We start from the raw sequence: 56,700 nt of genomic DNA, 5'->3' as shown, positions 1-56,700 counted from the left end.
GGTCTAGCGGAGACCATCGACCTCGTCCCGCTACTTGCGTCTCCCGGACCGCCGCTGCTGATCGACTGCCTGACCCTCTGGCTCTCCCGCACGATGGACGCTTGCGAAGTCTGGTCCGACCTCACCCGAGCGACCGTGGTCGAGGCACGGATCGCAGACCTCGCCGCGGCCTGGTCCTCGACCTCCCGCACCGTGGTAGCCGTAAGCAACGACATAGGCGCCGGCGTGGTCCCCGCCGACCCCGGCACCCGCCTCTTCCGCGACCTGATGGGCCGCCTCAACACCACCATCGCCCACCACTCCACCACCGTCCTCTGGACCCTCGCCGGCAGAACCATCCAGTTATGACCCGCACCCACCACGCCGCGCGCGCAGTAACCACCGCCACTGCCGCCGTCACCACCGCCACGCCGCGGCGCGGAGCGGCCGAGCGCGCCACCGCCCCCGCCACCGGTGCATCCGGCCCCAGCACCCCCGCCCCGGCGACCACCGCCCGGAGCGCCGCCACGCCCCCCGACGCTGTGGACCCACGTCATTTAGGGAGCGATGGCGGTCCGCTGGTCTTCGGCCGGATGGACCGTGCCGGCAGCTGCTTCGGGGGTGCGCAGTGAGGGACGCGGTGAGGTTGGCCGTGGGGACGCTGTCTGTGTTGCCGGTGAGGCCGCCGGGGAGAGTGGATCGGGAGGTGGCCGGGCGGGCGATGGTGTTGGCGCCTGCGGTTGGAGTGCTGCTGGGCGGGATCGCTGGTGCGGTGGTCGCCGGGGTTGAGGCATTGCGGCCGGATGCGCCATTGCTGGCCGCGGTGCTCGGGGTTGTGGTGCTAGTGGCGCTATCGGGCGCGCTACACCTGGACGGGTTGGCCGATAGCGCGGACGGGCTCGGGAGCCGGCGGGATCGCGAGACGATGCTGCGGATCATGAAGCAGAGCGACATCGGCCCGTTCGGAGTCACCTCGATCGCGGCCGTACTGCTGATCGACGTAGCCGCCCTCACCGCGTGCATCCAGTCCGGCTACGGCTGGCAGTCCCTCCTCGTCGGAGCCGTCGCCAGCCGCCTCACCCTCCCCTGGTCCTGCCGAACCACCATCCCCTCAGCCCGCCCCGAAGGCCTGGGCGCCATGGTCGCCTCCACCGTCCGCCCCACCACGGCAGCCCTCCTAACCCTCACCACCGCCCTCCTGACTGCCCTCCTCTTCTGGCTGACGGGCAACCACCTACTCGCAGTACCAGGCGCCGCCGCAGCCGTCCTGGCCTCCACCGCCGTCGCCCTAGCCGCCAACCACAAATCCCTTAAGACCTTCGGCGGCATAACCGGCGACACCCTCGGCGCCACCCTCGAACTAGCTCTCCCCACCACCCTCCTAACCCTCGCCCTAACCACCTAACCCACCCCCACGCACCGCCCCCCGGCTGCCGACTTCACCCACCCGGCAGCCGGCGGCGTACCGACCGACAGGCAGTACCCCGCACCCGCGACCGAGCCAAGCGCGGCATCAGCCCAAGACCGGCTGATCGCGGGGGTACTGCCTGTCGCTCGGTACACCGCGACCCGGCGACATCACCGACGGCCTCGGCATCACCGGCGACCTCGGCCCCACCCCCGGCGCCCCTCAGCCCCACCCGTTGAGCTAGCCCACCACCCTCCTAACCCTTGCCCTAAGCACCTGACCGCCATCGCCGCCGGCGGTCGGATGCCGACTTCCCCCCGACAGCCCGGCGGTGTACCGACCGACAGGCAGTACTTCGCGCCCGCAGCCGAGCCAAGCGCGGCATCAACTCGCAGACGGGCTGATCGCGGCGTACTGCCTGTCGCTCGGTACCTCGCGACTCAGCGGCATCACCTGTGACCCCGCGACCCCCGGCGACCCCGGCGGCGCCATCGAACTAGCCCCTCCCCACCACCCTCCTGCCCCTCGCCCTAACCACCTGAATCCCCTCCCGCAGCGGCCCTCCGGGTCCCGCCCGCCGCCGTACCGACCGACAGGACGCGAACAGTGTGAGCCGCCACTCAGTCGTGGATCCGGGTTCCCAGCAACCGCTTTCCCTCCCGGAAATCCACGACTCGGCGAACGACTCGGCGTACTCCGCGCGCATGCGGTCGCCCGGCACCGGTGAGGCGACCGGTCGCGTTGGGGTGGGAGCCGTTGCTCGGTCGTGGATCCGATTTCTCAGTCGTGGATACGGGTTCTCGGTGAGCGCCTCTCGAGCCGAAGCCCACGACTCGGTGAAGGGAGCGGCGTACTCAGCGCGCGCAGCCCGCGAGGCAGGCGGCGGAGGTTCTGGGGCCCGGGCGTGAGGGGCGGGGGTTCGGGGGCGGCGTGAGGGCGGGGTTCCGGGCGGGGTTGTAGGGGGCGGACGTGAGGGCGGGGTGTGAGGGGGCGGGGGTTTGGGGTGGTTGGGGGTGGGGGGAATCGTGGGGGTGGAGGGGTGGGTGTTGGGGGGGGTGGGCTGGGCGTGCATTAGTGTCCTCGCGGGGGTTGGGATGGGCAGGAGCGGGCGTGATGGTGAGGACAGATGGCGAGCACTCGCGGGATCGATATCGGTGATTCGGGAGCGAAAGCCCCGCGATCCGTTATCTTTATGTAATGAACGCAACCCGCCCAGCGCCTGGCTCGCAGGCTTCGCTCCGCGAAGCCAACCGCGAGCGCGTCCTGGGGGTTGTCCGGCAGCACGGCCCGTTGACACAGGTCGAGATCGCCGCCGCCTCCGGTCTCTCCGCCGCGACCGTGTCGAACATGGTCAAGGAACTCGACCAGACCGGCATGGTCGCGCTGTCCCCCAGCATCCGCAACGGCCGCCGTGCCGTCCTCGTCGCCCTGGCCTCCGGTGGCGGCCTGCTCGCCGGTGTCGCCTTCGGTGAACGGGATGTCCGCGTCGCGATCGCGTCGGAGAGCAGCGAGATCCTCGCCCAGCAGCTGATGCCGCTGCAGGCCGACCACGTCGCCGACGACGGCATGGAGCGTGCGGCCCGCCTGATCGCCGACCTCACCGAGACCATCGGCGCCAGCGTCGAGGACATCGGCGCGATCGGCTTCGGCCTGCCCGCGCCGGTGGACTCGGTCAGCGGCGAGGCGGGGTCGGACGCAGTACTGCCCGGCTGGCGCGGGGTGAACGTCGCCGAGGCAATGGGCGCCCACCTCCGCGCGCCGGTCGCCCTCGACAACACCGCAAACCTTGCTGCACTGGGGGAACTCCGCAGCGGCGCACTCCGCGGCGTCCAGCACGGCTGCTACATCAAGTTCTCGTACGGCGTGGGCGCGGGCATCGTGCTCGGCGGCGAGGTCTTCCGGGGTTCGGCCGGTACGGCGGGCGAGATCGGGCACCTCACGATCGACGAGAACGGGCCGATCTGCCGGTGCGGCAACCGCGGCTGCCTCGACACGTTCGTCGGGTCGCGCGCGTTGCTCAGTTCGCTGCAGGCGTCGCACGGCCCGCTCCGGCTCCGGGACGTCGTGACTCGCGCGCTGGCCGGGGATCTCGGCTGCCGTCGGGTGGTCGAGGATGCCGGCCGTCGCGTGGGCGTGGCGGTCGCCGGTCTGGTGAACCTCTTCAACCCCGAGGTGATCGTTGTCGGAGGCAAGATGGCCGAGGCCGGCGACCTGATCATGCTGCCGATGCGCGAGGCCCTGGACCGGTGCGCGATCCCCAGTGCCGCCGCGACAGTCGAGTTACGCGCGGCTGAACTCGGTGACGAAGCGGATGTCCTCGGTGCCATCCAATTGGCGTCCGTCCTCAGCCACTCGCGGGCGGCCAAGCCGGTGGAGACAACCGTGTAACAACGATATGTCTATTTCTTGAATTCAAGCCTTGACGTCAAGAGCGATGTGCCTTTGACTCTGGACAGGCCTACTCGGGCCCTCACGTCAAGGAGTTGCTCTATGTCCGTCTCACCAACCCGTTTCGTCGGCCTCGGCCTCGCCGTCTCGGCCCTAGCCCTCTCGCTGGTGGCCTGTGGATCGGACGAGCCGTCCTCGACCGGCGGCAGCTCCGCCGGTGGCCAGAAGATCGCCCTGCTGCTCCCGGAGTCGAAGACGACCCGGTACGAGAGTCTGGACCGCCCGCTGTTCACCGAGGCCCTCAAGGCCGCCTGCGCCGACTGCGAGCTGATCTACAGCAACGCCGACCAGGACGCCGCGAAGCAGCAGCAGCAGGCTGAGGCCGCGCTGACCCAGGGCGCCAAGGTGCTCGTCCTCGACCCGGTCGACGGCAAGGCCGCGGCCGCCGTGGTTGCCTCCGCCAAGGGCCAGAACGTCCCGGTGATCGCGTACGACCGCTTCATCGAGGGCGCCAACTACTACGTCTCGTTCGAGAACGAGGCGGTCGGCAAGCTGCAGGCTCAGACCCTGGTCGACACCCTGAAGGCGGCCGGCAAGACCTCCGGCAACCTGGCCATGATCAACGGCTCGCCGACCGACCCGAACGCGGCCGACTTCAAGAAGGGCGCGCACAGCGTGCTCGACTCCAGCGGCTTCAAGGTCGCCGCCGAGTTCGACACCCCGGACTGGAGCCCGGACAAGGCCCAGGCCTGGATGGAAGGCCAGCTGAGCGCGATCAAGGCCGGCCTGGTCGGCGTCTACGCCGCCAACGACGGCACCGCCGGTGGCGCCATCGCCGCCCTCAAGGGTGGCGGCGTGAAGCCGCTCCCGCCGGTCACCGGTCAGGACTCCGAGCTCGCCGCGATCCAGCGGATCGTCAGCGGTGACCAGGCGATGACCATCTACAAGGCCGTGAAGCCGCAGGCCGAGGCCGCCGCCAAGGGCGCCGTCGCACTGGCGACCGGTGGCAAGCCCGAGTCGACCACCGACAAGTCCGGTGTCCCGTCCACCATCCTCGACCCGGTGGCCGTCACCAAGGCGAACATCAACGACACTGTGGTGAAGGACGGAATCTACAAGGTGTCGGACATCTGCACCGCGTCGTTCGCGGCCGCCTGCGCAGCCGCCGGCCTCAAGTAACCCCGGCCCCGAGGCCGGGTCCCCTGAGCGGGGCCGGCCTCGAGGAACGCCTCGGTCCGGGTAGGCACCGCGAACCCACCCGGACCGAGGCCGGATCGTCAAAGCCTCAGGAGGCTGATCGATGACTGTCACTCCCACCTCCCCGCCCCTCACCGGCACGGTGCTGGCGCTGCGGGGCGTTTCCAAGCGCTTCGGCGCGGTCCAGGCGCTGAAGAACATCGACCTGGACGTGCGCGCTGGTGAAGTGCTCGCCCTGGTCGGCGACAACGGCGCCGGCAAGTCGACGCTGGTGAAGACCATCGCCGGGGTCTACACGGCCGACGACGGCACGATGGTGTTCGACGGGCGGGAGGTGCGGGTGGCCAGTCCTGCTGAGGCGCAGCAGCTCGGCATCGCCACCGTCTTCCAGGACCTGGCCCTGTGCGACAACCTCGACGTGGTCGCGAACCTCTACCTCGGCCGGGAACTGCGCAGGGGCAGGGTTCTCGACGAGGTCGAGATGGAGCGGTCCTCCTGGGAGCTGCTCCGCCAGCTGTCGGCCAAGATCCCGAGCGTCCGGATCCCGGTGGCCAGCCTGTCGGGTGGTCAGCGGCAGACCGTCGCGATCGCCCGCAGCCTGCTCGGCCAGCCGAAGGTGGTGATGCTGGACGAGCCGACCGCGGCGCTGGGCGTGGCCCAGACCGCCGAGGTGCTCAACCTGGTCGAGCGACTCCGCGAGCGTGGTCTCGCGGTGATCCTGATCAGCCACAACATGGCCGACGTGATGGCCGTCGCGGACCGCGTCGCGGTACTGCGGCTCGGCCGCAACAACGGTGTCTTCATGGTCAGCGAGACCAAGACGCAGGACATCATCGCCGCCATCACCGGTGCCACGGACAACGCAGTCTCCGAGCGCGCGGCGCGCCGGACCCGTGAGGAAGGTTCCGCATCATGACCACCCCGGTCGACGGATCGAAGGTCCCCGTGCAGGACACCGTGGAGGACCCGGCCCAGGAGGCCGCGCTGCCGGCCGACCTGCAGGACGAGCGGCTGATCGCCAGCCACGGTGTGAGCGGCGCGATCGCCGCCTTCACCGCGCGGCTGCGCTCCGGCGATCTGGGCTCGGTCCCGGTGGTGGTCGGACTGGTCATCATCTGGGCGGTCTTCCAGATCGCCAACAGCAACTTCCTGTCCAGCCGCAACCTGGTCAACCTGACCCTGCAGACCACCTCGGTCGGTGTCATTGCCCTGGGCATCGTTCTGGTCCTGCTGCTGGGCGAGATCGACCTGTCGGTGGGTTCGGTCAGCGGTCTGTCCGCGGCCATCTTCGGCGTCACCTTCGTGAACAAGGGCTGGCCGCTGGCGGTCTCGATCCTCGCCAGTGTGGCGGTCGGTCTGGTCATCGGCCTGTTCTACGGGGCGCTCTACAACCGCTTCGGCGTGCCGAGCTTCGTGATCACGCTGGCCGGCCTGCTGGGCTTCCTCGGCCTGCAACTGTGGGTGCTGGGCAAGGAGGGTTCGCTGAACCTCCCGTTCGACTCGGCGATCGTCAAGTTCGCGACGCAGAGCTTCCTGTCGCCCGCGGTCGCCTACGGTCTGGTCGTCGTGACGGTCGCGCTCTACATCGCGAGCCGGCTGCGCGCCCGTGGTCAGCGCCTCGCGGCCGGTCTGTCGGCCGCGCCGAACTCGATCATCGGCCTCAAGGCGGTCGCGCTCGCGCTGGTGCTCGCCGTCCCGGTCGCGGTGCTGAACGGCGACCGCGGGGTCTCTTCGATGTTCGTCCTACTCCTGGCCATGGTGGTGGCGACCGACTTCGCCATCCGCAAGACCCGCTGGGGTCGCTCGGTGATGGCGGTCGGCGGCAACGTCGAGGCGGCCCGCCGCGCCGGTATCAACGTGCGGATGATCTACCTGTCCGTCTTCGCCGCCTGCTCCACCTTCGCCGCCGTCGGCGGTCTGCTGGCCGCCTCCCGGCTGGTCGCGGTGAACCAGAGCAGCGGCGGCAACGACACCAACCTGAACGCGATCGCCGCCGCCGTCATCGGTGGCACCAGCCTCTTCGGCGGTCGCGGTTCGGCGTACTCCGCACTGCTCGGCGCGCTGGTGATCATGTCGATCTCGAACGGGCTGGCTCTCCTCAGCCTCGACTCCAGCGTGCGCTTCATGGTGACCGCGGCAGTCCTGCTGATCGCCGTCACGATCGACTCGCTGAGCCGTCGCAGCAGGCAGGCGCACGGCCGGGCATAGACCGGTGGGTTGCTGCCTGACCCCCTGCATCGGCAGCAGCCCGCCGTACCAACAACGGATCGCCACTCCCCGCCCGGAGTGGCGATCCGTTCCCGTCCGTACTGCGGTACTACAGCGAGTTGACCGCCCGGGTGGCCACCAGCGCACCCCGGCGTACGGCGCGCTCCAGGTCCCACCGGCGGGCGGCGAAATCTGCCGAGGGCAGGGAGATCGCCACCGACGCGAGCACGGCACCCGCGCTCGAGCGGACCGGCGCGGCCAGGCAGGACAGCCCGTCCTGGAACTCGCCGATCTCCAGCGCCACCCCAGACCGCCGTACGTTGTCCAGGTGGGTCTCCAGCGCCGACCGGTCCGTCATGGTGTTCGCGGTGCACCGCCGGAGTCCGACCCGGTCGAGGTACGCGTCGCGCTCCTCGGGTGTCATCGCGGCCAGCATCACCTTGCCGAAGGCGGTCGCGTGCGTCGCCTCGTGGAAGCCGATATCGAGCACCTGCACACGCCGCCGGCGTTCCGAGTCGACCACGTGCGCGACCACTACGTTCACCTCGCGGTAGACGGCGTAGTACGCGGCGGCGTCCGCCTCCAGGTGCAGCCGTCTGACCGCCGACGCGATGAGCGCCGGCACCTCCAGTTGCCGCTCGAGCCCTTGCTCCAGCAGCCGGACCCGATACCCGAGCCCATACCGGTGGTCCTGCGCGAGGTGGACGAGATACCCGGACTCGGTCAGCGTCGCCAGCAGGTGGTACGCCGACGGCAACGCCAGCTCCAGGTGAGCGGCGATCTCCTTGGCCGTCACCCCGTCCCGGCTGGCCGCGACGAACTCCATCGCCCGCAGGGCTCGTGACACCGACTGCACCGTCCCGGACACGGGCGCGCTTGACCCGTTCACCGCTGGGGGGTCGAGGTTCGGCGCCGACGTACTCATCCTGACAGCCTGCCCCGAAAGGAGAGCCGCCGCACCCCGACGCCGGGGCGTCCCCGCGGTCACCCGGCGATCACCTGGTCGACGCCGTCGGGGCGTGGCAGGCCGTAGCGGACGGAGAGCAGACCGCGACAGAGGCCCGAGTTGCCCTCGATGCTGATCCGCGTGGTCTTCGCCAGCCGCAATTGCACCGGCAGGTCCAGCTGCCGGATCGGCGAGCCGTCGTCCTGCAGCAGCAACGCTGCCGACTGTCCCGACGGCAACCCGAGCTCTGTACGCCGTCTCCGCAGCCGGTCGAGCTCGTCCCCGGGCAGCGCATCGGCGAGTGTCGCCTCCGCCAGGTCCGGCACCGACCACCCATCCTTGAGCAGGCGTGCCGCCACCTGCTCCTGGCACGCGCGGTGGGCCTTGCGCTGGAAGGTGACTCGGAGCTGCTCCAGCTCCCCGTCCGCCAGGCCCGGGAACGAGCCGGCGAAACCACGCCCGCCCGCGACCCCGGCGTTGATCTCGTCCGACGCGAAGTGGTCGAGCAACCTGATCACCACCGCGCGGGACCCCGCCCGCGCGGCGACCGCGTCGTACGCGTCGGCGACCATCAGGTAGGCGAAGTTCGGCGCGCAGAAGTACGTCGGCAGCCGGAGCTCGACGGTGACCACCTCGGCGTCCTCGGCCACGCCGGAGACGAAGCCGAGCTCGGTCACCGGCGCGTCCAGCTCGGGATCGCGGACCGTCCCCAGCGCGGCCCAGATCCCGTCGTCGACCCCGGCCGGCCGGGCGCCAGGCGTCCCGGCCGTCACCTCGGCCGTCATCAGGCCACCGACACCGGCTCGGAGCCGACCGCGGTCGTCTCGTCCGCGCTCTCCGGCACCCGCAGCTCGGCCGGTACGTCGATGCCGTACAGCTTGGCGGCGTTCAGCCCGAGGATCTTCTTCTTCACGGTCACCGAGAGGTCCGGGTACTCGTCGAGGTCGGCCGGGTAGCCGAAGTCCACGAACCTCTCGATCAGCCACGCGGGTGTCCAGATCGCGTAGTCGCTGGCGAAGGTGATCCGGTCCTCGCCGATCCAGTAGAGCAGCTCGCCGATGATCTGCGCGAAGTACTTCGGCCGGCTGTGGATGAACGGCATGGCGACGGCCAGGCCGCCGTACACGTTGGGCTCCTGGGTGGCGATCCAGCAGAAGTCCTCGAGCCGTGGCAGACCCACGTGCTCCACGATGAAGTTCAGCCCGGGGAACGCCGAGGCCACGTCGTCCACGTCCGCGACGTCGAAGGCGTCCCGGTTCAGCGGGTAGATGGTCGGGCCCTTGTGGATGTGGATGTTCTTGATCCCGAGCTCTTCGCACCTCTCCAAGTAGCGGTACGACCAGGGATCGGTGAGCTTCCAGCCCTTGGAGTCGCCCTTCCACTCGGCCGTGTAGAGCTTCACGCCCTGCAGGTCCCAGCGCTCGGCGAGCTCGGTGAGCTTGTCCAGCCCGGCCTCGCCGTCGCGCGGGTCCCAGGAGCCGTTGACAATGAACTTGTCCGGGTGCTTCTCGGCGATCTGGCCGTCCTGCTCGGTGGTGTTGAAGCCGTTCACGTAGAAGTCGGTGAGGTACGTCGGCTGGAAGATCGCCCGGTCGACGTACCCGTCGGTGAACAGGTCCTTGATGATCCGTTCCTCGGACTGCTTGTGGAACTCCTCCAGCGTCCACACCTTGTCCGCGGGCGACAGGTTGCGGTGGTAGTCGTAGAAGCAGTTGATGAAGCCCTCGCCGTACCGGTTCGCCTGGTTCGCCGGGGTCGCGTCCCACGCGTGCACGTGGCTGTCGACGATGAAGTAGTCGTTCCCGTCCTTGCTGTACATGCTTGCTCCTTCAGCTCGTCGGACTGCTCAGCTAGTCAGGATGGCGCGACCGCCGGGGACCCGGCCGCCGTCCAGGTCGTCCAGCGCGGTGAGCGCGTCGTCCAGGGAGTACTGCTTGGTGGCCAGCCGGACCCGGCCCTGTGCGGCCAGCGTCATCAGGTCGACCAGGTCGTTGTAGGAGCCGACCAGGTTGCCGATCACGTTGATCTCGCGGGAGATGATGTCGATCGTCGGCACGTCGACCTTGCCGCCGTACCCGATCACGAAGTACGAGCCGGAGTTGCGGGTCATCGCGATGCCGTCGGCCTCGGTGCCGTGCTCGCCGACGAAGTCGAGCACCACCTGGGCGCCCTCACCGCCGGTCTGGTCGAGCACCTGCTGGACCTGCTCGCCGTCGCTCAGGATCGTGTCGTGCGCTCCGAGCCTGCTGGCCTTCTCGAGTACTTCGGCAGCGCGGTCGACCACCGTGATTCGCGCGGGCGTCAGAGCGAGGAGGCACTGCAGGCCGATGTGGCCCAGTCCCCCGGCGCCGATCATCACCACGCGGTCGCCCGGGTGCAGCAGCGGAGCCGCCTTGCGCACCGCGTGGTACGCCGTCAGTCCCGCGTCCGCGAGTGCCGCGACATCGGCAGGCGCAAGGCCGTCGTCCAGCTTCACCACGGAGCGGATCGACGTACGGAGGTATTCCGCCATCCCGCCGTCGCGGTTGATGCCGGGGAACTCCGAGTTCGTGCAGTGCACGTCGTCGCCCGCACGGCAGGCCCGGCAAAGTCCACACGTCACCAGCGGGTGGAGGATCACCTTGTCGCCTGGGCTCACCCCGGAGACCGCCTCGCCGACCTCGACGACGGTGCCGGCGTTCTCGTGGCCGATCACGTACGGCAGCTCGACGCCGCTCTTCTCGGCCCACTGTCCTTCGATGATGTGCAGGTCGGTGCGGCAGACCCCGGCCGCGTCGACCTTCACTATGACGTCCAGCGGACCGTCCAGTTTGGGGTCCGGAATCTCGTCGAGGCTGGGGGGTTCGCCGTACTCATGGACTCGGACAGCCTTCATCTGGGGCCACTTCCCTCCGGTCTTGGGGATCGGTGGGTCCGATGGTGTCGGTGCTCCCGGTGTGGCGAAAGGGGCGTTATCGCCTTCCGATAACCGCCGGATCGGACACAATGAGCCGTATGACGACTCGGAAGGTGCCGATCCGGGCGGAGGCCACCTCTGAGGATCAGTCGGTCACGACGCTCGAGTTGTTCTTCGACCTGGTATTCGTGTTCGCCCTGACCCAGATCACCGCGCTGATGGCGCACGAAATGACCTGGCACGGCGTACTGCGCGGCGTGCTGCTGATCGGGCTGCTCTGGTGGAGCTGGATCGGGTTCTCCTGGTTGTGCAACCTGGTGAAGGCCGACGAGGGGTCCGTCCGCGGCGTGATGCTCGCGGCGATGGCGGCGATGTTCCTGATCGCGCTGGCCATCCCCGAGGCGTTCCACGACCTCCCGGGCGGTCTGTTCGGTCCGGTGGTGATCGCCCTCGCGTACTTCGCGTTCCGGGCGATGCACCTGTGGTTGTTCTGGCTGATCGCCGACGGCGACAGAGTGCTGCGCCGGACGCTGCTCCGGTTCGCCCCCTCAATGCTCGCCGGTACCGCGTTGCTGCTGGTCGCCTCGCAGTTCCACGGGAACACCCAGACGCTGCTCTGGGCACTCGCCCTCGCGGCCGACTACGGCGGCACCTACCTGATCGACGCACGCGGCTGGAGGCTCCGCTCGGCGGCGCACTTCGCCGAACGGCACGGGCTGATCATCATCATCGCGTTGGGCGAGTCGATCGTGGCGATCGGCGTCGGCGTTACCGACCTGCCGATCTCCTGGCCGATCATCATCGCCTCACTCCTCGGCCTGGCCATCGCCTCGGCGCTGTGGTGGATCTACTTCGACGCGGCGGTGCACTACGGCGAGCAGGCCCTGGCCGCCGAACCGCCGGAGACCAGCCCGAAGCTCGCCCGCGACGCCTATACGTTCCTGCACTTCCCGATGGTGGCCGGCATCGTGCTGCTCGCCCTCGGTCTGAAGAAGGTCCTCGAGTACGTCGGCGACACCGAGCACCACCACCTCGACGACCCGTTGAAGGGCATCGGCCTCTTCGCCCTCTTCGGCGGGGTTGTCCTCTATCTCTTGGGCCACGTCGGCTTCAAGTGGCGGACCACGCACACCCTCGGCGTCAGCCGGCTGATCACCGCCGCTCTGGCGATCGTGGCCGCGCTGACCCTCACAGACGTGCCGGCGCTAGGCCAACTCGCAGTACTGGCTGCTCTGCTGGCGGCGCTGGTCGCCTACGAGTCCATCCACTACGCCCGCGAACGTGACGTGCTCCGTCACCACCACGAATCAGCCGGGTGACGAAGAAAGGCCCCCGCCGGCGGCGGGGGCCTTTCTTCTTGGCGTTGCTCAGGCCGTCGCGGCGGTCAGGTCGATCTTCGGCTCGGCGAAGTGGCATGCAGCCGTGTGGCCGGGGCCCGACTGGGCCTGGGTCATCAGCGGCGGCTCCTGGGTGGCGCAGATGTCCTCGGCCTTCCAGCAGCGGGTCCGGAACCGGCAACCGCTCGGCGGGTCGATCGGGGACGGCACGTCGCCGACCAGCCGGATCCGCTCCTTCGGCGGCACGCCGCGGATGGTGCCGAGGTCGGGTGCGGCCGACAGCAGCGCCTGGGTGTACGGGTGCTGCGGAGCGCTGTAGATCTGCTCGCGCGGGCCCTGCTCGACGATCTTGCCCAGGTACATCACCGCGACCTGGTCACAGAAGTGCCGGACCACGCCGAGGTCGTGCGCGATGAACACGAAGGCGATACCGAGGTCGCGGCGCAGGTCCTCCAGCAGGTTCATCACCTGGGCCTGGATGGACACGTCCAGCGCGGACACCGGCTCGTCGGCGATGATCACCTCGGGCTCCACCGCGAGCGCCCGGGCGATGCCGATGCGCTGGCGCTGACCGCCGGAGAACTCGTTCGGGTACCGGTTGTGGTGCTCCGGGTTGAGGCCGACCCGCTCCAGGAGTTCCTGGACCCGCTCGAGCTCCTTGCCCTTCTTCACCAGGTTGTGCACCCGCAACGGCGTGCTGATGATGTTGCTGACCGTCTGCCGCGGGTTCAGCGAGCTGTACGGGTCCTGGAACACGATCTGCAGCTCACGCCGGAACGGGCGCAGCTCCCTCTCCTTCAGCTGGGCGATGTCCGTGCCCTTGAAGAGGATCTGTCCCGCGGTAGGGGTGAGCAGCCGGGTGATCATCCGACCGGTCGTCGACTTGCCACAGCCGGACTCGCCGACCAGGCCTAGGCTGCCGCCGCGCTGCAGGTCGAAGCTGACCCCGTCGACGGCCTGGACGACCTTCCTGGTCCGGCCCAGTCCCGCGGCCTCCTTGATCGGGAAGTGCATCTTGAGGTCCCGGACCTGCAGCAGCGGGGTGGCGCTGCTGCTGCCGGCCGAGGCTGCGTCTGCGTTGCGCACTGTCTTGCTCATCTCTCTCCTCAGCCCAGTCTCGGCGCGACCTCGGCCTCGTAGATCGAGGCCTTGTCGTGCAGGTGGCAACGGGACGTGTGCGCGCCGGCACCGTCGACCGGAAGCAGCTCGGGCAGGTCTGTGGTGCAGCGTTCGCCCTTCACGCGGTCCGTGTACGGGCAGCGCGGGTTGAACGAACAGCCGCCCGGAAGGCTCAGCAGCGACGGCGGCAGACCCTTGATCGGGCGGAGCTTCTCGCTCGCGGCCGAGACGGTCGGGATCGACTCGAGCAGACCCCAGGTGTAGGGCATCCGCGGCCGGGCCAGCACGTCCTCGGCGGTGCCGTACTCCACGCAGCGGCCGGCGTACATCACCAGCACGTCGTCGGCCATCTCGGCCACCACACCCAGGTCGTGGGTGATCAGCACGATGGCAGAGCCGAACTCCTTCTGCAGGTTGTTCAGCAGGTCCAGGATCTGCGCCTGGACGGTGACGTCGAGCGCGGTGGTCGGCTCGTCCGCGATCACCAGCTTCGGGTCGTTGACCAGACCCATCGCGATCATCGCGCGCTGCCGCATACCGCCGGAGAACTCATGCGGGTACTGCTTGAACCGGCGGATCGGGTTCGGGATGCCGACCAGGTCGAGCATCTCCAGGGCGCGCTTCTTCGCGACGTCCTTGGACACCTTGTGGTGCACCCGGTACGCCTCGGAGATCTGGTTGCCCACCGTGTAGAGCGGGTGCAGCGACGACTGCGGGTCCTGGAACACCATCGCGACCGCGTCACCGCGGACCTTCATCAGCTCGTTCTCCGGCATCCCGACGATCTCGTCGCCGCCGAGCTGGATCGAGCCGCTGATCTTGGTCCGCTTCCGGTCGTGCAGGCCCATCACGGCCATGCTCGACACGGACTTGCCGGAACCGGACTCACCCACGATCGCCAGCGTGCGGCCGAGCGGTACGGCGTAGCTCAGGCCGTTGACAGCGCTGACCAGCCCGTCCGCGGTCGGGAACTGGACCGTGAGGTCCTGCACGACCAGGTACGGCGTCTCGCCACTGGGCGTGTACGCCGTGTCGCGACGCTCCCGGGTCGCGATCGACGGGTTGCGCTTGGCGTCCGGCAGAACTGGGCCGTCGCCGGGTACGGTGCCGACCATCGTGTCGGGGGTGTCCTTCCGTCCTTCGTTCTCCGGTGTCGTCATGCGAGCCTGACCCGCGGGTCGATGATGCTGTAGGCGATGTCCACCAGGAAGTTCATGACTACCAGGATGACCGAGGCGACGAGCACCGTGCCCATGATCACCGGCAGGTCGTAGTTGTTCAGGCTGTCGAGCACCAGGACGCCGAGGCCTGGCAGGTCGAAGATGCGCTCGGTGAAGATCGCGCCGGCCAGGCTGCCGGCCACGTCGAGGCCGAAGATCGTGATGACCGGGATCAGGCCCGAGCGGAGCGCGTGCTTGTAGGTGACCACCCGGTCGGACAGGCCCTTGGCCCGCGCGGTCCGGATGAAGTCCTCGCTCAGCGTCTCCACCATCGAGCCGCGGGAGTACCGGGCGTACGAGGTACAGCTGTAGATGCCGAGCACCAGCCAAGGTGTCAGCAACCCGAGGAACCACTTCCCCACGCTCTCGGACGGTGGCGTCCAGCCGCCGCGGGGCAGGATCGGGTAGAGGATGGTCAGGTAGAGCGCGATCATCAGCGCCACGATGTAGTACGGCACCGAACTGACCACCAGCGTGCTGGTCATCAGCGCGCGGTCGCCGAAGGTGCCTCTTCGTTTGGCTGCCATCGACCCGACATAGACGCCGATGGTGAGCACGATGACCGCGTAGCCGGCGACCAGCGACACCGTCACCGGCAACCGGTCGGCCAGCATCTGGGTGACCGGCCGGTCGTTCTTGAAGGAGAACCCGAGGCACGGCGCACTGCAGTGCTGCACCACGCCGGACGTCTCGAAGTCCCGGCCGACGAAGATCCCGGCGGTGTACTCCGCGAACTGCTGCACCTTGGGCTTGTCCAGGTGCAGATTCTGTTTGATCTCGTTGTACCGCTCCTGGGTGCAGTTGCGGTCGCCGCAGATCGCCCCGGCCGGGTCGGTCGGAGCGATGAAGAACAGCGCGAAGGTCGCGATCAGCGTGACCAGCACGACGCTGAGGGCGCTCACCAGACGTCGCGCCACGAAGTACAACACGGGCTATCTCCTCACCGATCGGGGTGGTGCCCGGACCAGGTCCGGGCACCACCCCACCGTCGGAACTACTGAATCAGATGTTCGTCACCCTGACTGAAGATCAGGGCTGCTTCAGGTAGATCGAGGTGAACTCGGGCAGACCCTGGGTCATGTCGTTGACGGCGTGACCGATGTTCTTCCCGACCGGCGAGTTGGTACCGGTGTAGTACAGCGGGACGACCGGGAGGTACTTCTCCAGGATCATCTTGTCGACCTTCGACCACTCCTTGAGCTGCTCGTCCGGAGTCATGGCCGACACGCGGTCGATCTCGGCGTCCAGAGCCTTGTCCTGCAGCTGACCGACGGAGTTGCCCAGCTCGATCGCGTCGGACTTGAACAGCACCGGGAACCAGGAGGTGCCGCTCGGCCAGTCGGAGCACCAGCCGGCCGGGGTCTTGCCGATGTTGACCGGAGCGTTCTGGTCACCGACGAAGGTGCGCAGCTTGGCCTTCGGAACACCGATGGCGCGAACCTTGAAGCCGGCCTTCTCGTAGACCTGCTTGCGCAGCTGGGTCACCTGGGTGGAGATCTTGTCGTCGATCGAGTAGTACCAGCTCAGCTCGAAGTTCGACTTGCCCAGCTTGGCCAGCTCCGACTTCACCTCGGCGGCGACGGCGTCGTCCTCGGCACCCTTACCGGTACCGGTCAGACCCGGGAGCTCGTACTTCTCGAAGCCCGGGACGGCCGGCGGCAGGATGGTGGAGGCAGGCGGCGAGTCCGACGGGTTCAGACCGGCAACCTTGCGCCACGAGTCGGTCGGGTGCGCCTTGGCGATCAGCTTGCGCACCTCGAGCGGGATCTTGCGCGCGTCCATCGTGTACATCTGCGTGCAGGGGCCGGGGCCCTTGACGAGCTGGCTCTGGTCCTTGACCTCGGGCAGCAGGCTGACGTCCAGGTTGGAGTAGTTCAGCGCGTTCGCGTCCGGGCCGGCGCTGGCCAGCACCTGACGCTGTGCCTTGATGGTGTCCTGGGCGAACTTGAAGTCCCAGCCGTCCGGGTACTGGTAGCGCACCGGGTCGGTGTTCGGGTCCCAGTTCGGGTTCTTCGCCAGCTTGAGCTCGGTGCCCGGGGTGTACGACGTGACCTGGTACGGGCCGGTCGTCATCGGACGCTGCTCGTAGTTCTTCTTTGTGTCCTTCGCCTTCGGGATCGGCGTGAACATCGGGAAGGCCGCGTAGAACGGCAGGTCGTCGAACTTCTTGGCCAGGTGGATGACCAGGGTGCTGTCGTCCGGCGTCTCGACACCGGCGTAGTTGTCACCGCTGGCGTACGGGCCCTTGTACTTGTCACCGTCCTTGAAGAACTGGATCTGGTACGTGGGTCCCGCGTCATACAGGTCGTGCGCGAAGGAGCGCTTGATCGAGTACGCGAAGTCGGCGGCCGTGACCGGCGAACCGTCCTGGTACTTGATGCCCTTCTTCAGCTTGAAGGTCCAGCTCAGACCGTCGGCCGACTTGGTGCCCAGGTCCTCGGCGAGGTCCGGGACCAGGGTCGGCTTGCCGCTCGCCGGGTCCAGCTTGTACTGGGTCAGCGCCCGGTAGATCAGCTTCCCGATCTGGTTGCCGTCGGTGTAGTAGATGTTCGTGGGGTCGAAGGTGTCGGGCGTCACGTCCGACAGCACCGTGACGGTGCCACCCTTCTTCGCGCCGTCGATCTCCTTGGCGGGGCCCTTGGCAGTGGCGTCGATCGCCTTGACCTGCGCCCCACCCAGATCGCCTGAGCCTCCGGCCTCGTTACCGCTGTTCGAGGACGGGCTGCCGCAAGCTGCGACGGCCAGCATGACCCCCGCCGCCACCGCGGTAATCCGTTTCCACTGCATGATGGAGTTTCTCCTTTTCTGCCGCACGGGCAATCGCCGACCTACCGGCGAGTCTTGGGATCGAAGGCGTCTCTGATCGAGTCGCCGAGTAGGGCCAGCGCGAGCACCAGTGCGGTGATGCCGACCACGGGAAGCCAGAGGTAGATCGGGTCCGCCTTGAACCAGTTCGTCGCGTTCGCGATCGTCTGGCCCCAGGACGGAATCGGCTCCACCAGTCCGACACCGAGGAAGGACAGGCCTGCCTCCAATGTCACATACGCGGGCAAGGAAAGTGACGCTGAGATAACGATCGGGGCGACCAGGTTCGGCAGCAGTTCCTTGAACAGGACCTGCCGGGTCGGCACTCCGATCGCCTTGGCTGCCAGCACGAACTCGCGCTCGCGCAGCGACAGCACCTCACCGCGGATGATCCGGGCCAGGCCGGCCCAGCCGAAGAACGACAGCACGAAGATCAGCACGAAGAATCTCGTCGAGGCCTGTTCCTCGGGCGTCAGGTTGAACGATCCGCCTCGCATCGACTCGACGATCGGGACCAGCGCGATCGCGAACAGCAGGTACGGAAGGCTGAGGACGAAGTCGATGATCCAGGAGATCACCCGGTCCACCCAGCCACCGAGGAAGCCGGCCAGCAGACCCATCACGACACCGACGATGGTGCCGAACACGGTCGCGGAGAAGGCGACGATCAGCGACGGGCGGGCGCCGTACACCCAGCGGGCGAAGTTGTCCCGGCCGGTCTTCGGCTCGACGCTGAACCAGTGGTCGGGTGTCAGGCCGATGGTCGGGTAGCCGTACTCGTCGACCAGGTCGGGGTGGAAGGTGCCGAAGTCCTGGCCCTCGATCTTGGACAGCAGCGGCGCGAAGACCGCGACCAGGATGAAGAAGAGGATGATCACGGCGCAGATGACGGCAACGTTGTCCTTGCGCAGCCGGTCCATCGCGATCCGCAGCGGGGACTTGCCATGGGCAACCGTCGCCGGACGAACCGGCTCGGCGGACGCCGGGTGGTCCTGGACGCCCACAGTCGAGTCAGGTTGCCCAATAGTCATTCGCGCTCCGTCAGCTTCTGTCGGCCAGATTCCGGTTTCAGACCCGGCAACGGTCTGTAGATCGTGCCGAGTTTTTCCTTGCAGGGGGCCGGCGTCAAATTGCCTTGACGCCGGCCCTCTGCCACAACCGCGCGCTAGCCTGCCCGACACTGTGACCCCAAACCAGCGGTGCCCGGCACCAGTGCACAAATCGTTACCGGAAGGGGTGCCGGACCGGAACATTTCAACCCAATGGTTACCGACTGCGAGCAATCCTTCGCGAAACGCGGCGGCACAGCACCGACAGTGGCCAGATTGTGCCAGATTGTCACCCGGAGTGAACGTCGTCACGCGTCCGGTGACGAGTGACCAGCACCACTCGAACAACGCATTCCGGAATGGGTGAACGGCCTCGAAACGCGGTCTTGCCAGCAGTCATCGGGCAATCCGGGACTTCCGGATGCCCCGATGAATGACCGTTCCGAACGCCGTCGGGCCGCTGCGGGGTGACAAACACCCGCGCAACGGCCCGAGAAGTAAGGGCGGTTCTGGTCAGCTCTCGCGGACGTGGACGGTGACGAACGGAGGCTTCACCACCTCGAACGCCTCCTGCCGGCCGCGGATGTCCACGGCGACCTGATCGCCTTCCTTGACGCGCGCGTCCAGCAGGGCGAGCGCGATCCCCTTCTTCAGCGTCGGCGAGAATGTGCCGGAGGTGACCTCGCCAACCGCCGTACCGGCGGCGTCCACCACGTTCATGTGCGGCCGCGGGATGCCCCGGCCGACCGCGCGCAGGCCGCGGAGGATCCGGGCCGGGCCGGCCTCCTTCTCCGCGCGCAGGGCCTGGTCGCCCCAGAAGTGCTCCTTCTTCCAGCCGACGGCCCAGCCGGACCGGGCCTGCACCGGCGTGATCTCCGGGGAGATGTCCTGGCCGTGCAGCGGATAGCCCATCTCGGTCCGCAGGGTGTCGCGCGCGCCCAGGCCCGCAGGGACGATGCTGTACCGCTCTCCTGCCGCCAGCAGCGCGTCGAAGACCCCGACCGCCGCCTCGTTCGGAACCACCAGCTCGTAGCCCCGCTCACCGGTGTACCCGGTGCGGCAGACGACGATCGGAGTACCGGCGAAGTCGGCGACGGCGAATGACATGTAGTCGTGGCCGGTCGGCAGGCCGATCGCGGCGACTACGTCGTCGCTGTTGGTGCCCTGGACGGCGAGGATCGCGTAGTCGTCGTGGGTGTTGGTCACCTCGACCCCGTCGGGCGCCTGCTCGGCAAGCCGGCGGACCACCTCGGCGGTGTTCGCCGCGTTCGGGATCAGGAACACGTCGTCGTCGGCATGCAGGTAGGCGATCAGGTCGTCGACCACCCCGCCGTCCTCCGCGCAGCACAAGGTGTACTGCGCCTGGCCCGGCGCGATCTTGCCCAGATCGTTGGTCAGGCAGGAGTTCACGTACGCCGCGGCGCCGGGACCCTTGACGGTCGCCTTGCCCAGGTGGCTCACGTCGAACACGCCCACGGAGGTCCGCACCGCGGTGTGCTCGGCGACGACTCCGCTGTACTCCAGTGGCATCTCCCAGCCGCCGAACTCGGCGAACTTGGCGCCGAGGGCGACGTGCCGCTCGTGCAACGGGGACTTCTTCAAGGCGGGAGACTCGGTCATGCAGCGGAACTTACCGGAAGCGCCTCGGCGTAGCATGCGGAGGCAGCATTCACGTACCGTCACGACCGGCACCTGCCACCCGGTCAAGGAGGACTGAGGATTTCGTGAGCACCATCACCCTGAGCAAGTCCGATGCGTCCGGCGTCAAGACCGACGTCCTGGTCATCGGCGTGGTCAAGCTCGACGGCGGCGTAGCCCTGCCCGCCGGCACCGAGTCGCTGAACGCCGCGTACGGCGGGAAGCTGGTGGAGGTGCTGTCCGGCCTCGGCGCCACCGGCAAGACCGGCGAGGTCACCAAGGTGCCCGGCCCGAAGCCCGGCAAGTCGGCCACGCTGATCGCCGTCGGCCTCGGTGCCGCGCCGGACGGCGCCCTGAAGACCGAGGACCTGCGCACCGCCGCCGGTGTCGGCGTCCGCGCCGCCAAGACCGGCCAGTCGGTCGCGTTCGCACTGCCGACCCCCGACGCCGAGTGCGTCCGGGCCGTCGCCGAGGGCGCGCTGATCGGCCGCTACACCTTCAACGCCTACAAGTCCGAGGCGACCACCGAGGCGCCGGGCAACCTGACCGTGCTGACCGACCTGGCCCGTGCCAAGGAGGCCAAGGCCGCCCTGGAGCGCGCCGAGGTCGTCGCGGACGCGGTCCACCAGGTGCGCGACTGGGTGAATACTCCCCCGTCGGACCTGCACCCGGCCGAGTTCGCCGTGCACGCCCAGAAGCTGGGCAAGGAGCATGGCGTCAAGGTCGAGGTGCTGGACGAGAAGGCACTCGCCAAGGGCGGGTACGGTGGCATCCTCGGCGTCGGCCAGGGATCCACCAACCCGCCGCGGCTGGTCCGGATCAGCTACACCCCGAAGAAGCCGGTGACGCACCTGGCCTTCGTCGGCAAGGGCATCACCTTCGACTCGGGCGGCCTGTCGCTCAAGACCGCCAGCGGCATGATCAGCATGAAGGCGGACATGGCCGGCGCCGCCGCCGTGGTCGCCGCCACCATCGCGATCGCCCGGCTCGGCCTGCCCGTGCAGGTGACCACCTACGCGGCGATGGCGGAGAACATGCCGTCCGGGTCCGCTGCCCGCCCGTCCGACGTGCTGACCATGTACGGCGGCAAGACCGTCGAGGTGCTCAACACCGACGCCGAGGGCCGCCTGGTGCTGGGTGACGCCCTGGTCCGGGCGTCGGAGGACCAGCCCGACCTGATCGTCGACGTGGCCACCCTGACCGGCGCCTGCGTCGTTGCCCTGGGCACCAAGGTGGCCGGCGCGTTCGCGAACACCGACACCGCCCGGGACCGGGTGGTCGACGCCGCGGTCGCCGCCGGTGAGCAGATGTGGCCGCTGCCGATCCCGGCGGAGATGCTCGACAAGCTGCGCTCGCACTCGAAGGTGGCCGACCTGGCCAACATCACCGGCGAGCCGTGGGGCGGCGCCCTGGCCGCGGCTGCGTTCCTCGGCGATTTCGTTGCCGAGGGCATCGACTGGGTCCACCTGGACGTGGCCGGCCCGGCCTTCAACGACGGCGGGCCTTCCGGCTACACCTCGGCCGGCGGCACGGGGTACTCCGTTCGCACCCTGGTCGAGCTGGCCGCCGCCGCCGGCTGACCCTTCCAGCCGGCCCTTCCAGCTGGTCCTTCTAGCTGGTTCGGTAACGGATCTCCAGCATCGTGCACCCCTCGCCGGTCCGGTACGGCCCATGCGGCATACCGGGCCGGCGAGCGGCGTAATCCCCCTGGCCGAAGGTCTTGCCGAGGGTGAGGTCGGTCAGCGTTCCCTCGAGCAGGTAGACCTCCTCGAAGTACTCGTGCTGGATCACCTCTTCGCCTGAGCTCGTCCCGGGCGCCCACCTCGCGATCCTGGTCAGCGTCCCGTCCGCCGGGTCGCTGCTGAGCACCCGTTGGCTGATCCCTTGTCCGCCGTCGGTCCACGGGACGTCCGTCGCGGTGAAGAACTCGTGCTGCGACTTCATTCCCAGGCCGCCGCGAGCCGCTCGACGGAGTACAGGATCCGGCTGGTCAGGCCGCGGGGATCGGTCAGTTCCACCCGCGTGCCGTCCTGGATGAGCTGCTCCCGCTCGCCGTGTCTGACCCAGGCCTTCAGGGTGAAGGCGTCCAGCTCATGCTCGATCGCGGCCAGCGGCCAGGCCACGTCGCCGAGCAGGTCCGGGGCGGACTGCTTGCTCCAGGCAACGCCGTGCACCTCGAGCGCACGATCGGTGTGGTCGCACGCTGCCGTCAGCAGCAGGTCGTCCGGGCCGTCGCCGACGATCAGCGCCCACTCGCCGGGCAGTGTGAATCGGAGGGTTTCGGACACAGATACCTCCAGCGAATCTGAGTGAGGGCTTGCTCAGCCCTTCATGAGGATGGAGCCGGTGGTGTCGAGGTGGCGGAGGATCGCCGCCTCGGCCGCGGCCGCGTCACCCGAGGCCAGGCCGTCCACGATCGCCTGGTGCTCCGAGAGCACGTCCTGGCGACGGGTGGCACTTCGCTGTAGGGCCACGACGCCCAGCAGGACGTGCCGAGCGCAGAGACTGTCGTACAGCCGACCGAGCACGCTGTTGCCGGCCGCGATCCTTTAGCCCGGTGGCGGGCGCTGGTCGGGACTGAGGCTCAAATGAGGCCGTTCTTCTTGCGGGCGTTGTATTCACGCATGCGGGGCGGGTAACCGACCACGGCCGCGTCGTACGAGGGGATGCCGAGCTTGTTCGCGAAGGTGTGCGCCCACTGGACCGATGGCACCCGGCGACGGGTCCACTCACCGTCGATGGCGACCAGCAGCAGGGTGTAGTCAGTCACCGCCGTACGTGGCTCCACGAATCCCTCGACGCCCTGACGTGTCTGGGCGAACTCTCGCAGGTGCGCCTGGTCGGGAGTGTCCGACTTGCGCATCGTGCCCGGCTTCTGCCGGCGACCGAACCACTTCATGGGAGCCAGTGTCCACCATTCCGGCAAATCCAGCCCGGGAGCGACGCGGCGGCGCGGCGGTGACAAGATGACGCCGGGCCGGAACTCCGCGATCCGGGGCCGCCCGCCGACCTGACGCCCACGGAGGAACCTGTGACGAACACGGCAGAGAGCAGCACGAACTACGACCTGGTGATCCTCGGCGGCGGTAGCGGTGGCTATGCCGCCGCGCTGCGGGCCGCGGGACTGGGGATGTCCGTGGCCCTGGTGGAGAAGGACAAGCTGGGCGGCACGTGCCTGCACCGCGGCTGTATTCCCACCAAGGCGCTGCTGCACGCCGCCGAGGTGGCCGACTCGGCCCGCGAGGGCGAGCAGTTCGGGGTCCGGACGACGCTCGAGGGCGTCGACATGGGCGGCGTGAACAAGTACAAGGACGGCGTCGTCGACCGGCTCTTCAAGGGCCTGCAGGGCCAGATCAAGGCCCGCGGCATCACCATGATCGAGGGCGAGGGGCGGCTCACCTCCCCGACCACGGTCGAGGTCGCCGGTACGACGTACACGGGCAAGAACGTCATCATCGCCTCCGGTTCCTACTCGAAGTCCCTGCCGGGCCTGGAGCTCGACGGCCGCCGGGTGATCGCCAGCGAGCACGCGCTGACGCTGGACCGGGTGCCCGAGTCCGCGGTGATCCTGGGCGGCGGCGTGATCGGCGTCGAGTTCGCCAGCGCGTGGACCTCGTTCGGCACCAAGGTGACCATCGTCGAGGCGCTCCCCCGGCTCGTGCCGTCCGAGGACGCCGACTGCAGCAAGACGCTCGAGCGCGCGTTCCGCAAGCGCAAGATCGGCTTCAAGACCGGCACGCCGTTCGAGTCCGTCGAGCTGGTCGAGAACGGCGTCAAGGTGACTGTCGCCGGCGGCGAGGTGATCGAGGCCGAGGTGCTGCTGGTCGCGGTCGGCCGCGGCCCGAACACCGCCGGCCTGGGCTATGAAGAGGTCGGGGTCGCCCTCGACCGCGGCTTCGTCACCGTCGACGAGCACCTGCAGACCAGCGTCCCGGGCGTCTACGCGGTCGGCGACATCGTGCCCGGCCTGCAGCTCGCGCACCGCGGCTTCCAGCAGGGCATCTTCGTCGCCGAGCACATCGCCGGGCTGAACCCGGCGTTGATCGACGAGGCCGGCATCCCGCGCGTCACGTACTCCGAGCCCGAGGTCGCCTCCGTCGGACTCACCGAGGAGCAGGCGAAGGCGAAGTACGGCGAGGTGGAGATCCTCAACTACAACCTCGGCGGCAACGGCAAGAGCCAGATCCTCAAGACCCAGGGCTTCGTGAAGCTCGTCCGCGCGAAGGACGGCGCCGTGGTCGGCCTGCACATGGTCGGCTCCCGGGTCGGCGAGCTGATCGGCGAGGCCCAGCTGATCTACAACTGGGAGGCCTTCCCCGCCGACGTCGCCCCGCTGGTGCACGCCCACCCGACCCAGAACGAGGCTCTCGGCGAGGCGCATCTGGCGCTGGCCGGAAAGCCACTGCACTTCCATGAGTAAGTTTGGTGCTGCTGTGACGGGCGTGTCCGCCGTGACCCGGCGGGCGCCTGTTCCAGCGGCACCGTAGGCTGACACTCGACCGATCAGACGAAGGAGCAACGACCGTCATGCCGACCTCTGTATCCCTGCCGGCCCTCGGGGAGAGCGTCACCGAAGGAACCGTCACCCGCTGGCTCAAGCAGGTCGGTGACGCGGTTGCCGTGGACGAGCCCCTGCTGGAGGTCTCGACCGACAAGGTCGACACCGAGATCCCCTCGCCGGTGGCCGGCACCCTGCTGGAGATCAAGGCCGCCGAGGACGAGACCGTCGAGGTCGGCGCCGAGCTCGCCGTGATCGGCGACGCCGGCGAAAGCTCTGGTACGCCGGAGGCCGCTCCTGCCCAGGAGGCCCCGGCCGCCGAGGCTCAGGCCGCACCCGCCCAGGAGGCTCCAGCTGCTCAGGCTCCGGCCGAGCAGGCCCCCGCTGCCGAGGCCCCCACCACAGCTCCGGCCGAAGCGGCCTCAGCCCCCGCGGCCTCCCCGGCGGCAGGCCAGGCCTCCTCGGGCACGTCGGTAACCCTGCCCGCGCTGGGTGAGAGCGTCACCGAGGGCACCGTGACCCGCTGGCTCAAGCAGGTCGGCGACGACGTAGCCGTCGACGAGCCGCTCCTCGAGGTCTCCACCGACAAGGTCGACACCGAGATCCCGTCGCCGGTGGCCGGCAAGCTGCTGGAGATCAAGGTCGCCGAGGACGAGACCGTCGAGGTCGGCGCCGAGCTGGCAATCGTCGGCTCCGGCGACGCGGCCCCCGCCGCCTCCGCCCCGGCCCCCGCCGCTCCGGCCGAGTCCGCTCCCGCTCCTGCTGAGGCTGCTCCGGCCCCCGCCGCCGCTCCCGCCCCAGCCCCCGCGGCCCAGGCTCCGGCTGCTGCTCCTGCCCCGCAGGCAGCTCCGGCTCAGGCACCGGCTGCTCAGCCGGCCGCCCAGGCTCCCGCACCGCAGTCGGCCCAGCCCGCCGCGCAGGCTCCTGCCCCGCAGTCGGCACCGGCCCAGGCTCCTTCGGCGCCCGCTCCTTCGGCTCCGGCCCCGGCCGCCTCCTCGAACGGCTCGTCCTCCGACGGCCCGAACTACGTGACCCCGCTGGTCCGCAAGCTGGCCACCGAGCACCAGGTCGACCTCGGCGCAGTACAGGGCACCGGCGTGGGCGGCCGCATCCGCAAGCAGGATGTGATCGCCGCTGCCGAGGCGAAGAAGGCGGCCGCCGCCGCTGCTCCGGCGGCTTCGGCTCCAGCGGCCTCGCCCGCTCCGGCCAAGGCCGCTCCGGCGATCAGCCCGCTGCGCGGTACCACCGAGAAGATGAGCCGGATCCGCAAGGCCATCGCCAACCACATGGTCAACTCGCTGCACGTCTCGGCGCAGCTGACCACCGTGGTCGAGGTGGACGTCACCGAGATCGCCAAGCTCCGGAACGCCAAGAAGGCCGAGTTCCAGGCCCGCGAGGGCGTCAAGCTGTCCTTCCTGCCATTCTTCGCGCTGGCCGCGATCGACGCGCTGAAGCAGTACCCGAAGCTGAACGCCTCGATCGACGACGAGGCCGGTGAGGTGACGTACCACGCCGCCGAGCACCTGGGCATCGCCGTCGACGCCGAGAAGGGCCTGATGGTCCCGGTCGTGCACAACGCCGGTGACCTGAACATCGCGGGCCTGGCGAAGAAGATCGCCGACCTCGCCGACCGCACCCGCAACAACAAGGTGCTGCCGGACGAGATGGCGGGCGGCACCTTCACCATCACCAACACCGGCAGCCGCGGCGCTCTCTTCGACACCCCGATCCTCAACCAGCCCCAGGTGGGCATGCTCGGCACCGGCGCGGTCGTCAAGCGCCCCGTCGTCATCACCCACCCGGAACTGGGCGAGACCATCGCCATCCGCCAGATGGTCTACCTGGCCCTGACCTACGACCACCGCCTGGTGGACGGCGCCGACGCCGCCCGCTACCTGACCGCGGTCAAGCAGCGCCTGGAAGAAGCCCAGTTCGACGTCTGATTACCAGTGGCAGCCCGCACCATCGGCTGACCACCGCACCACCTCGTCGCCGACCTGCCGCCTGAGCACCCCTCACGCGGCGGGTCGGTGCCTTTTCCACCCATGACAGCAACTTCGACCGTCGATGGCAGCAACCGTGCGAGCCGCCGCCCGGCGCACATCCACGACGACTAACCCCGGGTACCGGACCGCCGGGCGGCGAGTCACTCTGCACGGCGGGTTGCCCGGCGTGGCAGGCTCGACGCGTCGGCGACCTGGCGGCGGGTCGATGAACTCCGAGTCGATCCCGGGAGGATCTGACGATGAAGTACGTGCTGGCTGGTTCTTCCGGCTTCCTCGGCAAGTCCCTCGCGCGCGATCTGCTTGCCGACGGCCACCAGGTCGTCCGGCTGGTACGCCGCGCCCCGAGCCAGCCGAGAGAGGTCCGCTGGGATCCCGCCAAGGGCCAACTGGATCCGGCCGCCCTCGAAGGGGCCGACGTGCTGATCAACCTCGCCGGCGCGAACGTCGGCCGCCCTTGGACCCCGACGTACAAGAAGACGATCCGCGAGAGCCGAGTCAGCACCACCTCGACTCTCGCCACCGCCGCCGCGCAGATGGAACGCCGACCCGTCTTCCTGACCCAGAGCGGAATCGGCGGCTACGGCAAGGACTGCGGCGACCAGATCCTCACCGAGGAAACCCCGCTCGGCGAAGGCTTCCTCTCCGACGTCGTCCGTCTCTGGGAAGGCGCCGCCGACCCGGCCCGCGAAGCCGGCTGCCGCGTCGCCACCCTCCGGACCGGCGTTGTCCTGGACCACGCCGCCCCCGCCTTCCAACTCCTCGCCCTCCCCTTCCGTCTTGGCGTCGGCGGTCGCCTCGGCTCAGGCAAGCAGTACTTCCCGGTCGTCTCCCTGACGGACTGGCTCCGAGCAGTCCGCCACGCAGCCGAGAACGACCAGGTCAGCGGCCCAGTGAACGTCGTCCTCCCCAATCCCGTCAGAAACAGCCAGTTCACCAGGGACCTGGCCGCCGCGCTCCACCGTCCGTCACTCATCCCGATCCCGGCCATCGCCCTCACCACCGCACTCGGCGAATTCGCCTGGGAACTCATCGGCAGCAAACGAGCCCTCCCCACCACCCTCCAATCCACCGGCTTCACCTTCACCCACCCCACCTCCCCCGAAGCCCTAGCCTCCGCCCTCAACCATTAGCCGCCACCACTACAAGGCGGTCCGGTAGTTGCCTGGAGAGCTCGGTCAAGTGGTGGTGATTGCTGAGATTCGCCAACTGGTATTGCTGGCCGTGAGGGTTATTCGGCGGGTGGTCGGTGGACCAGGCGGGAGCGCTGTTCGGTCGCCGGAACGGGTCACAGCCGCGCCGGCGATCAACCGGTCGACGATTCGGAGTACGACGGTCTCGTCGCCCGGGTGTTCGACGATGAGGGTTTCGATCTGCATGCGTAAGCCTTCCACGCGGACCTGCTGCTTACGGTAGGAGGCAAGCAGAGAACGGTCGGACGACCACGGCGGACTACCGGGCACGTAGATCGCGTCGAGGTCAGCCGGATTCAAGGTGGAGAACGCTTGCGATCTACGGCGGTCAAGGCTCTGCAGAGTCTGCAACCACCGCTTGCTGTCCTCAGCCGCCCGCGTGGATTCCCCCGGAGGCTCCCCCGGCTTTCCAGAAGGCGTGACAGGCCCCGGGCTCGCGCTCTCGACCGACCTAGCGCTGGGACTCGGGTCCTGAGGGCTGGGGTTCGTCTTCTGAGGGCTAGGGCTCGGAGATGAAGTCGCGACCGGCCTTGTTGCTGAGGAACTCTGCGGGGTGCCTGCGGTTGTCGTCGACCCGGTTGCTGCTTGCCCCAGTACACCCACCGTTGCAAGACCAACGCCAAGCACGATGAGTGCCGCGACTCCACAAGCCACGAGGACTCCGTAGGTAGAACGCTTTGCCTGCAAGCCTTCTCGAATCATCGCAACAGATCCACCCCGGTGAGTCCCCGCCTTCCCCGTACTGCGAACGCGCCCGCGCGCAGACCTCGTATGCCGTGAGGACCCGCCGCGCGTGACCCCACGCCCCAGGCGGCTCGTGGTCCCCGGACCATCCGCTCCCCCACGCCCCACTCCTGCCCGACCCCGGCCGGAGCCGATGGGCCCAGCTCGGGTGGATCCCATGGCGGACGACCGCAGGCGGGTCAGCCCGCGCCCGGCGGTGCTGGGCCTTGTGGAACCAGGGCTTGTGGGCTCGGGGCCGATCGGCGCAATGCCTGTGGAGCTACGACTGGTGGATCTGGCGGCCGGGGAACCGGCAGTGGTCGGTTCGGCGGCGGTGGTGGTGGTGAAGTCCAGGACCCCGCGCCTCTCCCCCATGGTTCCTTCCCCGCGTGCTACATGATCGAGGGCTTCCCGAACGGGGGCTACATGGTCGGTGGATTGCTGGTCAACCGGATGCTGGTCGACGGGTTGCTTGTCTACGGACTTCTCGGGGTCGGGCCCTGAGCTCGCCTGGTTGTCCCCGGCGTAGTCCGGACCGCTGGAGTGTGCAGTGTCGGGGTTGGTGGTCGCCGGGCCGGTTGTCTCCGGGGCGGTGGTTGGCGGGGCGGTTGACTCCGGGGCCGGGCGTGCGGTGGCGGGGGTGAAGCCGAGGTCTATGGGGGTGGGTGGGGTTAGGGAGAGGAGGTGTTGGGCTATGTCGTCGCCGGGAGTGGTGAAGAGGGTGGGCGGGAAGAGTTTGGGGTCTGCTCCGGACTGGAGAGCTAGGGCGCCTAGGGCTTTGAGGTCGTCGGCGGGGGTGTTCGGAGAGGTTAGGCGGAGGCCTGGGTCCGTGAGGACGGGGCGGCCGTCGGCGTCGAACATGATGTTGTCCGAGCTCAAGCGGGTGTGAGTCAGGTCGGCGCGGTGCATTGCGGCCAGGCCTTGAGCGAGCGGGCTGATCAGGGTCACCAGTTCGCCTAGGGAAAGCGGTCCCCGTCGTTGGAGGAGGGCCGTCAGCGTGCCGGCTGCGACGTACTGGCTGAAGAGGAGCCATTCTCGATCGGTCTGGCGTACTTCGAGCAGGCGGGCCACGTGTGGGTGGTCGATGCCCCGGGCACGGGCCAGGTCGTCGCGGAAGTCATTGGGCGTCGGGATAGCGGACTTGGGGATGCGTTTGAGCACGGCGTGCCGGCCGGAGGCGAGGTCCCGGATCAGCCAGACGGCGCCGACCGATCCGGACCCGAGCCCACGGCGCAGGCTGTAGCCGGCGATGTCTTCGAGTGCCATGTCCAAGAGAGTGCACGAATCGTCGTCGCACCCGCCGGAGTTATCCACAGCAAGGGCCGGACCGGCGTCCTGTGGACGGGGGCGAACGGCACCGTGGCGGTCGGCATACACTCGAAGGTGTGAGGGCTATCAACTATGTGGAGGCCGGCTTCGGCGCCGACGCGGTCGACTACGAGCAGGCGTGGGCCGAGCAGCGCCGCCTGCACGCGGAAGTTGCCGAGGGCACCGGATCCGACACTGTCATCCTGCTCGAGCACCCGCCGGTCTACACGGCCGGCAAGCGCACCGAGCCGCACGAGCGGCCGATGGACGGTACGCCGGTGGTCGACGTCGACCGGGGCGGCAAGATCACCTGGCACGGCCCGGGCCAACTGGTCGGCTACCCGATCGTGAAACTCGCCTCACACGTGTACGTCGTGGACTACGTCCGCCGGCTCGAGGAAGCCCTGATCGCGGTATGCGCGGAGCTCGGCGTACGGACCGGACGGGTGAAGGGGCGCAGTGGCGTCTGGGTTCCCGCGGACGAGCGCGGGCGCGAGCGGAAGATCGCGGCGATCGGGATCCGGGTGGCGCAGGGCGTCACCATGCACGGGTTCGCGCTGAACTGTGACAACGACCTCGCCTGGTTCGACCGGATCGTCCCGTGCGGCATCTCCGACGCCGATGTCACCACGCTCGCCAAGGAACTGGGCCGCGACGTCTCCGTCGCCGAAGTCCTCGAACCGGTACGCCGGAACCTGGACAAGCTGCTCGCCTGGGAAGAGTACGTGCGCACTCCCGACCTGGACCACGAAGACGACCCGACCCCAGCAGGCATCACCTACGGCCTGACCGTCTGACGCCCCACCGGCGAACAACCGCCGCCCGTCGTTGCGGGTGAACCTCCGGACGACCACCTGAAGTCGGCAGTGACCTGCGGTCGCCCACCTGACGTTGGCGGTGAATTGTGGACGCCACACCTGCCGGGGCGATGCTTCGCGTCCGCTGCTCCGCCTTGCCCGGGAGGTTGGAGGGCTGGTCCGTCGAGGCAGGCATTTGCGCCTGCATGGAACAAACCCGGCGCGACGGGAGCGCGCTGGTGCGGGATGGCGCCCTACCACCACCCCCGCGGTACTGCGGGGTGGTTCGCGCAGTACCGCGGGGTAGTGCGTGATGGTGCCCGCAGCACTGCGAGGTGGTTGGTATTCATGCCGGTCGGCAGGAGTTTGTGGGGATGCCGTGTGTGACTGGGGTGGTGCGGGGTGTGTGCGGGGTGGGGTGGTGTGGGCGTGTTGCCGGGGGATTACGTGGGGATACGCGCCGGGTTAGACGTAAAGATTGCGCGAAGTGTCGGCGGGGTGCGGAGGGGAAACGTCGCTACGGTGGGGATGTGTCCAAATTTCTCGGCTTCCTCCTTGGCATCGCCGTAGCTCTCGCCGGGCCTGCGATGTTCGGCGTGCTCGCGGCGGACGGCGGTGTCAAGCTGAATGCGAAGGAGATGGCGCTTGCCTACGGCATCGGGGCGCTGATCTTCTGGACCGTGGTGTCGTACTTCTCGGGCGCCGCGGCGCTCGGTGCGGCGCTGACCTTCGGCGCGATGATCTACACCGTGCACTGGATCCCCAACCGGATGACGAACTTCCTGACCGACGTTCCGGGTGTGACGACCGGGATGATCGACGGGATCAAGCAGTACACGCTGAACGGCGTGGTGCCGATCCTCGCGGTGATCTCGTTGGTCTTCGGGATCCAGCTGATCGTCCAGGCGGTGCAGCGGCGTCGGCGTGATCGCGCCGACGCAGACCGGCTCCAGCGCGAGCAGGAACTGGCGCAGGCGCAGCAGGAGGCGGACGTGACCGCGGAGTATCCGGTTGCCGGGGGCGACTATCAGCCGGCTGCGGACAACCGGTTCGGCAACAACTTCGGGAACAGCAACTACGACGACCTGTTCGACGAAGACCCGGCACCGTACCCGCCGCGGAACCAGGCGGACGAGCAGACCGCGCAGTTCGCCACGTCGGGCGTCGATCACGACGCGGTGGACGAGGGGCGGGACGACACCTCGGAGTACCGCCGCGCGGGCGATGAGACGGACGCCGGCGACACCGCCGACGAGACAGTGCTCGTGCCGACGGATCGCGACGAGACCGTGACCGTTCCCGCCGCCGAATCTCGCGACGAGGCGACGAGCAGGCCGGACGAGTCGAACGAGGCAGCCGACGAGGACGTGACGGTTCAAGAATCTGACCGTCAGGCGACTGCCGAGGACGAGACTGTTGCTGAGGGCACCGGAAGCGCTGACGACGAGACTCAGGTCGCCCCCGCCGCCGCTCCCGCCTCGGCCGCGCAAGCAGCATCCGCACCGGCGCCGGCACCCACCTCCACCAGCGCGGGCGCACCCGCTGCATCCACGCCTGCCTCACCGGCCGCGGGCTCACCCGCTGCATCAACGCCCGCCTCCCCTAGCGCAGACTCACCCGCACCCGCGGCGCCCACGCCTGCTGCTGCCGCGTCCCCGGTTGCACCGGCATCCGGTGTAGCGAGCACCCCTGCGCAACCCGATGTACCGCGGGCGGCGCAAGCCGAGGTGCCGAAGGCCGCAGCGCCCGAGGTTCCGACGGCAGCCCAGCCCGAGGCGCCGAAGGCAGCGATGCCGGATTTACCGGCGGCGTCCGTCCCTGAGCGTGAAGCCCCGAAGGCTGCCGCAGCGCCGCGGTACGACGTGGCGGCGACCGGACAGCGGCCGGAGCGCAATGAGCAGATGGGACAGCAGTACCGGGAGCGGATGGACGGGCCGGATGTCGACGACACCGGCGAGTTCCACGTGGGGGCGTTCGAGAATTCTCCGGTTTCCGAGGGGGCGCGACCGCAGGGCCCGCGGATGATGGATATGCCAGGGCAGTTCCGCCCCGCCGGCGCCTGACCCCGAATCACAGCAGAAGCACACATAGAAGGCCGGCACCCTCGAGGGAGCCGGCCTTCTGTGTGAGTTCAGGCGACGTGCATGCGCTGGTGCTGGCCCCAGCGGGCGTGTTCGGCGAATGCCTCGTCGTAGGCGCGGATCGCCATCTGGCAGACGTCCGGCGCCATCTGAGCGCGCGGTGACTCGGTGCTCCAGGCAAGCATCAGGCGCCGGTGGATCGGATCGCCGACGAGCGGCCGGGTCGTCACGTCGCTGGAGAGCATCCGGTACGACGTGGGCGAGATCAGCGCGACGCCCTGACCACTGGTGACGAAGCCCATCAGCACGGACGTGTCGACCGAGTGGTGCTCGACCTTCGGAGTGAATCCAGCCTCTTCGCAGGCAGCGCGGAAGAGCACGTGGAAGCCGCTGTCGTCCGGTGGTTCGCCGATCCACTCCTCGTCGGACAGATCGGCCAGGTCGATCTCGGCGCGATGCCTGGTCGAGACCGCCAGCGGGTGATCCGCCGCCATCACCACGTAGGCGCTCTCGGACTCCACGATCGTGCACGCGTCGACCCCGGTCGGAAGCCGCAGCTCGAAGCCGGGGAACTCCCGCAGCAGGGCGAAATCGAGCCGGCCGCTCTCCAGCTGCTGGAGCAGCACGCTGGTGGCCCACTCGACCTCGATGCTGACCTGCTCGATCTCGCCGTGGTCGCGCAGCCGGCTGGCGATCCCCGACATCGGTGCCGTCGGGAACCCGCCGAGCCGGACCGCGCTCGACTCCACCGCGGTCATCGCCGAGACCGTCGCGGACAGGTGATCCACGTCGACGAGGATCGCCCGCGCCCGGTCCACGGCGTACCGGCCCAGCGGCGTGGGGGTGACTCCGGTGCGGGAGCGCTCGAACAGCTCACCGCCGAACGCCGACTCGATCCGTTTCAGCTGCGCGGTCAGGCTTGGCTGGCTGACCTTCAGCCAGCGGGCGGCCCGTCCGACGGACCCCGCTTCTGCCACCAGGACCACCACCCGCAGGTGGCGCAGCTCGACGTTCATGCGTTGTGACCGTAGTCGAGTTGCCGTCTCCACACACAGCTGTCGCGTGTTGCGGTTTTGTCACAGCCTACAAAATTCCTGTAACGCTAGCGATCCTGTGACGATATGTCATGACGCCTTGATCGCGATCGCCTCTCGGTAACCGAGCCGGCGGCCGGTCTGCAGCAGCGTCCGCTCGTACAGGCGGGCTCCGAGGCGCACGATCAGGACCGTTGCCACCAGCAGCACCAGGATGGCGAGCAGCGGCTGCCAGACCGGTACGTCCTCGGTCAGCATCCGGCCCGGCATCGCCATCGACGACGCGATCGGGATGAAGGACGCGACCGTCTTGGCCTCCGCCCCGGCGAACACCGAGAAGAAGAACGGGATCATCAGGATCATCTGACCGGGCAGGGTGGTCGAGCCGAGATCCTCCTGCCGGGTGGCCAGCGAACCCGCCACCGCCCACAACCCCGCCAGCGCGACGAACCCGAGCACGAAGAACACCACGAACCAGCCCGCCACCGGCGCGAGCACCTCGAGGATGTCGGCCTGATCCGTTGCCAGCAGCCCGATCAGCGACGCGGCCGCGATCACCACGATCTGCGAGAGCGCGAGCACGGTGTTGCCGATCACCTTGCCCCACAGCAGCGCCCGGATCGGCACCGCGGCGGCGAGGATCTCGACGACCCGGCTCTCCTTCTCCTGGACGACGCTCTGCGCGATCATCATGCCGAAGCCCAGCGCTGTCATGTAGAAGACCAGCGCGAGGCCGATGTTGACGAAGTCTGCCACGATCTCGGGCAGCGGTCCCGGATTGAGCAACCGCTCCTGCACCTGCGTGTTCGCCCGCAACTGCTCCGGCGTCAACCCTGCCTGCGCTGCGTTCTGCTCCATCCCGAGGTTGACCGCCGCCTCGCGCAGGCTGTTCTGCAGGTCCGTGTCGACCCGGTCGTCACCGAGTACGAGGTACCCGTTGTCGCCCGGCAGCAGCGCGGCCTTGACGTCGCCGTCGACCACCATCCGCTCGGCCGCGGCCGGATCCGCCGCGCGGGTGACCTGGTAGCTGTCGCCGCCGTTGATCGCGTCAGCCGTCTGGACGACCTTGGCGCCGGCGTCGTTCAGTACTGCGATTTTGTCCGGGCTGTTGTTGCCCGCGATCAGCGCAGGGATGATCACCGCCGCCATCACGATGATCAGCATGAACGCGGTCGACCCGATGAAGGTCTTGTCACGCAGCTTGGTGCTGATCTCGCGGTGCGCCACCAGTTGCCACGGGTGCCGGAGGGTCTCCTTGCGCGGGGTCGCCTTGCGCAGCGTCTCCTTGTTCTGGGTCGTCCTGTTCTGCGTCTGGGTACTCATCGGGTCGCCTCCCGGAAGACGTCGCTCAACGCCACGCGCTCAGGCCCGAACTCGAGCACCGCCCCGCGGCTGAGAGCCTGCTGCAGAATCTGTTGCTCCTGGCCCGCGGCCTCCACGTCGAACAGCGCGGTCGCACCGGCCACGTCGCGCACCTTGATGCCCGCGATGTCACGCAGCCAGCCGGCGTCGCCGTCCACCACCATCCGGTACGTCGCTGTCGGCCCGGCGGCGAGTTCCGCAACGGAGCCGGCGGCAACGACCTTGCCCCGGGAGAGCACGACCAGGTCGTCGCACAGGCGCTCGACCAGCTCGAGCTGATGGCTGGAGAAGAGCACCGGGACCTCCGGCGTGACCTCGTCGCGGAGCAGGTCAACCATCGCGTCGACGGCGAGCGGGTCGAGTCCGCTGAACGGTTCGTCCAGCACCAGCGCGATCGGCTCGTGCACGAGGGCGGCGGCGATCTGGACCCGCTGCTGGTTCCCCAGCGACAGCGTCTCCAGCACGTCCCCCGCTCGCTCCGCCAGACCCAGCCGGCCGAGGATCTTGTCTGTCCGCTCGGCGGCCCGGGTCGAGTCCATCCCGTGCAAGCGCCCGAAGAACACCAGCTGGTCGCGGATCTTCATCTTCGGGTACAGCCCTCGCTCCTCCGGCATGTAGCCGAAGTCGCGCCTGACCTCGTGGGTCAGGGGTGCGCCGTTCCACCGCGCCTCGCCGCTGGTCGCGGCCAGCACGCCGAGGATGATCCGCATCGTCGTCGTCTTGCCGGCGCCGTTCGCCCCGACGAAGCCGGTCATCCGACCAGGTACGACGTCGAAACTCACGTCATCCAACGCAAGGTGATCACCGAACCGCCGGGTCAACCCAGCCACGCTCAGCATCCCGTCACCGATCCTCTACTGCTCCGGCCCCCTGACCGGGCACACGCCCAGCCACTCCCGTCGGGAAGTGACTCTCACGCTAGTCAGCACCCACCCCACCGCACGTCGCCCAGCAGAGTGATCACCCAGGTCATCCCCAGGGCGGACCACCACTCCACCCAGTCTGATCCGGGACACTCGGAGGGGCCCCGGGAGACACCTCACCGCCCGTAAGGTTGGCGGGTGAAATCCGTCCGCGCGATTGCGCGCGCCGTCCACCAAGCGTTGACCGACGAGAACGTAGACCTCTGGCTGCTGACCGCCACGGCAGGCGTCTTTACGGTGCTGGGCATCGTCGACGTCGCCGGCATGAATGTCCTGAGCGCCGCCATCCTCGCCCTGCTGGCCGCGCTGGCGTTCGCTCAGATCAAATCCCGCAAGCTGGTCGCCGAGATCGCGACAGACGGCGCGGCCTCCCGCGAGGTACTGCTGCGCGAATTCCCGGAGGCCCTGACCAGGCAGCGAGCCGAAGCGAACGACATTCTCCTCATCGGGATCGCCATGGCACGGACGATCCAGGGCTCCCGCGACGACTTCTACCGGGCGCTGACTCGCGGCGCCAGGCTCCGCGTGCTCCTGCTGGACCCGACTGACGAGCAGTTGGTTCGCCAGGGAACCCTGGTTCGTCCTCCTGGACGGACGGCGCTGCTGTCCCAGCGCATCAGGACCACGCTGGAGGAACTGGTCGAGCTACAGACCAGTACCCGCGGAGATCTGGAGATCCGGGTGGCGCAGTTCGTGCCGCCTCTCGGCGTGAACCTGTTACGCGGTACGAAGTCGGCCAGCATCACCATCCAGCACGCTGAGCATCATCCCGCCGGTGAGCCGGGACCGATCATGCGATTCGACGAATCCGCCGGCGGCTGGTTCAGCTTCTACGAGCGGCAGGCCGAGCGACTGTGGGCCGCGGGTACGCCGTGGCCGCCAACCCACCAGCAGCGACTCGACGCGATCGCCCGGCCGAGCTTCGTCGATTCGTTCGGGCCCGAACTCCTCACGTCGATGGAGTCCGCGAAGGATCTGTTCATCACCGGCGTCGCCCGCACGACGTTGCTGACCGAGAACTACACCAGATTCGAGAAGTGGCTTCAGCGCGGCTGCAAGATCCGGTTCCTCCTCATCGAACCCACCTCGCCGGCGGTCGGGATCGCCGCCGAGCGGTACTACGCCGAGCGGTCCCAGGACACGGCGAAAGCTCGCATCGAGCAGTCCCTGCGCCTACTGGCCGAACTGGCAGCGGCCACCGGCGGCTCGCTTGAAGTCCGCCTCACCGGGCATCCGATAGCTACCGGCGTGATCGCCGTCGATGCTCCAGAGATCCAGCGCGGACCGACATCAGCGATCTTCGTCGAGTACTACACCTTCCAGGCTGAAGGCGAACCGAAGTTCGTTCTCCAGCCCACGGATCCGTGGTTCGACCAGTTCCTCGCCGAGGCGGAGCGGGTGTGGATCGGCGCCCATCGGGCCTAGCCCAAAACGTTGTCGGCAGGCGCCGCTCAGTGCTCGTCGCCTGGTACTACGAGGCCGCATTCGTAGGCGAAGACGACTGCTTGGACGCGGTCGCGGAGGCCGAGTTTGAGGAGGACGCGGGAGACGTGGGTCTTGACGGTGGCCTCGCCGACGAAGAGCTGGGTGGCGATCTCGGTGTTGGTGAGGCCGCGGGCGATGAGGCCCAAGACCTCGCGTTCGCGTTCGGTCAGGTCTGCGACCAGGTCGGGGCGGTAGACGCGTTCGCCGCCGCCGGTGAACCGCTTGATCACCCGCCGGGTCACCTCGGGGGCCAGCAGGGCGTGGCCGGAGTGGACCACCTGGATCGCCTCGACCAGGTCCTCGGGTGCGGTGTTCTTCAGCAGGAACCCGCTGGCCCCGGCACCGAGCGACTCGAACAGGTAGTCGTCCCGGTCGAAGGTGGTCAGGATCACCACCTTGCCCGCGTCGGCGGAGACGATCCGCTGGGTCGCGGCGATCCCGTCCAGCCCTGGCATCTGCACGTCCATCAGGACCACGTCCGGTCGGAGGTCGGTCGCCAACTCGACCGCCTTCTCGCCGTCGGCCGCCTCCCCGACCACCTGGATGTCGGGCTCCACCGACAGGATCATCCGGAATCCCGCCCGGACCAGATCCTGGTCGTCCACCAGGAGCACGCGCATCGGCGTACCGGCCTCGCTCATTGCTGTGCTCCTTCGACGGCGGAACTGTCTACCCCGGAATCCTCGGGGGTCTGCGGTTCACCGGTGGACGGCGAGGAAGGTTGTAGCGGGATCCGGGCACGGACGCGGAAGCCGCCGACTGGACGTGGCCCGATCTCGCTCTCGCCGCCGAGCAGGCCGACCCTCTCACGGATGCCGACGTGGCCGAGCCGGCTGCCGACGGGTGCGTGCTTCGGGCGGCCGTCGTCGATCACCTCGACCTCGACCGCGGTGTCACCGAGATAACGCAGCGTGACGTGGGCGGAGCGAGCGGTCGAATGCCGCCGTACGTTCGTCAGGGCCTCCTGCACGATCCGGTAGACCGACACCGAGATCGTCTCGGGCAGCTTGACCGGCTGCCCGATCTGGTGGAACCCGACCGACAGGCCCTCTCCGCCGGCCGTGGCGACCAGAGCGGGCAGCCGGTCCGCACCCGCCTGCGGAGCCTTCAGCGCCGGTACGCCGATCTCCTCGTCGAGGTCCGGGTCAGCCGCGCGGAGCATGCCGAGGAGCTGCCGCATCTCGTTGACCGCGGTCCGGCTGGAGTTCTCGATCACGCTCAGCGCGTTCTTCGCCGCCTCCGGGTCGGAGGCCATCACCCGCCTGGCTCCCCCGGCCTGGATGCCGATGCTGCTGATGTGGTGCGCGACCACGTCGTGCAGCTCGCGGGAGATCCGCAGCCGCTCGTCGATCACCGCGCGCCGGGCGTTCTCCTGCTGCTGGGTGGCCAGCTCCATCGCCTGCTGCTCGAGCTCGTGCCGCTGCCGCGCCACGCCCCACGCGGTTCGGCCCCAGAAATAGGCGCCGAAGAAGTAGAGCACGTTGAGCGCGAAGTTCAGCAGCACGAACGACACGTACGGCGACAGCATGCCCTGGTCGGCACCCTTGATCGCGTCGGTCTGCAGGGCTTCCACGAACCCGTGGAACAGCCAGACGAACATGCCGACGAAGACGACCACCATCGTCAGCTTCATCCGGCGGCGGTCCTTCGCCCAGGCGGCCGCGGAGTACAGGGCCATGAACTGGGAGATCTGCGTCACCAGGTTGCCGGCGAAGGCGAACGGCACCCGCTCACCGGACGTGAAGAACAGCACCGACACGACCAGCAGCACGGTCAGCGGATACCGGCGGCGGAAGCACAGCGGCAGCGCGACGGCCGCGCTCAGCACGTACGCCTCGATGCCTCCGGCCCCCATCTCCACCGGGCCGGGTGAGGTGCCCTTGGCAAGCTCTGTGCCGAAGACGCCGGCCGCGGCCATCCCAACGCCGAGCAGGATGTCCCGGCGCTGCTCGCTGCGGGTCGGCCCCGGGCGGAGCCACTCGATGTTCGGCGTACCGGTCGCCGGTGGCGTCCCGGGCTGGGAGGTGGACATGGTTGACCAGCCTACGGGTGGGCGGCCGGGTCACCCGGCGCGCCGCGTACTCTGGTGGGCGTGACGATCGTTCCAGAAGGACGGAAGCTGCTCAGACTCGAAGTGCGCAACGCGGAGACCCCGATCGAGCGCAAACCCGAGTGGATCAAGACGCGCGCCAAGATGGGCCCGGAGTACCAGAAGCTTCAAGCGCTGGTGAAGTCCGAGGAGCTCCACACGGTGTGCCAGGAGGCCGGCTGCCCGAACATCTTCGAGTGCTGGGAAGACCGCGAGGCCACCTTCTTGATCGGTGGGGACCAGTGCACCCGGCGGTGCGACTTCTGCCAGATCGACACCGGCAAGCCGCTCGCCCTCGACCGTGACGAGCCCCGGCGGGTCGCCGAGTCCGTCACCAAGATGGGCCTGCGCTACGCGACCGTCACCGGCGTCGCCCGCGACGACCTGGCCGACGGCGGCGCCTGGCTGTACGCCGAGACCATCCGCCAGATCCACGCGCAGAACCCGGGCACCGGCGTCGAGATGCTCGCCCCCGACTTCAACGCGGTCCCCGAGCAGCTGGCCGAGGTGTTCTCGTCCCGCCCCGAGGTGTTCGCACACAACGTCGAGACGGTGCCGCGGATCTTCCGCCGGATCCGCCCCGGCTTCCGCTACGAGCGTTCGCTGGACGTCATCACCCAGGCCCGCGACTACGGCCTGGTCACCAAGTCGAACCTGATCCTCGGGATGGGCGAGACCCGCGAAGAGGTCAGCCAGGCGCTGCGCGACCTGCACGGAGCGGGCTGCGAGATCATCACGATCACCCAGTACCTGCGTCCGTCCGTGCGGCACCACCCGGTCGAGCGCTGGGTGCGCCCCGAGGAGTTCGTCGAGATGAAGGAGGAGGCCGAGGACATCGGCTTCGCCGGAGTCATGTCCGGACCGCTGGTGCGTTCGTCGTACCGGGCCGGTCGGCTGTACCGTCAGGCTGTGGAGTCCCGGATGACGTCGGCGGCTTCCACGGCACAGACCACCCAGACCGCCTGACCGACTGAACCGCCTGACGAAGACAAGGTAGAGATGGCCAAGAAGGACGCGCCCGCCGAGAAGACCAGCCGGCTGAAGCAGATCCGGTCGGCGTACCAGCTGACCAAGAAGTCCGACCCGCGGATCGGTCTGGTGCTCGCCGGGATCTTCCTCGGCGTCGTCGTCGTGTTCGTGGCCCTCGGCCTGTTCGTCGGGCCGCTGCTGGTGTGGATCCCGCTGGGCGTCGCGCTCGGCTTCCTGGGCGCGACCATCATCTTCGGTCGCCGGGTGGAGAAGGCGGCGTACGCCCAGATCGAGGGCCAGGCCGGCGCCGCGGCCTCCGCGCTGCAGACGCTGCGCCGGGGCTGGAACGTGACGCCCGCCGTCGCGGTCACCAAGAACGCCGACATCGTGCACCGCGTGGTCGGCCGCCCGGGTATCGTCCTGGTCGGCGAGGGCCAGCCGAGCCGGGTGAAGAACCTGCTCGCCGCCGAGGGCAAGAAGCACACCCGGGTCGCGGGCGGCGCGCCGGTGATCCAGATCGTCGCCGGCCAGGGCGAGGGCGAGATCGACATCCGCAAGCTGACCAAGCACGTGATGAAGCTCCCGGCCGCCCTGCAGCCGTCCGAGATCACCGACCTGCTGCAGCGGCTGAAGGCGCTCGACGCCGTCCGCCCGCAGGTGCCGATGCCGAAGGGCCCGGTGCCGACCAGCATGAAGGGCGCCCGTCAGGCCATGAAGGGCCGCTGAGCCCTTCGCTGCGCTGCCGTCCGGCCCGCCTCTCGTACTGCGGGTCGGATCGAGCCTGTACTCCGAGTCGGCGTGGGCTGGCGCTCCGTGCCGTTCAGCGGGTCCGCCGGGCCGGTCGATCCGGGAAATCCTCGTTCGTCGGACAAGGGTGAGAGCATCCGTACGAATGAGGAGGTAACCCGATGGCCGTCGACGACGTTTTCCCCATCGTGACGAGTGCTGATCTCGAGCGGCTGCTGCCGTTCTACACCGACGTGCTCGGCGGGGAGAAGGTGTACCAGTTCCCGCCCGACGGCGCCGCGGGAGACGGAAGCGTGCAGAGGACCCCGACGGCAACCTGCTAGTTCTCGGCCAACGGGCCGGCTGAAGCTCCCGCTCCTCGTGTCGCGCCCGATAGTCATTCACCGGCCTTAGGGTGCGACCAGGAACGGATGAAAACCAGAGGTAGACAGATGACCGATCTTTACGCCGCGGTGCACGAACCGGCCGTGGAGACGTGGCCCTCGCTGGCGCCGCCGCGCTCGAACCCGGTACGCCGGGCCGGGGCGGCCGCCGCGATCCGCTTCATCGCGCGGGATCTGCCTGCCACCATCACGATGGACAACCGGAAGTACGGCCGGGGCGGTCCGGGGATGCTCGTGCACCGGACCGGGCCGTTCCTCGACCGGCTCGGGCAGGACGCCGGCTCCGGGTTCGGCGAGGCGTACCTGGCCGGTGACTGGGACCCCGAGCCCGGCACCGACCTCGCGGATCTGCTGATGCCGTTCGCGGAGCGGTTCAGCTCCGACCAGGACCGCCACCTGCTGCCGAAGTGGGCCCAGTCGCTGCGCTGGCTCGTCACCCGGAGCCTGCCCAGCGACCAGGAGAACGACCGCGCCGGCGCCCGCGAGAACGTCAGCCGCCACTACGACCTGAGCAACGCGATGTTCTCGGAGTTCCTCGACCCGTCGCTGACGTACTCCGCCGCCTACTTCGACGACGTCACCGCCGACCTGGCGACCGCGTCGTACGACGAACTGTCACAGGCCCAGCTCCGCAAGCTCGACTCGATCCTGGACGCCGCGGGGGTTCGGTCAGGATCACGCGTGCTCGACATCGGGTGCGGGTGGGCCAGCCTGGCGATCCGCGCGGCTCAGCGGGGTGCGTGGGTGACGGCGATCACCATCGCGTCCCAGCAGGCGCTGCTCGCCCAGCGACGGATCGCTGACGCGGGGGTCAGCGATCGTGTCCAGGTCGCGCTGCGTGACTACCGCGACCAGATCGGCGTGTTCGACGCGGTACTGAGCGTGGAGATGATCGAGGCGGTCGGCGAGAAGTACTGGCCGGTGTACTTCGACGCGATCGAGCGGCGGCTCGCCCCGGGCGGGGTCGCCGTCGTCCAGGCGATCGTGATGCCGCACGAGCGCATGCTCGCCACCCGCAACACCTTCACCTGGGTCCAGAAGTACATCTTCCCCGGCGGTCTCATCCCGTCCGTGAAGGTGATCGAGCAGGTCACCGCGGAGCACACCGGCCTGCAGGCCCACGTGATCCGCCACCTCGGCGCCGACTACGCCCGCACCCTCCGCGTCTGGCGCGACCGCTTCATCGACCGCTGGCCCCAGATCGCCGACCTCGGCTTCGACCCCACCTTCCGCCGCATGTGGGAGTTCTACCTCGCCTACTCCGAAGCCGGCTTCCGGGCCGGCTACCTCGACGACGTCCAACTCCTCCTCACCAAACGCTGAGTACTCCGGCCCACGCCGCTCCTCCGTCGCCGTCTGAGGTGACGTTCGACACGTACCCGGCCGGGCGGAGTACGGAGGGTCAGCGGCGGGTGACGATGGTGTTGGCGGCTTTGTCGTGGAGGCCTCGGCGGTCTCGGTCGTAGATGACGGCGGGGATGACCAGGCAGATGAGGGCGGCTCGGATCGCGCCGGCCAGGAGGCCTACCTGGGCGGCGTAGCCGGTGGTGCCGCCTTGTTTGGTGGGGGTGACGCGGAGGCCGAGCAGGCGGTGGCCGATGGTGGCGCCGCCCAGGCCGGTCAGGATCGCGGTCATCGCGAAGAAGGTGACCAACTGGGCGGTACTCAGGTCATTGCCGCCGGCCCAGAGGGGTTTGCTGACGATCGCGGAGGCGATCAGGCCGGCGATCAGCCAGTCGACGAAGAGCGCGACGATGCGTCGTCCCCAGCCCGCGACGGAGCCCTGACCGGCCTCGGGCAGGCCGAGGCGATTGCCCGGATATCGGAAATCGTCGGTGGGGCCTGCGCCGGACTGTGCAGATGATGCCATGATGACGAGGCTACCGAGGCGGCCCGGGATCTCACTCCCCTGCCCGCCCACACCAGTGGGTCAGCGCGGACACGCTGGGCGTAACATCCGCGAAACATTGGGGTCACGGCCGAGTAATCGGCAGGGCCTACGTTCAGAACAATCTCTGAGCCACCCCGAGGAGTATGTATGTTTTCCAGCGCTGAGGAGCTGCTCGCCTACGTCAAGGACGAGGGCGTCGCGTTCATCGATGTCCGGTTCTGCGACCTGCCGGGCATCATGCAGCACTTCACCGTCCCGGTGTCGTCATTCGGTCCCGAGGTCTTCGAGGACGGCCTGCAGTTCGACGGTTCGTCGATCCGCGGCTTCCAGCAGATCCACGAGTCGGACATGTCACTGCTGCCCGACCCGACCACGGCGTACATCGACCCGTTCCGCCGGGACAAGACGCTGATCATCAACTTCTTCGTGCACGACCCGCTGACCGGTGAGGCGTACTCGCGCGACCCGCGCAACATCGCCCGCAAGGCGCAGGAGTACCTGAAGTCGACCGGCATCGCCGACACCGCGTTCTTCGCTCCCGAGGCCGAGTTCTACGTCTTCGACGACGTACGGTTCGAGACGAAGCAGAACGAGGGCTACTACCACATCGACTCCGTCGCCGGCGCCTGGAACACCGGCCGGGTCGAAGAGGGCGGTAACCGCGGCTACAAGGTCCGCTACAAGGGTGGCTACTTCCCCGCGCCCCCGGTCGACCACTTCGCCGACCTGCGCAACGACATCACCAAGCACCTCGAGATCAGCGGCCTGACCGTCGAGCGCGCCCACCACGAGGTCGGCACCGCGGGCCAGGCGGAGATCAACTACCGCTTCGACACCCTGCTGACCGCGGCCGACGACCTGATGAAGTTCAAGTACATCGTCAAGAACACCGCCTGGGAGGCCGGCAAGACCGCGACCTTCATGCCGAAGCCGATCTTCGGTGACAACGGCTCGGGCATGCACTGCCACCAGTCGCTGTGGAGCAACGGCGACCCGCTGTTCTACGACGAGTCCGGCTACGGCGGCCTGTCCGACGTCGCCCGCTGGTACATCGGCGGCATCCTGAAGCACGCCCCGTCGCTGCTGGCCTTCACCAACCCGACAGTGAACTCGTACCACCGCCTGGTGCCGGGCTTCGAGGCGCCGGTCAACCTGGTCTACTCGCAGCGCAACCGTTCGGCCTGCATCCGGATCCCGATCACGGGTTCGAACCCGAAGGCCAAGCGCATCGAGTTCCGCTGCCCCGACCCGTCGTCGAACCCGTACCTGGCCTTCTCGGCCCAGCTGCTGGCCGGCCTGGACGGTATCCGCAACAAGATCGAGCCCGCGGACCCGATCGACAAGGACCTGTACGAGCTGCCCCCGGAGGAGCACGCGTCGGTCAACCAGGTTCCGACCTCGCTGCCGGCCGTGATCGACTCCCTCGAGGCCGACCACGAGTTCCTGCTCGAGGGCGACGTCTTCACGGGCGACCTGATCGAGACCTGGATCGACTTCAAGCGCGAGAACGAGATCGCCCCGATCCAGCTCCGCCCCCACCCCCACGAGTTCGAGCTGTACTACGACGTCTGAGTTTCACCTGTACGACGGAGCGGCGGTCGGCACTTTCCCAGGTGCCGACCGCCGTTTCCGGTTGGTACTGCGGTACTACGTCGTCGACTTCAGGATGTTGATGAGGGCGGTGGTGGCGGGTGGGTCCGGTGGGTCGCCGTAGGTGACGGCGTAGATCTGGCGAGCGTTGTCGGGGAGTTCTGTGGCGTGAATTCCGGGTGCTCGGTGCACTGCGAGGGCGAGCCCGGGGAGCGTGGTCACTGCCATTCCGGCTGCAACCAGGGCTTGCATGACGACCATGTCGTCGCTGGAGTAGGCGATTCGAGGCGTGAAGCCGGCGCGCTCGCAGGCGGTGACCAGAGCGGCGCGACAGCGCTCGCATCCGCCGACCCAGGTGGAGTCGCGGTGATCCTCGAGACGCTGGCCGGGTTCCTGACTGACGAGGTAAAGCGGATCCTCCAGCAGGTGGGTCAGGCGGAAGCCCTCCTCCTCGAGCGGAGTGTCGGCGTGGCGGAAGATCAAGGCGATGTCGACCTGTCCGGTGCGCAGCAGGTGCAAGCCCTCGACCGGGTGGACGTCAACCAGATTCAGCTCGATTCCAGGGTGCGACCGGGACAGCTCGGCGGCGGCCTTCGGAACGATGCTGCTGAGGACCGTCTGGAAGCCTGCGACTCTCACTCGGCCGGCGCGGAGCCCTAGATGTGCGGCGAGTTCGCTGGATGCCGCGTCCACCCGCCCGACGATCTCGGTGGCTCGTTGAGCCAGGAGCTCTCCTTCAGGCGTGAGCCGGATCCCGCGGCCCACTCGTTGAATCAGCCTGGCACCTGTCGCAGCCTCCAGGCGGGCGAGGTGGTGGCTGACGGACGGCTGGGAGTAGTGCAACTCCTTCGCGGCCGCAGTCACCGATCCAAGCCGGGCGACCGCCTCCAGCACCTTGAGGTGGGTCAGGTTCAACATAGATCAACATTACCTATGGTTGTCCTGGCCTATTGGCATTAGACGTCATGACACTACTCGCGCACCATCGATTGCATGACCGAATTGATGAACGCTCCCACACACACACCACGCAGAACCGGGCTGGCCGAGCTGGTGCAACGGATCCAGCCGGTCGCGCGGCAACGGGCCGACGCCGCGACGATCGCCCAGCAGGTGGCCGAAGTACTGACTGAGCTGCGTCCCAGTCCGGATCTCCTCACCGAGGAGGAACGGGCCGGATCGCCCGAGAGCTACACCAGGCACACCTTGCATGCCGAGGCGACGTTCTCACTGACTGCCGTGGTGTGGAGACCTGGACAGATCACCGAAATCCATGACCACCTGGTGTGGTGCACTTTCATGGTGCTGCAAGGCGCCGAGACCGAGACTCTGTACGACATCGACGGCGACCACCTGGTCGAGCTCGGCGAGCGGCAGCGGCCGACCGGTTCGGTGAGTGGCGTTGCCCCGCCCGACGACATCCACCGGGTCTGCAACACGGGCGACACGGTCGCGATCACGCTGCACGTGTACGGCGCGGACCTCAGCAATGGCACCAGTGTTCGACGCACCTACCAACAACGATCCGAGGACGCAGATGAGACCACTGATCATCTTTAGCGATGTCACCGTTGACGGATTCATGGCCGGACCGGACAACGACCTCGGCTTCATGGCCGACGACCCGCAGCTCGGCGACAAACTGACGGGCGAGCTCAGGTCGGTCGCGGACACCATCATCGTCGGCCGCAAGTCGCTCCCCGAGATGGCCGGGTACTGGACTACCGCGGACGGCGAGCTGGCCGCCTGGATGAACGCGACACCGAAGGTCGTGCTGTCGACAGACAGCGGCTTCGACGTCGGCGGCTGGGAGAACTCAACCCTGGCCGCCGGCGACGTAGCGCCAAGGAATGAGACAGGCTAAGTCTAGTAAGTTTGTTTGAATAGACTTCTTCGAGTCGCGACGACGGCTTCCGCTGGTCGTTGTCCTGGGCCGAAGGAGCACCTATGAGTCTCGAGTTTCTCTGGTACATCCCGAACCAGGTCGCACCTGGTCATCGTGGCGACGACACCGGACCGGGGCACAACAGCCTGGAGCGTCTGACTGAGCTCGCTCAACTCACGGAGCAGCACGGATGGGGTGGTGCCCTGCTCGGCACCGGCTGGGGTCGTCCCGACACCCTGACGGTCGCGACCGCGCTCGCGGCCCGTACGACGACCTTCCAGCCGCTGGTGGCGATCCGGCCCGGGTACTGGCATCCCGCGCACTTCGCGTCAGCGTCGACCACCCTGGACCAGTTCGGTGGCGGCCGCCTGCTCATCAACATCGTGTCGGGGCAGGACAACCTCGCGGCGTACGGGGACAGTGAGGGCGACCAGGCTCAGCGGTACGCGCGGACCAAGGAGTTCCTCCAGCTAGTACGCCGACTCTGGACCGAGGAGGACGTCACCTTCACCGGCGAGTACTTCTCCGTCACGGACTCGACCGTCGCCACGCGTCCCGTAGTACGGGAGGGGCGGCCACACCCACGCCTGTACTTCGGTGGCGCGTCCGCCGCCGCGGAGCGCGTCTCGGCCACAGAGGCGGACGTCCAGCTCTTCTGGGGCGAGCCGCTCGACGGGATCGCCGAGCGCATCGATCGCCTCAAAAGCCTGCAGACGGAACTGGGCCGCGAACACAAGCCGCTCGAGTTCGGCCTGCGGATCACCACGCTAGTCCGCGACACCACCGAGCAGGCCTGGACCGACGCCGAGGCGAAGGTCGAGAAAATGGCACAGGACGCCGATCACCGCGACCCACGACGCTTCCGCGCGACCGGCCAGCAGCGACTCCTCGACCTGGCCGAACGCGGCGACGTCCTCGACGACAACCTCTACACCGCTCCCGGCAAGTACGGCGGCGGCGGCGCCGGCACCACCTGGCTCGTCGGCTCCCCCGAGGACGTCGCCAAGTCCCTCCGCAAATACCAGGACCTCGGCATCACCCACTTCATCCTCTCCGACACCCCCTACCGAGAAGAGATCATCCGCACCGGCGACCAACTACTGCCGCTGCTGGCCGAGGAGCGCTGACGGCGGCTCGGCGTACTGCGGGGCGCCTGGCCGCGGTCAGTTCTGGGGTAGGTACTGCGGGCTGGGGTCAGGTCTCGGAGAGGATGGTGGTGATCTGGGTCAGGCTCTCGGGGGTTAGTGGGCCGTGGTCGAGGGCGGCGGCGTTTTCTTCTACCTGGGCTACTGTTTTGAAGCCGGGGATGGGGATGAAGGCGGGGCTTCGGGCCCAGAGCCAGGCCAGGGCGCCTTGGGCGAGGGTGCGGCCGTCGGTGGTGAGGACGTCGCGGATCGCGTCGAGGCGGCGGAGGGACTCGGCCTGGTTGCCGGTGCGGAAGTCCCAGCCGTGCCGTACGTCGTCGGCCGGCAGGGTGCTGTCCTTGGCGAACTTCCCGGTCAGCAGGCCCATCCCCAACGGCCCACGCACGATGCTCGCCAGGCCGCGCTGTTCGCACAGCTCGAGTACGTCGACGTTCCCGCCGAACACGTTGAACGACTGCTGGATCGCCTTGCAGTGCTCGCTTTTCGCGAACAACACCGCCCGCTCCGGGCTGTCCGTGCTCCAGCCGATCGCGCGAACCTTGCCCGCAGCAACGAGTTCCTCGAAGACCGCCAGTACGTCGTCCGCCCGGTCGACGTCGAACCCGCCCAGGTGGAACTGGTACAGGTCGAGGTGGTCCGTCCCGAGCCGCCGGAGGCTCTGCTCGCAGGCCCAGCGGATGTACTCCGGGTCGCCGTTCTCGCCCGGTGCCTCGCGGGTCTCCTCGTCGTACGTGTAGCCGGCTTTGCTCGCGATCACGATCTGGTCCCGCACGTCGCCGAGGGCGGCGGCGATCAACTTCTCGCTGTGCCCGCACCCGTACACGTCGGCGGTGTCGTAGAACGTCACGCCCAGGTCGAACGCCCGCCGCAACGCCCGCTTCGACTCGTCGTGGTCGATCACACCCCAGCCGACGGGACTCCCCTGCCGGGCATGCGGCCCACCGATCGCCCAGCACCCCATCCCGAGCGCGCTGACGGTCGGGCCGTCGGTTCCGAGCGAGCGGTCCGGTGTCTTCGTCACGTCATCCTCCGAGTCGTCGGCGAGACCTCTTCAGCATCCTCGGCGCGCCGCCCGCGAGGGCCCAACAGGGAATCCCACTGAGGTCCACAACTCCCAGGCATGAATGAGTCGGCGGTCGGGCTGGTCCCTGCTCGAGCCGTACCGCGAACTGGCCGTACTGCGAGTTGGGCGTACTGCAAACTGGTTGGCCGACGCGCGGGTGGATCGCTCGACGGGCCGGTGGATCTGTCGGTAGGTTCCTGGGCTTCTGCTGGGAAATCCGGCTGGGGGGTTTGGCAGCAAGGTGCGGTGGTATGCACCGAGGGTGGGCACTTCGCCACGCCCTGTTGCTGAAGTGAGGAGTTTTGATGGTCGAATACTTGCCGCGATCCGCGTGGAGGGCACGCGCTCCCGGACCGGGGCCCGGTTCACTGGTCGCATCGCGGGTCCAAGGGGTGGTGATCCACTGGCCCGGGACCGGTTCTACCAGCGTGATCCACTCGCAGGCGGCCGTGGCATCGGCGTTGCACGGCTGGCAGGCGTACCACATGGACCAGCGCGGCTGGTCGGACATCGCCTACCAGGTCGCCGTCGATCAGGCGGGCCGGGCGTGGACCTTGCGTGGCCTGCGAACCCAGTCCGGCGCCAACGGCGACCAGGACCTCAACCAGAAGTACGGCGCGATCCTGCTGGTGCTCGTCACCGGTGAGCAGCCGAGCGCCGCGATGAAGGCGACGGTCCGGGGCGTCGTCGCGGACTTCCGCCGGCTGTATCCGCGAGGGACCGCCATCCGGCCGCACTCCGCTGTCCGGCCCGATCCGACCGACTGCCCCGGGCCTGCCGCCCGTGCCGCCATCGCGCGCGGCGACTTCACCCCGAACAGCGCTCCGGAGGACGACATGACTCCCGCCCAGATGCAGGAACTGAAGAACTTCATCGAGGCCCGCACCCAGGCGTACGCGCTGTGGGTGAAGAAGGCGATGGTCCCCGAGGTCGAGCGGATCGTGAAGGCGTACACGAACGACATGAAGAACTTCGAGCGCCAGACCGACGCCGCCGACGCGGCCCGCGCCGCAGCCGCTGTCTGGGCCACTCAACCCCGACCCGGCCAGGCGTCCGGCGACGCGGTCGACCCCACCGATCCAGTCGATCCGGCAGGTCCCGCAGATCCCGCAGACCCCGAGGACCAGATCCCGTTCCCGCCACTCCCCGAAGAACCAGCCGACCCCGCGGACCTGACCGAGCCCGCCGAGCCCGCGGACCCCGCCAACCCCACCGAGCCGAGGCCCTAGACCCCCGCGAGAACCGGGAGCGGTTCCGAAACCGTCACGTACTTAACCTGACTTTGAATTAAGTAAGGAGGTTAGCGTTCCTCAGGGCGGTTGAGACGTTCAGCGCCCTGCGGCTTTCAGGACCCGCAGGGCGTTGAGGGTCACCATCTCGTTCGGCCCGGAGCGGCCCCAGTCAACGACTTCCTGCGCGCTGGTGCCGCCCGCGGGCTTCCACCACTGCAGGCGGACCTTCCAGCGACTGTCGGGAAGCCGCTGCTGCTCCAACGCGTCCAGTGCATCCACTGCCCGCGGGTCCTTCACCAGACCGAGCCGCGACAACACCAGCAGCGACTGCAGGATGTCGTAGTGCCAGTACGGCGGGTAGCTCGGCTGCAGCCACCTCTTGTTGATCACCTCGCCGGTAGTGAGGTTTCGGAACACTCGGTGCTCCAGGAACAACTCCCCCGCCCGTACTGCGGCGTCGCGCGCCGCCTGGTCTCCGGTAGCACGCCAGTACTCGTGCAGACCCCAGGCAGCCGAATGAGTCTCGTGGAACGACGAGCGGTGGGCATCGGGGCTCTTGTCGCAGTTCCAGCCACCGTCCGGCCACTGCCACTCCAGCAGCGCCTGGACGATCTCCTGCGTGCGCGGGTCATCGGCGAGCCCGAGCAAGGAGCACGCCGCCACCGCGTTGCCTTCGACGGACCCGTGGCTGCGTGCCAACCCGTTCACCACTGGTACGTCGTACCGGTGCGCCCGGGTGATCATCTCCAGCACCTCGTCAGCCGCAGCCATCGCCCGCGGCTCCCCGGCCGGCACCTCGAGCTCAACCATCGACACGATCCGCCAGTGCGCCCCGGTCCACTTCTTGTAGGGATGCTTCTCCGAAGGCGCATCCAGCAACGCCCGCACCTTGGCGCCGCCCAGCACGTCCTCGCCGAAGTCCTCCCCCAGCAAGTCCCGCCGAGCCATCCCACGAACAGCCGGCTCCTCAGACCCCAGCAACCACTCGACTCCACCGTCCATCCCCCGATTCTGCCCACCACCAACGCCCGCGGTCACTCTGTCGGCGGTGGGTGATTGGGTAGCGAGGTGGAGATCGAGGAGCTGTCAGAGCGGATCGCGAGGATTTCAGCGCGGTACGGCGAGTACCTGGGGATAGATCGCGACGGCGACTGGTTCCTGCTGAAGCTGCAAGAGGAGATGGGTGAGCTGACCCAGGCCTATCTCCAGGTCACCGGCCGAGCCCGCACCAAGGGCCAGACCCCCGAGCAACTCCGCGACGCCTTCCAGCTGGAGTTCGCCGACGTGTTCTGCCAACTACTGCTCCTGGCCCGCCACTTCGACGTCGACGTACCACGCGAGGTCGACCGCAAGTGGCTCTCCCACGAGCTCGGCTAGGGGCCGGCGTCAGGCCTGCTTGGGGTTCACGGCGAAGAGGATGAGGCAGACGGCGGCGGGGATTGCTACGACCCAGGTGCCGCTGAGGCCAAGGAGGACCGGGGCCAGGCAGAGGAGGAGTAGGTCGAAGCCGCGTATGGGGGTCGAGAACAGGCCGGGTGGGATGGCGCCCATCGGCGACGCCACGAGCGGCCCGCTGTACGACGGGGGCCGGGCTGAGGCCTGACGCACGGCGCCGGTGAGCATGCCTACGGCAACAGCGAACGCCACAGCAGGGCTCCCCAGCGCCGGGGTAGCCAGCGCCGCCCACAGAGCCGCGAAGGCGCCCGGTACGACGGACATGATCACCCGTAGCTCGCGGAGGTCCATGCCGAGCGCGCGGACGAGCCCGATGGAGCGGCAAACCGAGCGCAGCCCGTCCATGAGCGGCCGCACGGCTATGAAGCCGGCCAGTCCAGCCACGATAGGCACCAGTACGTCGTACCCGGTGCCGGCCACGGCGTACGGGACCACCAGCAAGGCGAAGCCGATCACGAGCCGCCGGGGCCACCGCAGTACGCGCAGGAACTCCCGGTGGATCATCGCGACGCCCCGCGAACCACGGCCGCGCCGCGACTTCACCCGGCCCACCTGACGCCAGTGGCGCCCGGCAACCACATCCGCCAGCAGGCTGACGTCCAGCGTGATGGCAGCGCCCGCTATCCCGGCGAGTAGCTCTCCCCCGGCGACGACGCTCTGCCGGCTCAGCTTGTCCAGCGACCGCGCGGTGAACACGACCAGTGCCACGGCCACCAGCAAAGCGACCGCGCTGATCACCAGCAGCCTGACCTCGGCCGCGCTCAGGAACGGCTCCGACGCGGGCACGGTACTCAAGCCGAGGACGACGGAGGCAGCCGCGCCCTCCTCCCTCGGACGGACCGCGAGGAGCAGCGCAGGCACGGCAGCGAGGACCAGAAGGCCGTCGGCTGCCCGCAGCGCCCAGCGAGACCGTGCGCCCGTCTGCTGGGCCCACACGGTCACACAGGCCGTGCAGAGCAGCACGACCGTCGTCAGCACCGCTGCCTCACCGACGGTCGACCAGTTCGCCCCGAACAACGCCCAGCCGACCACCGCGGCCAACGCACCCACCACGACCGCCCCGACCATCACCAGCCGGTACGACGGCCGCAGGAGCGACGCGCGATCCACCGGGGTCGCCAGCAGCCAGAACCCCGTCGCCCGCGACGCGGAGACCGGGCCGATGCTCAGCAGCACGCGGAGCATCCCCGACACCAGCAGCGGAACCAGGATCAGCGGCACCGTGTCCAGCAACCACCCACAGGACGCCGTAGTACAGCCGGCACTGCGGTCGTTCAGGTTGAGGACGACGTTGCCACCCGTGGCGCCGAGCATCGCCAGCGCGAAGATGACGACGTAGATGTCCTCGAACTGCTGCCAGACCGAGCGATCCGCCTTGCCGCGGCGGACCTTGCGCATCCAGCGGCGCAGTTCCTTCGACGTCGGGATCGCACCGAAGTCCGCCGGGTCGAAGACGACCGGGCCGTCCACCGGGTCCGCCGTACTCATGGCAGCGGGGTGAGCGCGACGGTGTGGTCGGCGACGGCGTCCACCAGCGTCGTGTCGTGACTCGCGAACAGGATCGACGTACCGGACTTCTTCTCCTCCACCAGGCGCTCGGCCAGCCAGGTGACGCCCGCGGTGTCCAGGCGCTGCTCGGGTTCGTCCAGCACCAACAGCTTCCGCGGCCGCACCAGGGCGGTCGCCAGGGCGAGCCGGCGACGCTGACCGGAGGAGAGGGACCCGGGCAACTGATCCGCGGCCGCGAGCAGGCCGACGTCGTCGAGGAGGGTGTCCACGAGATCTTCCGGCTCCGCGTTGCCATGCGCCCGGGCCAGCAGGTCCAGGTGCTCGGCGGCGCTCAGGTCCGGGAAGAAGTCGAGGTCGTCGAGCAGCGACGCCACGTCCCGGCGGACCACCTCGACGCGCTCGTCGATCGGCAACCCGTCCAGCAGGATCTGGCCGGCGGCCGGCTCGGCCGAACCCACGATGCACTTGAGCACCGTGGTCTTGCCCGCGCCGTTCGGGCCGACGAGGGCGATCGCCTGGCCGGCCCGCAGGGTGAAGGTGAGGTCCTCGATCACCGGGCGCTCGGCGTACAGATGCCGCAGGCCTTTCACGGCCAGCCGGGGCGCGGCCTTGCTCATCGCTTGCGGACCAGGGTCAGCCCGTCGCCGATGCCGAGGATGACCACGTCGACGCGCTCGTCCCTGGCGATGTGCGCGTTGAACTCCTTGCGGTCGACCGGGTCCTGCTCGTGCTGCCCGACCACCCGGCCACCGGCCAGTGTGTTGTCGAACAGCAGCAGGCCGTTGGTCCGGATCCGCGGTACCAACTGCTCGAAGTAGTCGATGTACCCCGGCTTCTCGGCGTCCACGAAGGCCAGGTCGAACTCGCCCTCCAGCTTCGCCGCCGACTCGTGCGCGTCGCCGATCCGAAGGTCGATCTTGTCCGCCACGCCGGCCCGCTCCCAGTAGCGGCGGCCGATCGACGTCCACTCGTCGCTCACGTCGAGGCAGATCAGCTCGCCGTCGTCCGGCAGGCCCCGGGAGATCGCCAGCGCCGAGAACCCGGTGAAGGTGCCGATCTCGACCGCGCGGCGGGCCGCGATCAGCCGGGTCAGCGTGGTCAGCAGCGCCGCCTGGTCGGCCGTGGTCAGCATCACCGACACGCCGCCCAGCTTGTGGGTCTCCTCGACCAGCTCCCGCGCGATCTCGTCCAGCGGCATGCCGTGAGCGACCATGTACTCGTGCAACTCGTCGGTGACCAGAACCTGATTGCCCATCGAATTCCGCCATCCTCTGTGGTGTCGTTGTCTCGCCTGTAGTCTCTACGCGCTGTCCAACCGCACGACACCGACCCCTTCCGAGGAGCCTCCGTATGCGTATCGCCGTCGCCGGATCGATCGCGACCGACATCCTGATGACGTTCCCCGGACGTTTCAAGGACCAGTTCCTCGAGGAACAGATGCACAAGGTGTCGCTGTCCTTCCTCGTGGACGAGCTGGTCGTGCACCGTGGCGGGGTCGGCGCCAACATCTGCTACGGGATGGCCCAGCTCGGCCAGCCGTCGCTGCTGGTCGGCTCGGTCGGCTCCGACTTCGCGGAGTACGGCGCCGCCCTGGTCGCGGCTGGTGTCGACATCTCGCACGTGCGGATCTGCGACCAGGTGCACACAGCGCGTTTCACCTGCACCACGGACCTCGACGCGAACCAGATCGCCTCGTTCTACACCGGCGCGATGGCCGAGGCGCGGGAGATCGACCTGAGCGCGATCCACGCCGCGACCGGTGGCATCGACCTGGTCCTGATCGGCGCGGACGACCCGGACGGCATGCTCCGCCATACGGCGCTGGCCAAGGCGAACGGCATCGACATCGCGGCGGACCCGTCGCAGCAGCTGGCCCGGATGGAGGGCGAGCAGATCCGCGAGCTGATCGACGGCTCGGCGTACCTGTTCAGCAACGAGTACGAGTCCGGCCTGATGGTGCAGAAGACCGGCTGGAGCAACGAGGAGATCCTCAGCCGCGTCGGCGTCCGTGTCACCACCCACGGCGGCGACGGCGTCGTGATCGAGAACGTCGCCGGCACCATCGCCAAGATCCCCGCCGTCCCCACCCCGGCCCTGGTCGACCCGACCGGCGGCGGCGACGCCTTCCGCGCCGGCTACCTCACCGGCCGCACCGCCGGCCTCGACCACGAGGCCGCCGCCCAGATCGGCTGCACGCTGGCCACCACCGTCCTGGAAACGGTCGGCACCCAGGAATACACCCTGAACCGCCCCGCCTTCCTGGACCGTCTCGCCTCGGCGTACGGCGCTGACGCCTCGACCAAGGCCGCCACCACCCTCAACCTCAACTGACTGGTACTTCGCCCCCCACCGGCATAGGAGGAGGAGGTTCCAGCCTGCATGAGCAAGGGTGGTTGCGTCCTCGGGCTGCGTGATGGTGCTAGTCGGGTTGGTGTGCGTCAAGCGCGCCTTCGGTGTCCCTTCGGGATCGGAACAAGTTCCGACTCCTGCCCCACACCACCCCGACCAGGGAAGGACGCAGCTGTCCCGGAGCCGCTGAGGGGTGTGGCGACAAGGTCCTCCGCCCAGACGTTCGGGGAAGCTGTATTGCCCGGAAGGGGCAGCGAGCGCCCCGAAGCCGGCACTCTGTGCACCACCTGAGCAGATCCCGGCCTCCGGACGCTCAACTGGTGCACAAGGTGGGGCCTCGGACACCAAGTTCGGGACCTCGGACACGGCATGACCTGTCGTAGGTCCCCATACGGTGTTCGAGGTCCCCATAACCGCACCCACCGGCTGGCACACCCCCGAGAAGGTGTCCGCCTCCCCACCGCCGCACGCCGTCAGCCCCCGAGGCCGGCGATCGGCCTCCCGCTGACGGGCTGTTCGGCCGCTGGCGCCTTGCGAGCCGCCAGTCGGCGAACAACCGGCCAGTGGACCCGCCACGAGCCACAAGCCGGCCGAACAACCAGGCTCAGACCCCTCCGCGGGATCCGCGTAGCTGCGTCCTTCTCTGGTCGGGGTGGGGTGGGTCAAGAGTCGAGCTTGCTCGATCCGAAGGGACGCCGAAGGCGCTCACTGGTGCAGCATGGCGGGTGTCGGCGGCTTTAGATGGGTTGCCGATGCACCCGAGGTGGCTGCTGGGTTACCGCCCAAAGCGCTTGAC

General features: G+C 68.6%; 52 protein-coding genes and 1 pseudogene (1 of these 53 only partly in view). 25 read left to right on the top strand and 28 right to left on the bottom strand.

Annotated elements, in window-relative coordinates; translation table 11 throughout:
• The 6 genes from EV648_RS23565 to EV648_RS23540 all read left to right on the top strand — a co-directional run.
• Positions 1 to 348, top strand: partial view of a bifunctional adenosylcobinamide kinase/adenosylcobinamide-phosphate guanylyltransferase gene (locus EV648_RS23565; RefSeq protein ID WP_132295734.1) — the final stretch only. Its footprint begins 351 nt before the window's first position; only the last 348 of its 699 coding nucleotides appear in the window; the start codon falls outside the window, past its left edge; the stop codon is at positions 346 to 348.
• Between the two features lie 259 nt (positions 349 to 607).
• On the top strand, positions 608 to 1,384 hold the full coding sequence (gene cobS, locus EV648_RS23560) for an adenosylcobinamide-GDP ribazoletransferase (protein ID WP_132295731.1): 777 nt from the start codon (positions 608 to 610) through the stop codon (positions 1,382 to 1,384).
• A 1,200-nt stretch (positions 1,385 to 2,584) separates the two neighbouring features.
• On the top strand, positions 2,585 to 3,775 hold the full coding sequence (locus tag EV648_RS23555) for an ROK family transcriptional regulator (RefSeq protein WP_132295728.1): 1,191 nt from the start codon (positions 2,585 to 2,587) through the stop codon (positions 3,773 to 3,775).
• 102 nt (positions 3,776 to 3,877) lie between these two features.
• Positions 3,878 to 4,954: a substrate-binding domain-containing protein gene (locus tag EV648_RS23550; protein ID WP_132295725.1), complete on the top strand. Its 1,077-nt coding sequence runs from the start codon at positions 3,878 to 3,880 to the stop codon at positions 4,952 to 4,954.
• Positions 4,955 to 5,075: 121 nt separating this feature from the next.
• On the top strand, positions 5,076 to 5,888 hold the full coding sequence (locus EV648_RS23545; RefSeq protein WP_132295722.1) for an ATP-binding cassette domain-containing protein: 813 nt from the start codon (positions 5,076 to 5,078) through the stop codon (positions 5,886 to 5,888).
• Positions 5,885 to 7,180 carry a sugar ABC transporter permease gene (locus EV648_RS23540; protein ID WP_132295719.1) on the top strand — a complete coding sequence of 432 codons (1,296 nt, stop codon included), beginning with the start codon at positions 5,885 to 5,887 and terminating at the stop codon, positions 7,178 to 7,180. The genes EV648_RS23545 and EV648_RS23540 overlap by 4 nt, the downstream gene beginning before the upstream one ends.
• Positions 7,181 to 7,289: 109 nt before the next feature.
• On the opposite strand, the gene EV648_RS23535 is transcribed toward EV648_RS23540, so the two are convergent.
• From EV648_RS23535 to EV648_RS23520, 4 genes are read right to left on the bottom strand one after another with little or no spacing between them, the layout of a single operon-like run.
• Complete coding sequence (locus tag EV648_RS23535; RefSeq protein ID WP_132295716.1) at positions 7,290 to 8,105, bottom strand: IclR family transcriptional regulator; 816 nt, start codon at positions 8,103 to 8,105, stop codon at positions 7,290 to 7,292.
• Positions 8,106 to 8,164: 59 nt separating this feature from the next.
• The gene (locus tag EV648_RS23530) at positions 8,165 to 8,911 is read right to left on the bottom strand and encodes an iron-sulfur cluster assembly protein (RefSeq protein WP_132295713.1); all 747 of its coding nucleotides are present in this window, start codon (positions 8,909 to 8,911) and stop codon (positions 8,165 to 8,167) included.
• Positions 8,911 to 9,945, bottom strand: coding sequence for an amidohydrolase family protein (locus EV648_RS23525; protein ID WP_132295710.1), 1,035 nt, complete (start codon positions 9,943 to 9,945; stop codon positions 8,911 to 8,913). The genes EV648_RS23530 and EV648_RS23525 overlap by 1 nt, the downstream gene beginning before the upstream one ends.
• 27 nt (positions 9,946 to 9,972) lie before the next feature.
• On the bottom strand, positions 9,973 to 11,001 hold the full coding sequence (locus EV648_RS23520; protein ID WP_132295707.1) for an NAD(P)-dependent alcohol dehydrogenase: 1,029 nt from the start codon (positions 10,999 to 11,001) through the stop codon (positions 9,973 to 9,975).
• Positions 11,002 to 11,120: 119 nt separating this feature from the next.
• On the opposite strand from EV648_RS23520, the gene EV648_RS23515 reads away from it, so the two are divergent.
• Positions 11,121 to 12,341 (top strand): low temperature requirement protein A, encoded by a 1,221-nt coding sequence (locus tag EV648_RS23515; protein WP_132295704.1) that lies wholly within the window; start codon positions 11,121 to 11,123, stop codon positions 12,339 to 12,341.
• Between the two features lie 48 nt (positions 12,342 to 12,389).
• On the opposite strand, the gene EV648_RS23510 is transcribed toward EV648_RS23515, so the two are convergent.
• From EV648_RS23510 to gcvT, 6 genes are all read right to left on the bottom strand, one after another.
• Positions 12,390 to 13,457, bottom strand: a complete 1,068-nt coding sequence (locus tag EV648_RS23510) for an ABC transporter ATP-binding protein (RefSeq protein WP_132295701.1) — start codon at positions 13,455 to 13,457, stop codon at positions 12,390 to 12,392.
• 8 nt (positions 13,458 to 13,465) lie between these two features.
• Entirely contained in the window at positions 13,466 to 14,638 is a 1,173-nt protein-coding gene (locus EV648_RS23505) for an ABC transporter ATP-binding protein (RefSeq protein WP_132295698.1), read from the bottom strand.
• Positions 14,635 to 15,627, bottom strand: coding sequence for an ABC transporter permease (locus EV648_RS23500; protein WP_132295695.1), 993 nt, complete (start codon positions 15,625 to 15,627; stop codon positions 14,635 to 14,637). Before EV648_RS23500 ends, EV648_RS23505 begins: the two co-directional genes overlap by 4 nt.
• Positions 15,628 to 15,727: 100 nt before the next feature.
• Positions 15,728 to 17,485, bottom strand: a complete 1,758-nt coding sequence (locus EV648_RS23495; protein WP_132295692.1) for an ABC transporter substrate-binding protein — start codon at positions 17,483 to 17,485, stop codon at positions 15,728 to 15,730.
• A gap of 41 nt (positions 17,486 to 17,526) precedes the next feature.
• Positions 17,527 to 18,534, bottom strand: a complete 1,008-nt coding sequence (locus EV648_RS23490) for an ABC transporter permease (protein ID WP_132295689.1) — start codon at positions 18,532 to 18,534, stop codon at positions 17,527 to 17,529.
• A gap of 531 nt (positions 18,535 to 19,065) precedes the next feature.
• The gene (gene gcvT, locus EV648_RS23485; protein ID WP_132295686.1) at positions 19,066 to 20,172 is read right to left on the bottom strand and encodes a glycine cleavage system aminomethyltransferase GcvT; all 1,107 of its coding nucleotides are present in this window, start codon (positions 20,170 to 20,172) and stop codon (positions 19,066 to 19,068) included.
• Positions 20,173 to 20,276: 104 nt separating this feature from the next.
• On the opposite strand from gcvT, the gene EV648_RS23480 reads away from it, so the two are divergent.
• Positions 20,277 to 21,770: a leucyl aminopeptidase gene (locus EV648_RS23480; RefSeq protein ID WP_132295683.1), complete on the top strand. Its 1,494-nt coding sequence runs from the start codon at positions 20,277 to 20,279 to the stop codon at positions 21,768 to 21,770.
• 31 nt (positions 21,771 to 21,801) lie between these two features.
• Here EV648_RS23480 and EV648_RS23475 read toward each other — a convergent pair whose 3' ends face one another.
• Genes EV648_RS23475 through EV648_RS23460 form a run of 4 tightly spaced genes read right to left on the bottom strand, consistent with a single transcriptional unit; the run spans position 21,802 to position 23,089 of the window.
• Complete coding sequence (locus EV648_RS23475; RefSeq protein WP_132295680.1) at positions 21,802 to 22,134, bottom strand: cupin domain-containing protein; 333 nt, start codon at positions 22,132 to 22,134, stop codon at positions 21,802 to 21,804.
• Entirely contained in the window at positions 22,131 to 22,478 is a 348-nt protein-coding gene (locus tag EV648_RS23470; RefSeq protein ID WP_241995536.1) for a DUF2848 family protein, read from the bottom strand. The genes EV648_RS23475 and EV648_RS23470 overlap by 4 nt, the downstream gene beginning before the upstream one ends.
• A 33-nt stretch (positions 22,479 to 22,511) precedes the next feature.
• Positions 22,512 to 22,736 carry an FCD domain-containing protein gene (locus EV648_RS23465; RefSeq protein WP_255512868.1) on the bottom strand — a complete coding sequence of 75 codons (225 nt, stop codon included), beginning with the start codon at positions 22,734 to 22,736 and terminating at the stop codon, positions 22,512 to 22,514.
• Positions 22,737 to 22,774: 38 nt separating this feature from the next.
• Positions 22,775 to 23,089 (bottom strand): hypothetical protein, encoded by a 315-nt coding sequence (locus tag EV648_RS23460; RefSeq protein WP_132295677.1) that lies wholly within the window; start codon positions 23,087 to 23,089, stop codon positions 22,775 to 22,777.
• A gap of 132 nt (positions 23,090 to 23,221) precedes the next feature.
• Between EV648_RS23460 and lpdA the strand changes: the two genes are divergently transcribed.
• From lpdA to EV648_RS23445, 3 genes are all read left to right on the top strand, one after another.
• On the top strand, positions 23,222 to 24,610 hold the full coding sequence (gene lpdA, locus EV648_RS23455) for a dihydrolipoyl dehydrogenase (protein WP_132295674.1): 1,389 nt from the start codon (positions 23,222 to 23,224) through the stop codon (positions 24,608 to 24,610).
• A 107-nt stretch (positions 24,611 to 24,717) separates the two neighbouring features.
• Positions 24,718 to 26,631 (top strand): 2-oxoglutarate dehydrogenase, E2 component, dihydrolipoamide succinyltransferase, encoded by a 1,914-nt coding sequence (sucB, locus tag EV648_RS23450; protein ID WP_132295671.1) that lies wholly within the window; start codon positions 24,718 to 24,720, stop codon positions 26,629 to 26,631.
• 302 nt (positions 26,632 to 26,933) lie between these two features.
• Positions 26,934 to 27,824, top strand: a complete 891-nt coding sequence (locus tag EV648_RS23445) for a TIGR01777 family oxidoreductase (RefSeq protein ID WP_132295668.1) — start codon at positions 26,934 to 26,936, stop codon at positions 27,822 to 27,824.
• 45 nt (positions 27,825 to 27,869) lie between these two features.
• On the opposite strand, the gene EV648_RS44225 is transcribed toward EV648_RS23445, so the two are convergent.
• The gene (locus tag EV648_RS44225; RefSeq protein WP_241995534.1) at positions 27,870 to 28,070 is read right to left on the bottom strand and encodes a hypothetical protein; all 201 of its coding nucleotides are present in this window, start codon (positions 28,068 to 28,070) and stop codon (positions 27,870 to 27,872) included.
• 1,407 nt (positions 28,071 to 29,477) lie between these two features.
• A pseudogene (locus EV648_RS45255) lies at positions 29,478 to 29,873 on the bottom strand (protein kinase); the annotation flags it as partial.
• A gap of 119 nt (positions 29,874 to 29,992) precedes the next feature.
• Between EV648_RS45255 and lipB the strand changes: the two are divergent.
• Together lipB and EV648_RS42685 are read left to right on the top strand one after the other, a co-directional pair.
• Positions 29,993 to 30,712 (top strand): lipoyl(octanoyl) transferase LipB, encoded by a 720-nt coding sequence (gene lipB / locus EV648_RS23435; protein WP_132295662.1) that lies wholly within the window; start codon positions 29,993 to 29,995, stop codon positions 30,710 to 30,712.
• Positions 30,713 to 31,242: 530 nt separating this feature from the next.
• Positions 31,243 to 32,775, top strand: a complete 1,533-nt coding sequence (locus EV648_RS42685; RefSeq protein WP_158294052.1) for a hypothetical protein — start codon at positions 31,243 to 31,245, stop codon at positions 32,773 to 32,775.
• 68 nt (positions 32,776 to 32,843) lie between these two features.
• Here the strand turns inward: EV648_RS42685 and EV648_RS23420 are convergent, their stop codons facing one another.
• From EV648_RS23420 to EV648_RS23410, 3 genes are all read right to left on the bottom strand, one after another.
• Positions 32,844 to 33,809, bottom strand: coding sequence for a LysR family transcriptional regulator (locus tag EV648_RS23420; protein ID WP_132295653.1), 966 nt, complete (start codon positions 33,807 to 33,809; stop codon positions 32,844 to 32,846).
• 108 nt (positions 33,810 to 33,917) lie between these two features.
• Positions 33,918 to 35,150: an ABC transporter permease gene (locus EV648_RS23415; RefSeq protein WP_132295650.1), complete on the bottom strand. Its 1,233-nt coding sequence runs from the start codon at positions 35,148 to 35,150 to the stop codon at positions 33,918 to 33,920.
• Positions 35,147 to 36,028 carry an ABC transporter ATP-binding protein gene (locus EV648_RS23410; RefSeq protein WP_132295647.1) on the bottom strand — a complete coding sequence of 294 codons (882 nt, stop codon included), beginning with the start codon at positions 36,026 to 36,028 and terminating at the stop codon, positions 35,147 to 35,149. Before EV648_RS23410 ends, EV648_RS23415 begins: the two co-directional genes overlap by 4 nt.
• A gap of 222 nt (positions 36,029 to 36,250) precedes the next feature.
• Here EV648_RS23410 and EV648_RS23405 point away from each other — a divergent pair, with 222 nt between their 5' ends.
• Complete coding sequence (locus tag EV648_RS23405) at positions 36,251 to 37,537, top strand: hypothetical protein (RefSeq protein WP_132295644.1); 1,287 nt, start codon at positions 36,251 to 36,253, stop codon at positions 37,535 to 37,537.
• 26 nt (positions 37,538 to 37,563) lie between these two features.
• Here the strand turns inward: EV648_RS23405 and EV648_RS23400 are convergent, their stop codons facing one another.
• Both EV648_RS23400 and EV648_RS23395 read right to left on the bottom strand, forming a co-directional pair.
• Positions 37,564 to 38,238 carry a response regulator transcription factor gene (locus EV648_RS23400; protein WP_132295641.1) on the bottom strand — a complete coding sequence of 225 codons (675 nt, stop codon included), beginning with the start codon at positions 38,236 to 38,238 and terminating at the stop codon, positions 37,564 to 37,566.
• Positions 38,235 to 39,629, bottom strand: coding sequence for a sensor histidine kinase (locus EV648_RS23395; protein WP_132295638.1), 1,395 nt, complete (start codon positions 39,627 to 39,629; stop codon positions 38,235 to 38,237). The genes EV648_RS23400 and EV648_RS23395 overlap by 4 nt, the downstream gene beginning before the upstream one ends.
• Positions 39,630 to 39,689: 60 nt before the next feature.
• Here EV648_RS23395 and lipA point away from each other — a divergent pair, with 60 nt between their 5' ends.
• The 4 genes from lipA (at position 39,690) to EV648_RS23375 (ending at position 43,108) form a co-directional block, all read left to right on the top strand.
• On the top strand, positions 39,690 to 40,652 hold the full coding sequence (lipA, locus tag EV648_RS23390) for a lipoyl synthase (RefSeq protein ID WP_132295635.1): 963 nt from the start codon (positions 39,690 to 39,692) through the stop codon (positions 40,650 to 40,652).
• Between the two features lie 33 nt (positions 40,653 to 40,685).
• Positions 40,686 to 41,381, top strand: coding sequence for a DUF4191 domain-containing protein (locus EV648_RS23385; RefSeq protein WP_132295632.1), 696 nt, complete (start codon positions 40,686 to 40,688; stop codon positions 41,379 to 41,381).
• 182 nt (positions 41,382 to 41,563) lie between these two features.
• Positions 41,564 to 41,725: a hypothetical protein gene (locus EV648_RS23380; protein WP_241995532.1), complete on the top strand. Its 162-nt coding sequence runs from the start codon at positions 41,564 to 41,566 to the stop codon at positions 41,723 to 41,725.
• Positions 41,726 to 41,833: 108 nt separating this feature from the next.
• Positions 41,834 to 43,108 (top strand): cyclopropane-fatty-acyl-phospholipid synthase family protein, encoded by a 1,275-nt coding sequence (locus tag EV648_RS23375; RefSeq protein WP_132295629.1) that lies wholly within the window; start codon positions 41,834 to 41,836, stop codon positions 43,106 to 43,108.
• Positions 43,109 to 43,187: 79 nt separating this feature from the next.
• Here the strand turns inward: EV648_RS23375 and EV648_RS23370 are convergent, their stop codons facing one another.
• Positions 43,188 to 43,655, bottom strand: coding sequence for an RDD family protein (locus tag EV648_RS23370; RefSeq protein WP_132295626.1), 468 nt, complete (start codon positions 43,653 to 43,655; stop codon positions 43,188 to 43,190).
• 168 nt (positions 43,656 to 43,823) lie between these two features.
• Here EV648_RS23370 and glnA point away from each other — a divergent pair, with 168 nt between their 5' ends.
• Complete coding sequence (glnA, locus tag EV648_RS23365) at positions 43,824 to 45,248, top strand: type I glutamate--ammonia ligase (protein WP_132187760.1); 1,425 nt, start codon at positions 43,824 to 43,826, stop codon at positions 45,246 to 45,248.
• A 75-nt stretch (positions 45,249 to 45,323) separates the two neighbouring features.
• On the opposite strand, the gene EV648_RS23360 is transcribed toward glnA, so the two are convergent.
• Entirely contained in the window at positions 45,324 to 46,184 is an 861-nt protein-coding gene (locus EV648_RS23360) for a LysR family transcriptional regulator (RefSeq protein ID WP_132295623.1), read from the bottom strand.
• A gap of 75 nt (positions 46,185 to 46,259) precedes the next feature.
• Here EV648_RS23360 and EV648_RS23355 point away from each other — a divergent pair, with 75 nt between their 5' ends.
• From EV648_RS23355 to EV648_RS23345, 3 genes are all read left to right on the top strand, one after another.
• Positions 46,260 to 46,826 (top strand): cysteine dioxygenase family protein, encoded by a 567-nt coding sequence (locus EV648_RS23355; RefSeq protein ID WP_199234777.1) that lies wholly within the window; start codon positions 46,260 to 46,262, stop codon positions 46,824 to 46,826.
• Positions 46,804 to 47,130 (top strand): dihydrofolate reductase family protein, encoded by a 327-nt coding sequence (locus EV648_RS23350; protein WP_132295620.1) that lies wholly within the window; start codon positions 46,804 to 46,806, stop codon positions 47,128 to 47,130. The genes EV648_RS23355 and EV648_RS23350 overlap by 23 nt, the downstream gene beginning before the upstream one ends.
• Positions 47,131 to 47,213: 83 nt before the next feature.
• The gene (locus EV648_RS23345; protein WP_132295617.1) at positions 47,214 to 48,278 is read left to right on the top strand and encodes an LLM class flavin-dependent oxidoreductase; all 1,065 of its coding nucleotides are present in this window, start codon (positions 47,214 to 47,216) and stop codon (positions 48,276 to 48,278) included.
• A gap of 67 nt (positions 48,279 to 48,345) precedes the next feature.
• On the opposite strand, the gene EV648_RS23340 is transcribed toward EV648_RS23345, so the two are convergent.
• On the bottom strand, positions 48,346 to 49,317 hold the full coding sequence (locus tag EV648_RS23340) for an aldo/keto reductase (protein ID WP_241995530.1): 972 nt from the start codon (positions 49,315 to 49,317) through the stop codon (positions 48,346 to 48,348).
• Between the two features lie 470 nt (positions 49,318 to 49,787).
• Here EV648_RS23340 and EV648_RS23335 point away from each other — a divergent pair, with 470 nt between their 5' ends.
• Entirely contained in the window at positions 49,788 to 50,588 is an 801-nt protein-coding gene (locus EV648_RS23335; RefSeq protein WP_241995526.1) for a peptidoglycan recognition family protein, read from the top strand.
• Between the two features lie 99 nt (positions 50,589 to 50,687).
• On the opposite strand, the gene EV648_RS23330 is transcribed toward EV648_RS23335, so the two are convergent.
• Positions 50,688 to 51,593 (bottom strand): hypothetical protein, encoded by a 906-nt coding sequence (locus EV648_RS23330; protein ID WP_132295611.1) that lies wholly within the window; start codon positions 51,591 to 51,593, stop codon positions 50,688 to 50,690.
• Between the two features lie 66 nt (positions 51,594 to 51,659).
• Here EV648_RS23330 and EV648_RS23325 point away from each other — a divergent pair, with 66 nt between their 5' ends.
• On the top strand, positions 51,660 to 51,968 hold the full coding sequence (locus EV648_RS23325; RefSeq protein ID WP_199234776.1) for a pyrophosphatase: 309 nt from the start codon (positions 51,660 to 51,662) through the stop codon (positions 51,966 to 51,968).
• Positions 51,969 to 51,977: 9 nt separating this feature from the next.
• Here EV648_RS23325 and EV648_RS23320 read toward each other — a convergent pair whose 3' ends face one another.
• From EV648_RS23320 to EV648_RS23310, 3 genes are read right to left on the bottom strand one after another with little or no spacing between them, the layout of a single operon-like run.
• A complete protein-coding gene (locus EV648_RS23320; protein ID WP_132295608.1) occupies positions 51,978 to 53,534 on the bottom strand; it encodes a DUF6297 family protein in 1,557 nt (518 codons plus the stop codon).
• Positions 53,531 to 54,172: an ABC transporter ATP-binding protein gene (locus tag EV648_RS23315; RefSeq protein ID WP_132295605.1), complete on the bottom strand. Its 642-nt coding sequence runs from the start codon at positions 54,170 to 54,172 to the stop codon at positions 53,531 to 53,533. The genes EV648_RS23320 and EV648_RS23315 overlap by 4 nt, the downstream gene beginning before the upstream one ends.
• Complete coding sequence (locus tag EV648_RS23310) at positions 54,169 to 54,810, bottom strand: O-methyltransferase (protein ID WP_132295602.1); 642 nt, start codon at positions 54,808 to 54,810, stop codon at positions 54,169 to 54,171. The genes EV648_RS23315 and EV648_RS23310 overlap by 4 nt, the downstream gene beginning before the upstream one ends.
• 95 nt (positions 54,811 to 54,905) lie before the next feature.
• On the opposite strand from EV648_RS23310, the gene EV648_RS23305 reads away from it, so the two are divergent.
• On the top strand, positions 54,906 to 55,886 hold the full coding sequence (locus EV648_RS23305) for a carbohydrate kinase family protein (RefSeq protein WP_132295599.1): 981 nt from the start codon (positions 54,906 to 54,908) through the stop codon (positions 55,884 to 55,886).
• The last annotated feature ends 814 nt before the right edge of the window (positions 55,887 to 56,700 follow it).

Source organism: Kribbella sp. VKM Ac-2568 (genome assembly GCF_004345365.1).
GTDB classification, from domain to species: domain Bacteria; phylum Actinomycetota; class Actinomycetes; order Propionibacteriales; family Kribbellaceae; genus Kribbella; species Kribbella orskensis.
The sequence above is the reverse complement of the archived record's forward strand: the minus strand, read 5'-3'. Positions and strand labels throughout refer to the sequence as shown.

Coding starts and splice junctions, on each gene's coding strand:
- EV648_RS23400 (WP_132295641.1), bottom strand. CDS start 38,238: ATGAGCGAGGCCGGTACGCCGATGCGCGTGCTCCTGGTGGACGACCAG.
- EV648_RS23495 (WP_132295692.1), bottom strand. CDS start 17,485: ATGCAGTGGAAACGGATTACCGCGGTGGCGGCGGGGGTCATGCTGGCC.
- EV648_RS23385 (WP_132295632.1), top strand. CDS start 40,686: ATGGCCAAGAAGGACGCGCCCGCCGAGAAGACCAGCCGGCTGAAGCAG.
- EV648_RS23395 (WP_132295638.1), bottom strand. CDS start 39,629: ATGTCCACCTCCCAGCCCGGGACGCCACCGGCGACCGGTACGCCGAAC.
- EV648_RS23515 (WP_132295704.1), top strand. CDS start 11,121: ATGACGACTCGGAAGGTGCCGATCCGGGCGGAGGCCACCTCTGAGGAT.
- EV648_RS23410 (WP_132295647.1), bottom strand. CDS start 36,028: ATGCTGAGCGTGGCTGGGTTGACCCGGCGGTTCGGTGATCACCTTGCG.
- EV648_RS23380 (WP_241995532.1), top strand. CDS start 41,564: ATGGCCGTCGACGACGTTTTCCCCATCGTGACGAGTGCTGATCTCGAG.
- EV648_RS23445 (WP_132295668.1), top strand. CDS start 26,934: ATGAAGTACGTGCTGGCTGGTTCTTCCGGCTTCCTCGGCAAGTCCCTC.
- EV648_RS23555 (WP_132295728.1), top strand. CDS start 2,585: ATGAACGCAACCCGCCCAGCGCCTGGCTCGCAGGCTTCGCTCCGCGAA.
- EV648_RS23490 (WP_132295689.1), bottom strand. CDS start 18,534: ATGACTATTGGGCAACCTGACTCGACTGTGGGCGTCCAGGACCACCCG.
- EV648_RS23520 (WP_132295707.1), bottom strand. CDS start 11,001: ATGAAGGCTGTCCGAGTCCATGAGTACGGCGAACCCCCCAGCCTCGAC.
- EV648_RS23345 (WP_132295617.1), top strand. CDS start 47,214: ATGAGTCTCGAGTTTCTCTGGTACATCCCGAACCAGGTCGCACCTGGT.
- EV648_RS23355 (WP_199234777.1), top strand. CDS start 46,260: ATGACCGAATTGATGAACGCTCCCACACACACACCACGCAGAACCGGG.
- EV648_RS23550 (WP_132295725.1), top strand. CDS start 3,878: ATGTCCGTCTCACCAACCCGTTTCGTCGGCCTCGGCCTCGCCGTCTCG.
- EV648_RS23420 (WP_132295653.1), bottom strand. CDS start 33,809: ATGAACGTCGAGCTGCGCCACCTGCGGGTGGTGGTCCTGGTGGCAGAA.
- EV648_RS23510 (WP_132295701.1), bottom strand. CDS start 13,457: ATGAGCAAGACAGTGCGCAACGCAGACGCAGCCTCGGCCGGCAGCAGC.
- EV648_RS23320 (WP_132295608.1), bottom strand. CDS start 53,534: ATGAGTACGGCGGACCCGGTGGACGGCCCGGTCGTCTTCGACCCGGCG.
- EV648_RS23305 (WP_132295599.1), top strand. CDS start 54,906: ATGCGTATCGCCGTCGCCGGATCGATCGCGACCGACATCCTGATGACG.
- EV648_RS23315 (WP_132295605.1), bottom strand. CDS start 54,172: ATGAGCAAGGCCGCGCCCCGGCTGGCCGTGAAAGGCCTGCGGCATCTG.
- EV648_RS23545 (WP_132295722.1), top strand. CDS start 5,076: ATGACTGTCACTCCCACCTCCCCGCCCCTCACCGGCACGGTGCTGGCG.
- EV648_RS23535 (WP_132295716.1), bottom strand. CDS start 8,105: ATGAGTACGTCGGCGCCGAACCTCGACCCCCCAGCGGTGAACGGGTCA.
- glnA (WP_132187760.1), top strand. CDS start 43,824: ATGTTTTCCAGCGCTGAGGAGCTGCTCGCCTACGTCAAGGACGAGGGC.
- EV648_RS23310 (WP_132295602.1), bottom strand. CDS start 54,810: ATGGGCAATCAGGTTCTGGTCACCGACGAGTTGCACGAGTACATGGTC.
- EV648_RS23505 (WP_132295698.1), bottom strand. CDS start 14,638: ATGACGACACCGGAGAACGAAGGACGGAAGGACACCCCCGACACGATG.
- EV648_RS23330 (WP_132295611.1), bottom strand. CDS start 51,593: ATGGACGGTGGAGTCGAGTGGTTGCTGGGGTCTGAGGAGCCGGCTGTT.
- EV648_RS23460 (WP_132295677.1), bottom strand. CDS start 23,089: ATGAAGTGGTTCGGTCGCCGGCAGAAGCCGGGCACGATGCGCAAGTCG.
- EV648_RS23415 (WP_132295650.1), bottom strand. CDS start 35,150: ATGAGTACCCAGACGCAGAACAGGACGACCCAGAACAAGGAGACGCTG.
- EV648_RS23350 (WP_132295620.1), top strand. CDS start 46,804: ATGAGACCACTGATCATCTTTAGCGATGTCACCGTTGACGGATTCATG.
- EV648_RS23525 (WP_132295710.1), bottom strand. CDS start 9,945: ATGTACAGCAAGGACGGGAACGACTACTTCATCGTCGACAGCCACGTG.
- EV648_RS23540 (WP_132295719.1), top strand. CDS start 5,885: ATGACCACCCCGGTCGACGGATCGAAGGTCCCCGTGCAGGACACCGTG.
- EV648_RS23360 (WP_132295623.1), bottom strand. CDS start 46,184: ATGTTGAACCTGACCCACCTCAAGGTGCTGGAGGCGGTCGCCCGGCTT.
- EV648_RS23530 (WP_132295713.1), bottom strand. CDS start 8,911: ATGACGGCCGAGGTGACGGCCGGGACGCCTGGCGCCCGGCCGGCCGGG.
- EV648_RS23375 (WP_132295629.1), top strand. CDS start 41,834: ATGACCGATCTTTACGCCGCGGTGCACGAACCGGCCGTGGAGACGTGG.
- EV648_RS23475 (WP_132295680.1), bottom strand. CDS start 22,134: ATGAAGTCGCAGCACGAGTTCTTCACCGCGACGGACGTCCCGTGGACC.
- EV648_RS44225 (WP_241995534.1), bottom strand. CDS start 28,070: ATGCAGATCGAAACCCTCATCGTCGAACACCCGGGCGACGAGACCGTC.
- sucB (WP_132295671.1), top strand. CDS start 24,718: ATGCCGACCTCTGTATCCCTGCCGGCCCTCGGGGAGAGCGTCACCGAA.
- EV648_RS23370 (WP_132295626.1), bottom strand. CDS start 43,655: ATGGCATCATCTGCACAGTCCGGCGCAGGCCCCACCGACGATTTCCGA.
- gcvT (WP_132295686.1), bottom strand. CDS start 20,172: ATGACCGAGTCTCCCGCCTTGAAGAAGTCCCCGTTGCACGAGCGGCAC.